Here is a 57,671-nt window from a genome sequence, read left to right on the forward strand (position 1 = left end):
CAACAAAGTTTCTTCTATGATTTGACGGTTCTTCTCTTTTAATCGCTCGTTATGAGAAGAGACCATTGCTGTAGCGGTCGCGTTCGGGTCAATATACGTTTTGGCCCGATTCACCGCGTTCGCCGCATCTTGGAATGCCCCCGCAATCAAATGGACCTTCCCTTCATGCGTCAGAATATCACCAGCAGCATATAAGCCAGGAACGGATGACTCGCTACCTGCATTTCCTTTCACGTAAAATCCATTCACCATCTCTACGTTTAATTCACTGTTTCGAAGAAGTTCTGCATCTTGTTCGTACCCATGATTGATCACGACCTCATCGATATCGACCACACTTGTTTCTCCCGTGTCGATCTGCGTTAACAGCACTTGCTGAATCGATTGTCCATCGTGAGAAATCAAGTCCGTGACTTTCGACTGCGGACAACAATCGACTCGGCTTTGTTTAATTTTTTCGACTTGTGCCTCATGGCCTCCGAGCTCTTCTTTTCGGTAAACCAATAGAACGTTCTCTGCAATCGGTTCGAGTGCATTGGCCCAATCGACAGCGCTATTTCCGCCACCCGAAATCAAGACCCGCTTCCCTTTGAACCGTTCAAGTGATTTGACCGTATAGTGAAGGTTTGACAATTCAAAGCGTTCGGCCCCACTCACTTCGATTTTGTGAGGTCTCAAAATACCGCTCCCGGTCGCGACGATGACGGTTTTGGATACGTGATGACCATTCGACGTGTCGATACCAAATAATCCATCCTGACGTTTTAAAATCGACTCCACTTTCTCCCCTAGGATGACCGTCGGCGAAAAAGTGAGACCTTGTTGTACGAGTTGATCAATCAGGTTTGCTCCTGAAGTCGGAAGGAGTCCGCCCACATCCCACACCATTTTTTCTGGATAAACGTGAAGTTTTCCACCCAGGTGAGGCTGAAATTCGATTATTTTCGTTTTCATGCCTCGCAACCCGCTATAAAAAGCAGCATATAACCCTGCCGGACCTCCACCGATAATCGTCACGTCGAATTGTTCCTCACCCATCGTCGTATCCTTCCCTTCTATGTACGTGATGTCTACATTTTAAAAATGATAATCATTCTCATTAGATGATAACCTGTTTCTTCGCCTTTGACAAACTTTTTCCCAACACCATCCTCCCTTGGTTTTTCTTCATCGAAGGTCGGGTAAGGAAAGATGAATCAAAAGGAAGGATGTGTGCTATGGAGTGGATGGATCTTTTACTGATCATCGTGTCCGGTTTTTGGCTTGTGGAGACATGGAAATTTCGTAATCGTAAAGAGGCAACGGATGGTTCTGTCGAGCGGAAAAGCTTTTATTTCGTAGCGACGACGATGATCGTCATTTTCACTTTGTCGATCATTTATTCAATCTTTGTCGAGACGCGCCCATCAATCACTCAACGATTGCTTGCCCTTTCGTTTTACATAGCGGGTGTATCGTTACGGTACTGGGGGATTTTTCATCTCCGTCATCAATTTACTCGACACGTTGTCGTTCGTCCGCAAGATGAGCTCGTCAGCTCTGGGCCTTACCGTTTCTTACGCCATCCTTTATACACAGGATTACTATTGATTACGCTAGGCTTCTCCTTGTATTTTCTTCATTGGGCAGTCGCTTTGATTGGCACCGTTCTTACGTCTCTTGCGTTACTATATCGGATTCGGATCGAGGAAGGGATGCTGACCCGCCACTTCGGTCAATCGTATGTATCATGGTCAAAGTCTCGCAAACGATTATTTCCGTTTATCTATTAAAAAAGGAGTCCGGGGATCCCGGACTCCTTGCTGTTTTATACAGAGTAACGACTAAGTAATCGGACGACAACAATCCCCGCGATAAATGCGATGATACTAAGTGCCCACATGAGACCAGTGGCCGGCACTCCCGGAAATACGACGGCGAGTGAACCAACTACCAAACCGATGATGACCGAAAACGTCATTCCTGGGAAATTTGATAGCAAATAGCGAATTACCTTACTGCTGACAATAAAGCCGACCGCCACTCCTGCCCCGACGATTCCAATAATGAGCAAATTGAAATTTGAGATGGCGCTGATAACCGTCGGATAAACCCCAATCAGCAATAACACGAATGATCCGCTGATTCCCGGGAGTAGCATCGCCATACTTCCTAACCATCCAGAAAAGAACAAGAGAAGCGCCGTCCCAAAGGTCACATCCGTGATGACGGATGAATCGACCGGATTAAGAAACGCCATACTCGCCACGAGAATCGTTGCTACAATCATCGCGATGACATGGATTGGTCGAATCGATGCGCGCGATTTAAACTCTACAAAGAGTAAAGGAATGATTCCTAAAATCAATCCGATAAAGAAAAACTGTGTCGGCGCATAATACTCAAGTAACAAGTACTCGATTATTCGACTTAAGGCGATGATGGCTGTGCCCATCCCGATTGCTAGTGGAATTAAGAAACCAATATACTTTTTCCAATATCGGCTGAATACACCGCTAATTGCTTCAATCAATTGATCATAGATGCCTAAAATAACTGCGATGGTACCGCCACTTACACCAGGAATCAAGTCACTCGTCCCCATGGCCATCCCTCGCCAAATATTCTTCCACTCCATAACGTATCTCCTTTGCATATATCTTTCCTCAAGCACTTAGTATAGTCGAGAAAGGACGTTTGTGCATCCGCTTTTAGACCGAGAAAAGAGTCGAAGATGTCTCTTTTTTCATATAGTCAAATCGAGCTCCTGAAATATTGATTTCTTTTTCTTTTTGAAATCCGAGTCGCGTATACAAGCGATGGGCTGCTGGATTCGCTTGGTCTACGTTCAAGGTGACCGCTGGGATACCACGCTCTGTCGCGACGGTACAGATATGTTCGATTAACTTCGTCCCAATGCCACGGCCACCATATGCCTCTAATACAGCGAGCGAGTCGATGTATTGGACGAATCCTTCTGTCTCAACATCTAATTCTTCTTCACTCCCATGTGCCGTCAACCATTCCCGAATCGGTCGATCCAATTCTTCCGCCTCGTCTCCTCGATACGAAATGATCATTCCTGCTACTTCCCCTTCAATCTCGGCCACCCATATGTTTTCGTGGCTTAATCGATTTTTCGGCTTTTCCACCCACATCGCCAATCGTTCCAACACTTCATCCGTATTTGTTGACCCCGTCAACGTATATGCGATTTCATGTATTGCCTGATACATGAGTGGCGCGATTTTTGTACAATCCTGCTTCGTTGCTTGTCGAATATTCATCATTGATCCCTCCATCATCTACTCTAGCATAGGACAGCACATCGATTGTTTGTTTACGCCCATTTTGTGGCATCATATAGAGAGAAAGGGGCGAAACGAAATGAAAGCAATCATTACTGGAATGAATGGTACGGTAGCGCCCGTTGTTGCCGAAACGTTACAACATCATGGCATTGAGGGGATTGCGTGGAATCGTGAGCAAGTGTCCACGACGGATGAACAGGAGATGCGACAATTTATCGAAAGCATCCGACCGGACTATTTTTTACATATCGGCATGGGGCCGGTTGAATGGGCCGAGACACTCGCTCGTTTATGCGGGGAAATGAAAATTCCGTTCTTGTTTACGAGTACAGTGTCGATTTTTTCAGATGACGTGACTGGACCCATCTCACCGGACACGACACCGGATGCTGAAGATGAATACGGAAAGTATAAGCGTGACTGTGAACGAGCCATCGTTCGCGTCAACCCGGGCGCTCAGATTGTTCGTCTTGGATGGCAGATTGGGGATGAAGCCGGATCGAACAATATGATGGACTATTTTACGAACGAGATGAAACAACGAGGTGTCATTCAAGCGAGTGAGCATTGGTATCCATCTTGCTCGTTTTTACCAGATACGGCGGAAGCTTTATTCGAAATTTTGACAAAACGCGGACCTGGTATTTATCAGCTAAACGGAAATGCGAACTATTCCTTATACGACATTGCGGTCGGGCTAAAAGAGCTTCATGACGCCGATTGGCAGATTGAATGCACGGATGAACCAAAACGGGATAATCGGATGATTGATCCATCCGTCCCAATCCGTCCGATTTCAAAACGTCTTAATCTACAAGCGAAATGAACCGCATTCCATACAAAACGCCTACTCAACCAAGAGTAGGCGTTTTCTTATGAGATTCATTTTACATCAGTCAATCGCAGTTTACTTTTTGGCAGACTCGGCATATCGACAAAGCTATAGCTCAAGTCTTGAGGAGGGACGGTATACGAGAACTCTTCGGTAAACAACTCAATCACTTGCTCGAGAATCGCAATCGTCACATGCTCTCCTGCACAACGATGCCCAAAATCTACGTCCCCGCCACCTTGCGGAATGAAATTGAACGGACTCTCCTTCCAATCTGTAAAACGGGAAGGGACGAACAGATCAGGTTCTGCCCAAATGGAAGAATCATGGTTCGTTCCATAGAGATCAAGAAGCGTCAGCGTTCCTTCTGTAAATGTATATCCCTCCCAGTCAAAGTCGGTTTTGACTCGAGCTGCCGCTACGGGGAAGAATGGATAAAAACGTCTCACTTCTTGGACAAATGCTGTTTTCGTGACCTGTCCTTGCTTCACTTGTTCTGCTTCTTCAGGGAATTGATGCAATGCTAGGACCGTGAACAGAACATAAACCGAGATCGCGACAGTCGGGCGTAGAATATTTAAAACTTCGACAGCCACCACTTCTTCAGGCAACAACTCACCTGATTCATCTCGATGCCATGAGAATTCATAAAGCGCCGTCTGTTCATTCGGCAATAATTGATTCGACCGTACTTCTTTCACCATCTGTCGAATCCAAGCTTCAGCCGAACTTCTTGCCTTCCGACCTTGCAAATACGTCAGACCAAGAGACGTACCTGATTCAAATAGCAATCTCATTTCATCGGTCCGCTTCGCCACCTCGTCTCGTGCAAGCGGGACCCCCGCCCATTCACATACGGCCTTCATCAACACCTGTTGGGCTACATCATATAAAACAAGTTCTTCCGTCTGTTTGATTCGTTTCCACTCGCGACCCGTCAGCCGGAGCAGACGATCGATGTTTTCTTTCGTCATCAATGACATGAACATACGTTTCCGGTGCGTATGTGCCGTCCCATCTAATGTTTGCACTCCATCTTCTCCGAATAGTGTTTTGAGAAGACGCTTCGGTGCAGCATCCTGACGTGTAAATTTGTCCGCCACATAAAACAAGGAAGCGGCGTCCTCTCCTCCAAGACAAATCACGCGTTCCCCGAGCAAACGAGTCTCAAAAAGATCTGACTGAAAACTTTTACGTCGATTGGCGACGAATAAATAACCTTCCCGTAAAAAATCGACACTGTGGTCGAGCCCTTCTTGCTTCGGAATGACTTTCCCCATCCAACTCACCCTTTCTCTTTTTTCGAACTATAAAGGATGTTCCCGTGTTATTGGCGAACAAACCTAATATCGAAAGGAGCGAGTGACATGTTACCGTTCTTACTGACATTACGCCGGATTGTACGTGGAATTTGGCGCGGTCTACGGGACCCTGAGTTCCAAGTCTTATTCAGCCTTGCCTTTCTCACCATCCTATCTGGAACACTTTTTTATGCTCAATTTGAGGCGATGCGATGGCTCGACGCGCTCTACTTCAGTGTCATCACATTAACGACCATCGGCTATGGCGATTTTGCCCCTCAGACCGATATCGGGAAAATTTTCACGATTGGCTATGTGATCACGGGTGTCGGCATTGTGGTCGGATTCGTTACTAAAGTGTTCGACCACCTTCAAAAGGCACGGCTAGATGAACTAGAAGCAAAACAAAAGACGCCACCCTCTGATTCATGAGGATGGCGTCAACCTGTTTAGGACACTTTTCGATTTTCAATTTCAAGTTGTTGATTGAATCGCTTCGTCTCTGCAATGACAACGCCCGACAAGAACAAGAGACCAATCAAGTTCGGGATGGCCATCAAACCGTTGAAGACGTCGGATAACGCCCATACTAAGTTCAAGTTGGTCGTCATGGCACCTAGTCCAGCGACAAGCACGAAGGCAATTCGATATGGCAGAATCGACTTTTGTCCAAACAAGTAATGGATGGAACGTTCTCCATAATACGACCAACCGAGAACGGTCGAATAGGCGAATAAAACAAGTCCGATTGTCACAATGTAACCACCCGCCGGACCGAGGAATAATTCAAATGTGGCCGAAGTCAATTCAACCCCTTCTAACCCGGTCCCGATTTGACCACCCATGACGAGTGTCAAACCGGTCACCGAACAGACGACAAGCGTGTCTAAGAAGACTTGCGTCATCGAGACGAGTGCTTGACGACCCGGCATATCCGTCTTCGCAGCAGCCGCTGCAATCGGAGCAGAACCGAGACCTGCCTCGTTCGAGAAGACACCACGCGCGACACCATATCGAATGGCTGCTCCGATGGCTCCCCCACCGATGGCTTCCGCACTGAACGTACTGCTAAAGATGAGTGTGAACGCATCTGGAATAAGCGTGTAATTCATGATCATGATCAAGAGACCGCTACCTAAGTAGAAGGCAATCATGACCGGGACGAAGTAGCTGACCACTTTCCCGATAGAACGTACGCCCCCAAGAATGACCGCGCCTGTAAAAATCATGATGAGAATTCCTGATATGTAGAGTGGTACGTCGAATGTCGTTTTCAGCGCGAGCGCGACAGAGTTCGTCTGAACCCCGTTCCCAATCCCAAACGCCGCAATCGAGGCGAATGCAGCAAACGCCACCGCTAACCAACGTTGATTCAAACCTCGTTCTAGATAATACATCGGTCCCCCAGCCATTTGACCGCGTTCATCGGTCACCCGATATTTAACAGCCAGAACAGCTTCCGCATATTTCGTTGCCATCCCAAAGAACCCAGACACCCACATCCAGACAATGGCTCCTGGTCCTCCTAATACAACTGCTGTCGACACCCCGACGATATTCCCCGTACCGACGGTCGCCGCCAGCGCGGTCATGAGCGCCTGGAAGTGACTGATATCCCCTTTTGAGGATTGATCCTGATTTTTCGAAAATGCCAATTTCAATGCATACGGTAATTTGGTAATTTGAATACCACCTAGACGCACCGTCAAGTAAATGCCTGTCCCCACAAGCAAAATTAAAAGCGGTGGTCCCCATACAAAATTGGATGCCGTACTCACCCATTCACTAAATGATTGCCCCATACAAAGTATCCCCTTTCCCCGAAAATAGTGTACACCTCTATTTTTTCAGAATACTTAGAACAATGCAAAAGTATTGTGCTAAAACAACTCCGGATCTTTTCATCTGTATACAAACAACGAGACGAACTTAATCGTCTCGCTGTGATTCAGGCTTCTCTCGTTGTAAGGGCGCTTTCCAATCAAATGTATCCGGGACGTAATCGAGCCCGCCCGGATGAAACGGTTGACAACGGATGAGCCGGCGAGCGGTTAAATAACTTCCTTTGACGGCTCCATGTTTCTCAATCGCTTCGATTCCGTAGTGTGAACAACTCGGATAAAACCGGCATGTCGGCGGCTTTAATGGTGAAATAAAACGTTGATAACCTTGAATCCCTTTTACTAGTACACGTTTCACGCGATTTCGCCTCACTCTGTTGAATTAGTGCCATCATAGCGCGATTTGAAACGTTTGTCATGTTCACCGCTCCATATGTCAAATCGTTTTCCATCTCTTAACAAATGAGCAAGATGGGCGATATTCGACAGCAGGTTTGTTATGATAGTCAACATAACTATTGACCGAATCGAATAGAAGAGGTGACGAATGATGAAACATTTACTAATGGTCGGTGCAGGATCAATGAGTGAAGCGCTCGTTCGAGGGTGGATTGACTCAGGAATCGAACCGACACAAATTACCATGACGAACCGAAGTGATCGGGAACGCTTGAACTTCCTACAAGATGAACTCGGCGTACACATCGTCGAAGCAGAAAACGTGAACGACTATGACATCGTCGTACTAGCGATGCAACCGGACGGCGTCATTCCTTACGTGGAATCAAAAGAGTGGAAGACCCCACTACTTGTATCGGTTGCGGCACATATCGAACCGAGCCAATTAGAAGAAGCTTCAGGACTTCCTGCCGTATGCGCGATGCCAAACACGCCGGTCGCATATCGGAGCGGGATGACAGGCTTATGGTTCGGTCCTGAAACAGATGAGGCCGATCGCGCGAAAGCAACTGCCCTCTTTGAGCGTGTCGGTCGAACGGCCATCACGGATGCAAAGACGATGTCAGCATTCATGGCAGCCGCGGGATGTAGCCCGGCCTTCTTTTATGAGATCGTCGGGGCGATGACTCCGGTCTTGACCGATGTCGGATACGACGAAGCGACGGCTCGTCAAATTGTGGCTCAGGCGATGAAAGGCTCTGCAGAGTTACTGTCACATGAAACACGTGAGACGAATGAACTCATTGCTGACGTCGCTGCTCCAGGTGGACCGACCGACCGTGGTGTCGGCGTGTTACGAGACCGCAACCTTGCCGACGTGATGGCTTCAGCCTTACGTGAAAGTGCCAAAGAAGATCATGAAACGATTGAAGAAGCGTAAACGATACTCGTTTACGCTTCTTTATGTTCACTCGACCTTATTATTTATTAATAATAACTTTTTACGTGAACAATATTTTACTTTCATCTTGAACATGATAAGATATCAAATGAGAATCGTTATCAAAAGATAGGGAAGGTTACTTATGAGTCTATTACGACATGTCGCGTTGAATCAAACCGTCATTCTATCTGATTTGACTAAAATTGATGATCGCTTGCGCCGCCGAATGATTTCTCTTGGTTTTTACGAGGGATGCTCTGTACGTGTGAAGCGCAGAGCTATTTTTTCAGGACCGCTCACCATTGAACAAGTCGATCATCAACAAATTATCGCCATCCGAAGATCAGATGCCGAAAAAATCGGAGTGATTGTACCATGAACCAACGTATCGCATTGATTGGCAATCCAAATACAGGTAAAACTTCATTGTTTAATCGATTAACAGGTTCATTCGCGCATGTGGGCAACTGGGCCGGTGTCACAATCGAACAAAAAATCGGTCAGTTACACGGGAAAGTCGGACAATTAATCGATTTGCCTGGAGTGTATGATTTAGATCCGCTCTCGGCAGATGAAGCGATTGTTTCCCGTTTCTTATTGCATGAACCATTTGACGGGATGATCAATATTGTCGATGCCTCACAATTAGAACGGAACTTACAACTTACTTTGCAACTTCTAGAGATGGGACGACCGCTTCAAATCGGTTTAAATATGGTCGACGTCGCAGAAAGCCGTGGGATGCACGTCCATCTCGATAAATTAAAAACACTCCTCCAAGTAGATGTCTTCCCGATCACCGCACGAACAGGTGATGGTTGTGACTTCTTGCTTTCATCGATTCAAATAGAGAAGCGTCAACCTTTCGAATTAAACTATGGGCCAGAGACCGAAGAAGCGATTACACGCATCCTTCGTTTAATTGGTCGATCGAGAACGGATCGTTGGATCGCGATTCAATATTTAGCAGGCAACCGGATTGTCGTTGACCATTTAGAAGCATCATCTCCAGAGATTGTTGCCGTCCGAAAAGAACTCGAAACGGCTATAGGACGCTTTGCACACGCACACATCACTGAGCGTCGTCGCGATTGGGCGAAACAGATTCGATACCAAGTCATTGAAAATCAAAATGTACAAGACGTGACGATGACAGATCGCATCGATGCGGTTGTGACGCATCCGATCTTAGGCTTACCCATTTTCTTCGGGGTACTCTATGCGCTTTTCCACGTGACGTTTAATTGGATTGGTGCACCAATCTCCGATTTATTAGACGGCCTATTGTCTGGTCCGATCACATCAGGAACGGTTTGGATGTTAGATGCTGTAGGAGCTTCTCCATTCATTCAAGCCCTTCTCGTAGACGGTGTCATCGCAGGCGTCGGTGGCGTGCTGGTTTTTGTTCCGCAAATCTTTGTCCTCTTTTTCTTTATCTCATTTTTAGAGGACTCCGGATATATGGCGCGAGTCGCCATCGTGATGGATCGTTTCATGCAACTCGTCGGACTGAATGGAAAAAGCTTTATCCCGATGATTATCGGATTCGGATGTAACGTTCCTGGAATCATGGCCGCTCGAACGGTAGAAGAGGAGAGAGAACGCCTCGTCACCATCTTCATCTCACCATTCATGTCATGTTCGGCCCGACTTCCAATTTACGCTGTGTTCGCGGCGAGTTTCTTCTCTACTCATCAAGCACTCATCGTTCTCTCGCTTTATATGTTGGGAATCTTCCTTGCCTTGATTGCCGCGAAAATCTTTACGAAGGCATTGGCCGCTGAAGATCAGACAAGTTTATTCATCGTCGAACAACCCCCATACCGCGTTCCCCAAGGACTTACCTTATGGCGTAGCACTTGGCAAAAAGCGAAAGGATTCGTTCGAAAAGCAGGTACATTTATTTTTGGTGGCTCTGTGTTCATCTGGCTACTTGCCTATTCAGGTCCAAGCGGCTTTGATGTACCGATGAACGAGAGCTTCTTGGCAATGATCGGTGGATTGATCGCAACAGTACTCATTCCTCTCGGATTTGGAACTTGGCAAGCCGGGGCCTCGCTCATCACCGGATTCTTAGCAAAAGAAGTGGTCGTGTCTACGATGGCAATCATCTATGCGGTCGGCGAATCAGATTTATCCGATTCGCTACTACCGATCTTCACCCCACTCAGCGCGTATAGCTTCATGGCATTCGTTTTACTGTATGTCCCTTGTTTGGCGACAGTCGCTGTCATCCGGCGAGAAGTGGGTAGTGCCAAGTTGACATGGTTCGCCAGTTTATACGGTCTAGGTGTCGCCTATGTGGTGTCTCTTGTCATTTATCAAGTCGGTCGCTTATTCGGATTTGCGTAAGGAGGAATACCATGTCATTCTTTGACCTACTCATCGGATTCATTGTTTTTGGATATGCCGCATTTTCTCTTTATCGCTACACACGTAAAGCAAAAGGCGGGAAATGTGCGACATGTGAAATTGAACCTACCTGTACAACGGCGTGCGATGCAGCCGATTGGGATAAAATCATTGCGGAAGCTCTACAAAAAGAGCCTTCCACAATGAATGCAACCACGAAAAAAGACTGAATCGAATTCAGTCTTTTTTTCTTTACAGCATATGTATGACAGAAACAATCATCGCGACCACGAGAATGCCCGGCAATAAGTTGGCGACGCGAATTTTTGTAATTCCAACCAAATTCAGCCCAATCGCCACAATCATCACCCCACCGGTCGCGGTCATCTCTAAAATAAAGCTGTCCATGAGCGATTCCGGAATGAACTTCATGATTTGAATGGCGAGCAGTGCGATTCCTCCTTGGTATAGAAGTACAGGCACAGCTGAAAACATGACGCCAATTCCAAGCGTCGAACTTAACACGAGAGCGGTGAACCCATCAATCAACCCTTTCGTATACAGTACGTCATGATCGCCACGTAACCCACTATCGAGCGCACCAATGATGGCCATTGCACCAATCACGAAGATGAGCGTTGCTGTGACGAATCCTTCCGCTACACTCGATTGACTCCCGAGACGCCGCTCAAGTCGGTAGCCGATTTCATTCAATACTTCATCTAGCTTCCACCATTCCCCGAGCGCAGACCCGACGACAAGACTTCCGATGACAATCAAGAAGTTTTCACTCTTCATCCCCATTTGAATGCCAAGCAAGATGACCGCAAGTCCGATCGCTGCCGTCACCGTCTCTTTCATACGCTCTGGAATGCGGTGGAATAAGAGACCTAACAATGACCCGATGACGATTAGTCCGGCATTGACGAGGGTTCCTGTTAACACCATTTTGCATTCCCCGTTTCATTATGTATTGAGAGGAATATACCAATTGCTTTCGCGCCATGTCAATATACAAAAAAAGAGCCACTTCTCGCAAGAAGTGGCTTCGCGGAAACCCATGTTCCGGTGGGTTTCTCGAGGGTTTGGCACCCAAGTGATTCTGACTGGGCTCGAACCAGCGACCTCTACCCTGTCAAGGTAGCGCTCTCCCAGCTGAGCTACAGAATCAGGTCGTGTCCTCTCTTAAGGACACTATTAATATATCAAGAAACTATTAAGTTGGCAACAACTTTTTAAAAGTTTTTTGTACTTTTTTTAACGCGTCATTTGTTGGCGATCGATATGCCGGCAGAGGCGTTCCAAATCACCTGCATAAACAGATACGAGCATGTTCTGGTATAACGTGTCGCGGTCCCAATGAAGACCGTTCGCTTTCGCCACGCGCTGAGACGGAACGTTATCTGGATGAATGAGCGAAATGATTTCCTTTTCCCCTTCGGTAAAGGCATACTGCATCAACCGCGCAGCTGCTTCACGCCCGTAACCCATGTGCCAATGCTTTGGTGACAACCAATAGCCGACTTCTAACTCAAGTTTGCCATCTAAATCATGGAGCAGTGTACCGGCATGACCAATCGGTTCATCACTTTCGAACGTCATCAACTTCAATAGCCCCGTCTGGCGTCCTGTTTCATACCGGGCCAATTGACGTTCGAACCATTCGATTGTTTGTTCATCTGTATACGGTCTCCCGTCCGGACTGATGAAGCGCATCACCCGAGGATCTTGGAGAAGCGACTTAACAAAATAGAAATCAGAGATTGTGTACGGTTCAAACCGCAAACGTTCGGATTGCAACTCAACAAGATGCATCGTTTTCCGCCCCTTTCTTCCATCTCATAATCTGAATTATTCAATTCCCGTTTTCAGCTTGTTTCAATCCTTTACGATACAACTTTTAATCCGATCACACTTCCAATAATCATCATCAAATAAAAAATGCGCCAACGACTTCTTGATTCATTTAAATAGAGCATACCTAGAATGACGCCACCTGCCGCACCAATCCCGACCCAAATGGAATAAGCCAGACTTAACGGAATATCTTCAAGTGACTTCGATAACCAATAGAAACTAAGCGCGAACGAAAAAATCGACAATACCGACCATTTTAAAATTTGATATCCTTTTGATTTTCCCATAAAGAAGACGGCCGTCATTTCAGCAATGCCTGCACCAATCAAAAATACCCAACTCATGCTTCTTGCCCTCCTGTCACTTGCTTCAATCCGATGATGCCGATGATCAACGTCGTCACAAGCAAGAGCTTCCAACCACTGAGCGCCTCATCAAAAAGAAGAGCACCGACAATCACCGTACCGACCGCTCCGATTCCCGTAAAGACGGCATAGCCGGTACCTGCTGGGAGAACCCGGAATGCTTTGGCTAACAAACCGAAACTGACAATCAACAGAACAATCGTCCATAGCGTCGGAACAAGCACCGTAAATCCTTCCGATAGCTTCATCGTCGTAGCCCATATGATTTCTAGCAATCCTGCGAACAAGAGAGAAATCCAAGCGACTCTTTCCTTATTCATTCCATCCCACCCCTTTCTTAAAGATTCGGAAGGCGGCTCGTTGTCGCATCTCCCTGTCATCTTCAAACGTAAACAAAGACAGCAAAGCGCCGTCTAAAAAACAATAGTATGCAGCATAAAGTTCATCGAGTCGCTGCGACGGTAAATCTCCACGCTCCATCGCAAGACGGAACTGTTCTTTTTCAAATCCTTTTAGCTCCGTCTCCACTTTCCCAATGACTTCTTCGATATAATCCCGAAATTCTGGAGGTGGTACGAGTAGCATTCGTTTCGTCAACATCCACGTCTCATGATCGCTAAAGAATGACGTGAGTGTACGCACAATCGAATCAATCCGTTCTAAAGGGGATCGATTTACGGTATCCTCGCACGTTTGTCGCCAAGCCTCTTCGTAACGATTCGCCATATCGGTCACGACTTGCTTAAACAGTTGCTCTTTCCCATCGATATGGGCGTATAAAGAAGCTTTACGAATCCCTACATCTTCAGCTACTGCCGCGAGTGACAATCCTTCATATCCTTCACGGGCAAACCGCGTTCGCGCAGATTGCATAATCTTATCTTTTGTATTCACCAGTCTCACTCTCCTCCCGACCACTTTACCTAACGAACGGTAGGTAGTCAATGTTGGTGATTGTCATTTCTTTCTTGATTCTCCACAATACAAGATGAAAGAGGTGAAAAAGATGATTGAACAATTGAACGTGTCCATCCCAACAGAGAAGATGCGTGTTCAAAAACGGATTGTCCGCGTGTTTCGGCCAGACTGGGTCGATACCGACACCCCACTGCCCGTCCTTTATATGCATGACGGGCAAAACGTATTCTCCGGAAGCACTGCTACATATGGAGAAGGCTGGGAGATTGACCGTTGCATCGATACACTCCGACTCCCCCTTATGGTCGTTGCCATTGCGAGCGCTCCGAACTGGTTGGACCGCTATGACGAGTATTCGTACGAGGAAGATGAGATGTTATATCGCCGTATCGGACCCGAACTTGCGAAAACACGACCGACACTTGGTGGCCAAGGTCGTATGTATACAGATTGGCTCATGAAGGAGTTAAAACCACGAATCGACAAGGAGTATGCGACAGACCCAGACGATGTCGGTGTCATGGGGAGTTCGATGGGAGGGGTCATCTCTTTATATATGATGGCGACCTACCCTTCCATCAAAAGAGTCGGCTCTCTCTCCACCGCCGCTTGGGCGAACCTCGATCCTTTAATCCAGGCGTTACAACAAGTGGACTTCACAGGGAAACTGTATATGGATATCGGGACGAATGAAGAGAGCGGACCGATCACATCGAAAGATTATTTGTTTACGAATGCCAAACTCGTCGAAGTGATTGCGCAAAAAGGCATTGCCTTCCGTTACGAAGTCGAGCCGGATGCAGTTCATAACGAGTTAGCTTGGCGCCGCCGTTTGCCCCACGTCCTTCGTTATTTGTACGACGTCACATGAAAAAGAGCGAATTCCGGTTTCGGAATTCGCTCTTTTGTTCTTTTACTTAGATGACCCAGTTCCCGTCACGCATGATTGCTTCACGCGTGCCGTCTTCTCGTTCGCCATCGATATTCATTTCTGCTGACCCGATCATGAAGTCAACGTGTGTCATCGAGTCATTCGCACCGTTCGCCGCGAGTTCCTCTTGTGACATCGAAGGGCCACCTTCGAGACATGTCGAGTATGCACGACCTAATGCCAAGTGACACGATGCATTCTCATCAAATAACGTGTTATAGAAGAGAAGACCTGAGTTCGAGATTGGAGAATCATCTGGAACAAGTGCGACTTCACCGATACGGCGAGCCCCCTCATCCATGTTCAACAATTCATCCAGAGCCGCTTGTCCTTTTTTCGCTTCCGCTTTGACGACTTTCCCACCTTCAAACCAAAGCGTGAACTCGTCAATCAAGTTTCCGCTGTAGCTGAGCGGCTTCGTGCTCGACACGTGACCTTCCACAGAATCTTTATCTGCGAGCGTGAATACTTCTTCTGTCGGCATGTTGGCGATAAAGTCGATGCCATCGACGTTTGGACCGCCACCGCCAAGGAAGACGTGCTTCTTCGGAAGTCCGATTGTCAGTTCAGTGCCTGGTGCGCTGTAGTGCAACTTCACATACTTTTTCTCAGTCAACAGCTTCGCACGGCTACGAAGTGATTGATCATGTGTATCCCACGCCGCGACCACATCTTCTTGGTCCATACGTGTAGCTGCGAAAATCGCTTGCCACAACGCGGCGACCGCATCTTCACGCCCCGGGAATACTTTTTCAGCCCAAGCCTCTGACGCACCTGCGACGATTGACCAACTCACGTTGTCACTCATCACATATTGACGCCACTTCGCTAGCGCTTGTCCGGCTGCACGGTTCGCATCCGAGATGCGCGACGATTCAACACCGTTCAAGGCATCCGGATCATCACTGACGATTGACAAGAAAGCTGTTTTTTCTTCAGCCAATTGCTCAAAACGAGCTTTCAACCAATCCGGAAATTCTTTGAATGAGTCTGCTGGTGCATCAAAATATCGAATTTTCGATGTCTCCTCATCGCTCCAATTGACAAACACCTGCTTGGCACCAGCCGCATACGCAGCTTTCACCACATGACGGACAAGTGGTGCCTGGCTAATATCGGCACGTACTTCTAGCTGTTGCCCCGGTTGAATATTGACACCCTTTTTCACAGCTAGCTCTGCATAGCGTGCGAAATCTGCCTCTGTCGGCATAGAAATCATAGACATATGTATCGTTCCTCCTTTTCAGTTATCTTTATTTTCTTAAATTTCAGGAAAAGTTGCAACCGATGCGCAAAAACGGGCATATTAGTAGATGAAGAATGAAGGAGGAATATACTATGGCAGATTGGAAATCAACGTACACACACTTTTTAAAACAAGCGAAAGAAGACATTCATGATCGAGAACAACTCGGTGACTTACTCGTCCAAGGTGAGCGCGCGCTCGCAAAAGTAACCGTGGACGTGGCATCAAATGAGATCAGCAACATCGAACGCGAAGAGGAACTGACACTCTACTTCCAGATGAAACAAATGTTGAATATGTTGCGCGCCCTGTATAACGATCAATTTGAAATGCAACCTGACAAACAAGAAGAGCTCGTTGCAGCCATTCTGTACTTCGTTTCACCGTTCGATGCGATTCCAGATGACGTGCCGCTCGGACTTTTTGATGACGCTCAAGTCATCGACTACGTGCATGAACAATTAGCGAGTGACATCGATCGATTCCATAACGAATTGTGACTTGAAATGATACACGAGTAGCAGTACGCTAGCAGAAGACTTACCAAAAGGAGGCGTAAGGCCTAGCCATTATCTATGTATGCTAAATCTCGAAAACGGGTTGCCCTTGAAACGGTACTGTTCATCATTGCCGGGACAATCCTTCAGTCTGTCTTTGTCAGTTTACTGCTCAAACCGAATGAGATTGGTTCCGGGGGAATCGTCGGAATCACGTTGATTACGAACGAGCTATTCGGAACGCCAATTGGGATGACGCAACTCGTGCTCAATATCCCACTCTTTATATTGGGATTGAAATATTTAGGGAGACGTTTTATTTTGATGACAGGAATCGTCGTCGTGCTCTCTTCCATTTTGATTGATAGTTTACCGATTCTCATTCCACCGACTCCACTTGATGATCCGCTCGTCGCTTCGGTGTTCAGCGGAATCGTCTCTGGACTCGGACTCGCACTTCTCCTGTTCGCTGGCGCTTCTACCGGGGGGCTCGATATTTTAGGAAAAGTCATCTATATGAATAATCGAAATTTATCGCTACCTAAAATCTTTTTGACACAAGATATCATTGTTTATGTATTAGTCTTCATCGTCTTCGACATTAAAGCTGTTATGTATGCACTTGTGTTAAGTTTTGTCCGTTCACGAACGTTACTCACGATTCACAAGTTCTTCTCCGCTCAAAAACAATGTTTCATCATTTGTCAAAAAGCGGATGAAATCAACTTGGTCATTAAACAGAATTTAAAACGTGGGGTCACGATTATGGATGCGACAGGCGGGTATTCGAACGACTCGAAAAAAATGCTATACGTCGTCGTCCAAAACAATGAAATTCCACGCCTTCGTCAAATCGTTTCTGAAATTGATTCTGAGGCATTTGTCACCGTGTCAGAAATTGATTCAATCGTCGGGAACTTCAAAGAGCACTCGTATACACTATAATTTCAACATATTCGACAACAATCTCGTATTGTTGTCGATTTTTTGTGTAATCTTCGGTCACCTGTTCCGATAATAAATAAGAGACCCATATATATAAAGAAGGAGGTGCATGAGTTGTCTGTTTACTCGTTGCGCCAATACGTTCCGGCGATTCTCATCGGAACTTTTTCTACCGGACTTTTATTTTTATTTTTGACCCCTCATGATCTGCGAAACATCACGTTGCTCATCTATCACCTCGTCATTTCAGGAGCTGCAATCCTACTGAGCGGAGTGGCGATTTTTAAACATAAAGGGATGCGACGATTTATCCACGTTTTGATCAGTGCGGGAAATGTATGCTTCGCCCTGTATTTACTGATGCATTACGATTCGACAGGTACCAATACACAATCGCTGTTGTTCCTGCAAAATTTCTTTTACTTAATCATGGCTTTAATTGTCATCACCCAATCGATTGAGATTCGAACGTTGAAACTACGCACGTTCGACCTGTTTGCTTTATTTAGTTTCCTTGCAATCGGTGCACTACATATTTGGTTCTACGCCACACAAGATGTATCACTCGTGTCTCAGTTGAGTGGTTTTGAAGAACAAATGCTACTGATCAGTCTCTACATGATGCTTTCATTCTTATACTTGAATCGGGTCGTCTCGGCCGGTCAACAATTCCGAATTCTTGTACTCGTTGGAATTTTAGCCTTCACGATTGCCTCGATCGCGAACACGCTCTTCGTGTTTTCGGGCATCACACATGAACTGATCCATCTCATTCAAGTGAGTAGTATTCTCATGATTTCAATCAGTTATTGGATCGATGACGTTTCCGAAGACGCCCTCGCCTACGATTCCATTTTGGATTACGTTTTGTATAGCGTGGTCGTGATGCTATTCTTGCTCGCTTCAGATCGTCTTCTTGGTACGTCTGTATTCGACTCGATGATTGCGAATGCCGTACTTCTATTGCTCATTCGCCAGTTTGTCGTTTCAAAACAGAACGCGCTCATCAGCCATCGTCTCCATACGGTCAACACAGATTTAGAGGTCGCCGTATCGACGAAAGCACACGAACTTGAAATTCGTGAGCAGCAATATCGTTCACTCTTCGCCTACCACTCAGAACCAATCTTTTTATTCGACTTACATGGCGAAGTGTTATCGGTCAACGAGGCCGGCAGTTCGATTCTCGGATTGACGACGGACAAGTTACTCGGATCAAATATCCTCGATATCATCGAATCAAAAGATCGTGCACCGTATACAATCATTCTTCAAGAATTAACGAACGGTCGACCGAGAACAATCGATGTGCGCATCATGACCGAAGAAGGCGAGACACGCGTCTGGCAACTCGTCAACGTCCCAATGATTATCGATGGAGAAGTCGAAGGGATCTACGCCATCGCGAAAGACATCACGCAGATGATTGAACAACAAGAACAAATCTTGTATCAGGCAAAATTCGATAGTTTGACAGGACTTCACAACCGCTATGCGCTACAAGAACAAATCGAACGATTGATTGAGGAAGGTCGCACGTTCACGCTCATGTTCTCTGACTTGGACGGGTTTAAAGAAATCAACGACCAGTTCGGTCACCACATGGGAGACGAGCTTTTGCAACATATCGGAAAGCGCCTACGGACCGCACTCCTTCCAAACGAGTATGCCGGACGTCTAGGTGGTGATGAATTCATCGTTGTCGCTGAACATGGTGACGATGAAATGCTGACAGAACGCTTGCGACGTCTCGTCTATCGCCCGCCTTATTACATGGCCGGAACGCTCGTTGAAGTGCATGCCTCGATTGGAATCGTCCGTTTCCCGGAGCATGGAAAAAAATTAAAACACTTGCTCTCGAATGCCGACTTGGCGATGTATCGCGCGAAAGATAATGGTCGGGACGAGACCGTCATGTTCGAACCGGAGTTACGGGAAGACAAGGAAGAACGAAAAGTGTTGATGGAAGGGCTCGATACCGCACTTGAAAAAGGAGAAATTTCACTTTTCCTTCAACCTCAAGTCGATGCGTCTACGAAGGCAGTCATCGGAGCAGAGGCCCTCATGCGTTGGCAACATAACGGGACGTTCATCCCGCCAAGTCAATTCATTCCGATTGCTGAAGAAACTGGTCATATTCATGATTTAGGTCGTTGGATGATTCATGAGACGTTCCAATTGCTTCATGTGTTCGAACAAGGAGACATTCATTTACCGAAGCTCTCGGTCAACTTGTCCGTTCGTCAGTTATTCGATGAACATTTAATCGATTACTTGAATACGTTGTTCGAACGATTCCCGATCGATCCGTCACGACTCAATTTTGAATTGACCGAAACGGTCGCTGCCCATCATTCAGACCGTGTTTTGAATCGGATCTTAGAATTAAAATCACTCGGCATCAAACTCTCGATTGACGACTTTGGGACAGGATATAGTTCACTCGCTTATCTCGTCCGCTATCCAATCGACGAACTGAAAATCCCTCGTGAATTCACGATGCAACTCGAAGAGAACCGTGAATATCAAATGGTCACGACGACCATCGTCGCGATGGCAAGACAACTTGGCATGGCGCTCGTCGCTGAAGGTGTGGAAACCGAATACCAAGAGACGTTCCTCCGTAAAATCGGATGTGACTCCATGCAAGGGTATCGTTATGCAAAACCGATGCCACTTGATGAGTTCATCATTTATTACATGAAACACACAACGCCCTGGACCGAATGATGTTTCGGTCCAAGGCGTTTTTTTATTTCATCTCATATACTTTGACTTCTCCTGGTTTCAGGTCGATGTGAAGATTCCATTGTTCATCGAACGAATGCTCCGCATACGGCCACGAATTCGGTGAATATACCATCTCTGCGAAACGACTCGCGTTCCAATTTCGACGACGTACCCCATCGAGAGAGATGACTCCTCGCAACGGTTCCCACATATTCGTATTCGCTACAACGAGCAACGTATCGTTCGTCTCCGGACGTAACCAGGCGAATCCGATAAACGGTGCGAACGGTTCATTTAAGATGAGTGGTTCAAAATGGTTCGGGTCGACGAGTACATCGAGCCAACGACGACGAATTTCCGCCACTTGATGCATCACTTCAATCATTTCATCTCGCTCCGGGTGGTCCCAATGGAACTGATACGCATCAAAAAATGCGAGTTTGCCGAAATATGGGTCTGTCGGGAAGAGTTGGTACGCTTCTTCCGGACGGCAATCGAGCCCGGTATTCATCGGCTGCGTCTCGTATAGTTCGAGTCCAGAGTTTGTCATCGGGACACCATTTGGCATAAAGCCGTTTAAGACTGTCAATAACCGACTTGCTTGTCGCCCGCCTTCTCGCGTAGCTAGGCGACGCGTATCTGCTGTTTCGCCTGCCGCAAATACCGGAAGTGGTAAAAAGCGAGAGTCGTATAAAAATTGATGCGTCTCATGTGTTTGGAATCGAGGTTCTTTATAAAACCCGTATCCGATGATCATGTTATAACCGGCATCTTTCGCCGCCCAAGCTCCTGCTTCAATCAATTCTTCCGCGATGAAACTGAAGTTCGAATCAAGGGAGCGTGGTTTCGCTAAAATCCGCTGCGCCAAATCGACAGGAAGAGCATGCCCCATATCGATACGGGCCCCATCGATGCCATATTCTCGTTGATAATGTGGAATGATATCAGCGAGCATTTCCCAGAGCGGCTCATTGATGATATTTCCTCGGAATTGATTGGACTTGATTGAATCAAACAGAATATAAGGCGCGATGTTCGCGTCGTTCACGTAAGGTGCCGCCGCAAGCGGATGGTCTAAAAAGAGACGGAAATAAGTCACGTCCGACCAAGGCGGTTGTGGATCGTTGATACAGTCCGAAAAGGCAGGAGCTGTCGTCAACCCAAACTCTCGTTCAATCGTCGCGAGTACGTTCTCTTCTGGATGTTCAATCAAGAAAGCACGTACTCGCTCCCATTTTTCAGCATCCAGCAAGTTCGGAGCCATCGAGAATCTCCGTAAGTGTTGCCATACATCTTCTGAGTTGTACACCATTGGCAAGAAAGCAAATTCAGGCTTCACATTTTCTCCAATGCCCGGCACAGATGGCGGATGGTAATAATCGACTTCGGCTAACGGAATCCAATAGAACCACTCTGGATTTTCAAGGATGAGTCGATTGTCTCGCGCACACGTCCGAGGGATGACATCGATGACGACACGAATCCCTACCATGTGACAAGCTTCCACAAATGCCGAAAATTCTTCTTCGACAGTCATCGCATCACCGGTTAACGTTTCCTTTAATTCTTCATCAATGGCGAAGAAATCTTGAACCGCATAAGGAGATCCGAATTCACCTTTTTTATTTTTATGACTATGTTGCGAAATTGGTAATAGGAATAATGTATCAATTCCCATATAAAGAAGATGCGGAATGAGTGCAAGCGTTTTCACAAATGTACCTGTGTCTTTCATTCCAAATGAGTTTTCCATCTCCACATAACCTGATCCGTCATGATCCCAAGAAGTAGATGTACGAACCTGCATCGAATAGACAGAGGCACGCTTAATCCAATCGCCACCTGTCTGTAAATGACCATCGGCACTTGCGATGGAAGTACGATATTCTCGATTTTCCACTGCATATGGAAGAATGGCTTTTTCAATCGTTTCGACTAAAAAATCGTACGGATTCACACGCTCGACCCCGTCACGAATTGGTTCGGAAGGAAAACGCATGCGATTCCATAAACTTGGAATCTCGTAGGTAAGGTGTGTGCGTTGATCTTGTAACACCTGGTATAACTTGTGTAACGATGATTTCTCTGACATATTGACTCTCCTTATGCATCTAATGGTCTTCTGGTGGATAAAGTTCTTACACTTAATTGATTATACATTTACCCGTTTTTTCCTTTTTCAAAAAAATATTTTCTGTCGATTTTTCTGAAATCATGTACGATGGAATAGAAAGGAGGGTCACGATGTCACAACGAAAGTGGATTCTACTATGGATCAGTCTATCCATTCTGTCCATCTCGATCATTGGTATTTTTATTTTTCAATTGAAAGAGACGAATGAACGTCTAGCAATCATACAAGATGAACAATTCGGCTCTTACGAAGCGATTGAAGACATCATGTATTATAATATCGAACGCGCAAACGCAATCCGTGGTTTACTTGCCTATGAAGATCGACACTTTTTAGAGATGTACTACAGCATGTCCCGACAGGCCAAGGCATTGAAGCAGTCCGTCATCGACGACCCGAACACACCTAGTTCCGTTATCGATTTACTCGAGAGAGATGCCATATGGGAAAAAGAAGCCGATCGCGTACTCGTTATCTATGAAAAAGGGGATCTTATCCAAGCAACTGCGGTGGCTGAGACGATGACACAGCAACGTCAAACCATTTTAGAAGATTTACGATCGCTCAAGCAGATGCAATATAAAGATATTCAAAAAGAACTGATTGCAGCAGAAAATCAAGTTTCTTTCTTAACTCAAGTACTGTTTACCATCACGTTTTTATTGATTGCGATCATCGTCATCCTGACTTTTTTGTTGGCACGTATCAAACCCCAACAGGAAACGATCGAATAGGAAAAGGAGTGTCTCAGATTATGCTGAAACACTCCTTTTTCATCATGAATTCATTCGTAGTAACCTTGTCGCATTCGCAATGGCAAGCAGTGCCACACCGACGTCAGCGAAGACAGCTTCCCACATCGTGGCGATTCCGAATAACCCTAAAACCAAGACAAGTGCTTTCGTCCCAAACGCAAAGAAGATATTTTGCCAGACGACACGTTTCGTCTGTTTTCCGATCTCGATTGCTCGGACGACATCGTTCGGGTCATCATGCATCAACACCACATCCGCTGCCGTGACCGCCGTATCGCTTCCGACTCCGCCCATGACAAGACCGACATCAGCCCTCGCTAACGCTGCCGCATCGTTCATCCCATCTCCGACAAATGCAACTTTACGGGAAGCGGTCATCTGTTCAATCGCTTCTACTTTTTCGTGCGGAAGCAATTCGCCTCGCACTTCATCTAGTCCAAGTCGTTCACCGATTGTTGTAGCGACCGCTCGTCTGTCTCCCGATAACATTACCGTCCGATATCCAGCTTCTTTTAATGCTTGAATCGCATCATACGCATCCGCCTTCACCGTATCCATCAATTCGATTCGCCCTAACCAACGATTGTTCTTCATCACATGAACACTCGTACCAATCGACGAATCATCAATCGTTTGACCTAACTGCTTCATATAACGGGCGCTTCCGACATAAATATGATCATTCCCGTCACAAGCATGGAGGCCATACCCCGGCTCTTCTTGAATCGATTCGAACGCCTGAACGTCTCCGACTCGATTGACAATAGCTTGCGCGAGCGGATGATTCGATGCCCGCTCCACACGGGCCGCAAGGTGCAACAGTTCTTCAGCATGTACCCCATCTGTCGTCACGACGTTCGTCACTTCAAAGCGTCCTGTCGTCAATGTCCCTGTCTTATCGAAGACAACAGTGTCCACTTCAGTTAACGTGTCTAAATATTCTCCACCTTTTACAAGAATCCCTTGTTTGGAACCCGCTCCAATCCCACCGAAATAGCCCAATGGAATCGAAATCACGAGCGCACACGGGCAACTAATGACGAGGAAAATGAGGGCACGGTATACCCATTCTGACAAGTCACCGACAAACAACGGAGGAACAAATGCTACGAGTGCCGCCATGACGACAACGAAAGGCGTATAGACTTTCGCCAATCGAGTGATCATCTGTTCTGTCTTTGCCTTTTTCCCATTCGCTTCTTCTACGAGGGCAATCATCTTTTGTAGGCTCGACTCGGCGGCGAGCTTCGTCGTTTGGATGACGAGTCGTCCCTCTATGTTGACCATCCCCGCCAATACTTCTTCACCCGCTCTCACTTGACGAGGAACTGCCTCTCCCGTCAACGAAGCGGTATCGAGCGAACTCGCACCACTTAACACGACACCATCCATCGGAACCAATTCTCCGGCACGGACGATTAAATGTGACCCGACCGACACTTCTTCCGGCAATCGCTCTACTTCTTCCTCACCATTTAGTACCCGAGCGAGCGTCGGTCTCATATTCAACAAAGATTGAATCGACTTCCGTGAAGCACGTACCGCACGTCCTTGCACGTATTCTCCAAGTTGATAAAACAACATGACCGCTACGGCTTCCGGATATTCGGCAATCGCAAATGCCCCGATGGTCGCAATCGTCATTAAGAATTTTTCATCAAACCACTCTCGGTTCCATACATTTCGTATGGCCCCATAAACGACATCGTATCCGGCCAACCCGTACGCCACAATATAACCCGGGATGGAATCCACCCAAAGAGCAATCGAAAAGATAAAGGCCGCCGCAAGGAATCGCCAAAGGATAAAGTCCCGTTTTTCAGCTGGGTCATCTTCTGCTTTGATAAACTTCGCACCCGGCTCGATTCGTTTCATCGTCTGTTCGATTGACTCGAGCATCGTTTCACGCTCAGAAACATCGATCCATTCAATCACCATTCGACTCGTCGCAAAATCAATTTGACAAGAGGCCACTTCTTCACGCTTCGTGACATCCCTTTCGATTTTAGCTGCACAGTTCGTGCAGGTGATTCCAGATACAGGTAATACATCTCGGTTTTTCATCTTGTCACCCCTAACATTCAAACGTTCATTTGAATATATCGTAACGCGAAATGAAATACATGACAATAGGTAAAAATGACCGACCCCTTATAGGATCGGTCATGAGATTCAAACGTCTTTCTGTTCTTCACTATGTGCCAGCGCAATTTCAACAAGCTGTCTGACGTGTTCATCATCTAAAGAATAATAGACGACCTTCCCATCTTTACGATACTTCACTAGCCCTTGTTCGAGTAACGTCCGAAGATGGTGGGATGCGGTCGCATTCGAATGACCGATGACGGCGGCAACATCACAAACACAAAGTTCATGTTCAAGCGTCAAGACATACAGTACTTTCAAACGAGTCGGGTCAGCGAACGCTTTAAACAGACGACTGACACGTGGAGCGTCTAATTGCGCCAATGCGGTTTGCAGTGTAGGCACATCTTCTGATTGAATCCCAATCGTCTCACATTGGGGTACTTTCATATTCTTCACCTCGTCTTTTTATGTGTATAGTGTAGCAAAAATTCATAAAGATATCTGTTATATATTATAGTTGACTAAATTACCTCTGTTATAATACAATCAATACAACAACCAAAACTGTCAGACAATTTACCGAAGGAGGCATTTTCATATGAATGAATGGGCAAGTCGACTCGAATCATCTGTCGAGTTTTATCAAAAATTACCGGATAAGACATGTCAGGAGTGCGGGAAACATATGGACGAACAGTGCGAGTCATACGAAACGACTTGTGCTTCATGTACAGAAAAGCTTCAACTCGCAGAATAAGACAACACCCCTTCGGCTGAAGGGGTGTTTTGTTTACATCGTCAAACCAATGTAGGCTGCAATTAGACCGAACAGATAAGTCGTTAGCAAATAGAGACCGAATCGGATCCAATCTTTTGTTGCAAACCGCATCAATTCAAGTTTTAAGGTCGAGAAGGTCGTAAACGATCCGAAAAATCCGATTCCTAAGAAAAGGATGAGTGATTGCTGATCGGTGTGCGCATATAAATAGCCTAAACCAAAAGATCCTGTCACATTCACAAACAACGTTGCCCATGGAAAAGTGGAATCAGACCACGTTTTCATGACCTGACCAATTGTGAAGCGGAGAATTGCACCAATGAAGGCGCCGGTCGCAATCCAAACGAACGTCATTCTACTTCACCTCTTGTTGCTTTTGTTCCGATACGATAGCCAAGCCATGAACTTGATAAACCAAATGTGATGCTGAGGAACACGTATGAAATAGCGAGCAGTACATAACCATTTTCAACTAATTGGATCGTCTCTACACTAAACGTGGAAAACGTGGTAAATGACCCGATCATTCCGGTTCCGACAATCGTGACGAGTTGGGGAGAAAATTTTCCCGTTTGAAGAAATCGATGCGTCATCCATCCTAATAGAAAGCTTCCAATTAAATTGATGAGCAGTGTCGCGACAGGGAACGGGCTCGTCCCGAATGAATCGACGAGTAATCCAAGTCCGTAACGTGCCAATGCTCCAACTGCACCTGCTAATCCAACGTATACGTACAGCATCCAAATTCCTCCTCCACGAAAAAGACACCTGCAACATGCAGGTGTCGATTCAACTGAGGCTATTATACCAAGCTGACGCTGTTTACGAAATAGCTGCCGGAGCAAGAACCGCTTCGATTGCTTCAAACGCTTGGTCGAGTTCTTCTTTCGTGATCACGAGTGGTGGTGCCAATCGAATCACTGTCTCATGCGTTTCTTTGCACAGAAGTCCACGCTCTTTCAGTGCCTCACAATAAGGACGAGCTGCTTCTGTCAATTCGATGCCGATGAATAATCCACGACCACGAACATCACGAATCATCGGATTGTCGATTGATTTCAAACGTTCCATGAAATACGTCCCTAACTCTAACGAACGCTCAACAAGTTTCTCTTCTTCTAACACTTCGAGCGCCGCGACCGAGACCGCGGAAGCGAGCGGGTTTCCACCAAACGTTGAGCCGTGCGATCCTGGGTTGAATACGGAAAGAATCTCTTGATCCGCTGCAACGCATGAAATCGGGAAGACACCGCCTCCAAGTGCTTTTCCGAGAATGTACATATCCGGTGTGACATCTTCCCACTCGATGGCAAACCATTTTCCAGAGCGTCCAAGCCCTGACTGAATCTCATCCGCTACGAACAGGACGTTATGTTGTTTACAAAGTTCCGATGCACGTTTCAAGTAACCTTCTGGCGGAATGATGATTCCTGCCTCCCCTTGAATCGGTTCTACGATAAACGCTGCAGTATTCTCTGTGATTGCCGCTTCGAATGCATCGATATCGCCATATGGAACGACTTTGAATCCTGGCAAGAGTGGTCCGAATCCTCGCTGATATTCTGCTTCGGTCGACATCGACACAGCAGCCATTGTCCGTCCATGGAAGTTTCCTGTGCAGACGATGATTTCGGCCTGACCTGGAATCCTTTTCACTTCATATGCCCAACGACGAGCCGTTTTAACAGCTGTCTCGACGGCTTCTGCTCCCGTATTCATCGGTAACACCATTTGTTTTTTTGTAAGCGTTACCACTTTGTCGTAAAAATGTCCGAGTTGATCGTTGTAAAAGGCACGTGACGTCAACGTAATCTTATCCGCCTGATCCTTGAGCGCTTGAATGATTTTCGGATGGCAGTGTCCCTGGTTGACTGCAGAGTATGCACTTAACATATCCATATAGCGATTCCCCTCAGGATCGGTTACCCAAATCCCCTTCGCCTCCGAAATAACAATCGGTAGTGGATGATAGTTGTGCGCCCCGAACTTTTCTGTCAGCTCAATCACATCATGTGTTTTTGACATATTGCTTCCCCCTTATTCAAAACTATCTTACCCTTTCAGTATATGATGTCCCTCTTTCTTTTGACAATGGCGAACTTAAGCATTCCTTGAATTGGCAAAATCAGGTACACTGACATTAGAATATTCATTTAGCATGACAGATTGGAGGAAATGATGTGGCTTCATTGCGTGATTTAAAGGTAGACCAATTCATCGATGCATTGTCTGTACCGTGTTGTTATATTTCCCAAGATGGTACGGTACTGTTATGGAATACACATGCCGAAGTATTATTTGGCTGGGAACGTGAAGAAGTCCTCCATCAACCGCTTCCTGTCGTTCGGCAGTTGGAACATGCTCTAGAGACATGGACACCGCTTCTCCTTCAATATCCATTTTCAACGACGGCGATGACACCATTTCAACATAAAGATGGATCCGTCATTTATGCGACCGCATACTTGCAATCTTTTTCACTCGAAGGGATTAATGGCTACTTCCTCGCCTTCCTTCCAAAAGGGTTTGGTCCGCTCATCAGCACAGAGCAGTTCAACTTACTTCATCATTTTCAAGAAATGATTAAACAGTCGACCCATTACCTGGCGACGAACGCAAAAGGCGAGATTGTTGATATTAACCCATCATTATGTCGTCTACTCGATGCGACGGAACAACAACTGATTGGCCGAAACTGGTTCGAGCTCATTCATGACTCAAACGACCAATACAATATTTCACGTGATGTCTTAAAGTCCTTGGCGACGAATCATATCTGGAACGGGGAAATGGCGATTTCCTGTAAAGAGCATGACCAGGAACCGTGCTGGCTCAATTTGACCGTTGTTCCGATTGTCAGTGACAATTGCGATGTGATTCAGTATACGGCGTTCGGGTTTGATGTCTCAGAGAAGAAACGTCTTGAAAGAGAAGTCCGATTCCTTGCTTATCAAAATGAGTTGACAGGCCTCTTCAATAAGAAAGGGTTTTTACGTCAATACGGTTCGATTCTTCAACAAATCGATGAACGGGAAGGACTCCTTCACATTGCCTTATTCGATATCGACCGCTTCAAAATCATTAACGAATCATTCGGATCTCGCGTTGGGAATGAGCTGCTCATTCAAATCAAAGAGCGCGCACTTCACCTCATCCCGGAATCCGCTTTATTGTTCCATCCGACGGGCGGACTGTTCGGCGTCATGTTCTTTGAAGAGTCAAAAGAAGAAGTGTTTCAATCACTTCGCCATCTTCAACATGAGTTGCAACGACCATTCCGAATCTACCATCACTCGATCATGGTCTCGATTTCAGTCGGCTGTGTGTTTTACCCGTCTTCGGCAAGTTCACTCGAGGAACTGTATACACGTGCTGAAAGTGCACTCTTCAAAGGGAAACAGATTGGGGTCGGCACGATACAATTCGTGACAAAAGATATGGATGCTGCCTTCTCAAGACAAATTCATATTGAGAAAGCTTTATACCGCGCACTCGAAGAAAAGCATTTTTATCTCGAGTATCAGCCAAAGTACGAACTTGCGACAGATCGCCTCATCGGCTTTGAAGCACTCCTTCGCTGGCACCACGAAGAATTGGGACAAATCCCACCTTCTGAATTCATTCCGCTCGCAGAAGAGATGGCGCTCATCGTCCCCATCAACAACTGGGTCATTTTAGAGGCGACGAAACAATTGAAGGCGTGGAAAGCTGAATTTGACCAGCCCCTATCGATGGCAATCAATATTTCACCAAATCAGTTCCGGAGCGACAGCTTTTTGAACACACTCCGAAATATTAAGCAACAACTCCAACTCGACACATCAGATGTCATTCTAGAAATTACGGAAAGCTTGGTCATGCAACAGACCGATGAAATCATTGAACGGATGGAGCAAATTAAGCGCCTGAACTATCGACTGTCGATTGACGATTTTGGAACAGGATTCTCGTCCTTACAGTATTTAAAATCGTTCCCGATCGATGAACTCAAGATTGATAAAGTATTTCTCGACGATTGGATGGCATCCAAATCTCACTTACTCGACGTCATCGTTCATCTTGGGAAGAGTTTGAACCTTCACGTCGTGGCCGAAGGCGTCGAGGACGAAGAAATGCTTCATCATTTAAAGTCCACCGAATGTGATTCATTCCAAGGTTACCTATACGCAAGACCGGGTTCTCCAGAGACGATTGAACAATTACTACGATCATCAAAAAACTCACCGAACGCATAACGCGTCGGTGAGTTTTTCTCATAATGCAATCGATGATGTCCAAAGACCATATATGCCATATGTGGCACATAACAAAATAATGACAGCAATCATCGACTGTGTGCGCGTCAAGAACGGACGTCCCTGTTCCCGTTCTGCTAAAAGAAAGACGAACACACCTGGTGCGTAAAGAATCATCGCAATCAAAACATATTCGATTCCCGATGCATACAACAGCCATGTCGCATATAGCGAAGCAATCGCGGAGACAACCATCATTCGCAACGATGCCGTCCGTTTTGCCTCCATCCATCCATATAGCGCCGAGAATAGATAAGGAACGAGTGCCGCGATCCCTGCGATACTCGACAAGACGAGATACGTCTGCTCCGAGAACAAGGCAACAGCTGTGACGACTTGCGTAAACACTTGTGTGATGAATAGCGCGTTCACTGGGGTGTCGTTGGTATTCAGTCGATTGAACATTTTTGGAAAGACACCATCACGGCTAGCGACATAAGAGATTTCTGTCGCCAAGATTGTCCATCCGAGCAATGCACCTGTCAATGAGACGAGTAAGCCGATATTGATCAACGTGGCACCGAACGGTCCGACGACTGCTTCTAACACGTATGCCATCGACGGTTCTGGTAACGCCGCAAGCTGTTCTTGCGTTAGGACACCGAACGAGAAAATCGAAATCATCATATAAATCAACAACGTACCGATTAAACCAATCACTGTCGCTCGACCCACATCTTTTTTCTCTCGTGCGCGCGAGGATAAGACGACTGCGCCTTCGATTCCCACGAATGCCCAAAGTGTTACGAGCATCGTGGATTTCACTTGCGGAAAAACATCTGCCCAGACAAATCCCGACTCGCCCCAAAAGTCGACTCGGAACGTGTCAATCTGAAACGCAAAAAGGATGAGGACGATGAACAAAAAAATCGGAACGAGCTTCGCAATCGTCGTGACGATATTCAATAAGGTCGCTTCTCTCATTCCGCGGGAAATAAGCCAAAATAATCCCCATACCAAGATGGCACTTACGAACAATCGGAACAATCGGTGTTCTGCCGAGAATATTGGAAAAAAATATGCCAACGTGCTAAAAATCAACGTGATGTTTGCCACTGTACCAATCCAAGCCGACATCCAGTAACCCCATCCACTGTTGAACCCGACAAATTTGCCAAACCCTTCGCGCGCGTAGGCGTAAATACCGCCTTCTAACTCCGGACGTGTGTCTGCTAAAAACTGAAAGACGAAGGCAAGCATGATCATCCCAACGCCAGTAATCCCCCACCCAATTAAAACAGGTCCTACTCCCGCGCCTTGCGCCATGGCACCTGGAAGATTAAAGGCACCTCCGCCAATCATTGTCCCGACGACCATGGCCGCGAGACCGAAAAAGCCGATTCCGGCTGAATGTTGTTTCAAATTAACGCCTCCACTACTCTATAACCTTGCCGAATAACTATACAAAGATACTGTATAATCATTCGTTGATTTTTCTATTCTACTTCCTAAAAGGATTGATGGATAGGTATTCTAAATAAGTTTATATTTTCGAATAATTTGAAAAATTCCATTGCATATTCATCCGAGATGTAGTTTAATTACAACATATTCTAAATTATCAGAATTTTCGGGAGGTTGAAACATGCGTAACAAGAAATGGCTAGCTTTATCGGGGGTCGCATTATTGGCGACGGCAGCTTGTAGTACAGGGGACGACTCATCGAGTTCGGAGGATTCATCTTCTGGCGATGCTAAAAAAGAAATTACAATGGTATCGGCGACAGATTTGCCACAGCTCGATCCGACTCTTACGACAGACTCGACATCGATCATCGTGACGAACAACGTGTTCGAAGGGTTATATCGTCTAGACGAGAACAACCAACCGACACCAGGAATCGCTGAAGATGTCGAAGTATCCGAGGATGGACTTACATACACGTTCAAGCTACGTGACGCGAACTGGTCAGACGGCTCACCTATCACAGCTGAAGACTTTGTCTACTCTTGGAAACGCGCACTCAATCCAGAAACAGGTGCAGAGTATGCGTATATCCTTCAAGACTTAAAAAATGCAAACAAAATCCTTGCAGGCGAAGCGTCTCTTGACGATCTCGGTGCGAAAGCAATCGACGAGAAGACACTTGAAGTTCAGTTGGAAGCACCAGCACCATATTTCTTAGGATTGACTGGTTTCCCAACATACATGCCGCAAAAGCAAGAGTACGTTGAAGAACAGGGCGAAGAATTCGCAACTTCGGTCGACAAGACGCTCTATAACGGTCCTTATGTGTTAAGCGAATGGCAAGACAATGCAGGTTGGGTTTATAAGAAAAACCCAGAGTATTGGGATGCCGAAAACGTGAAGATGGATACGATCAACGTAAAAGTCGTAAAAGACGTGTCGACAGGTGTCAACTTGTTCGAGTCTGGTGAAGCAGACTATACACTCCTCTCTTCTGAGTTCGTTCCACAATTTGAAGATAGCGATGAGTTCAAGACACGTGCCGATGCACGAATCAACTTCCTCCGCTTCAACCAAAAGAACGAAGCGCTTCAAAACGTCAATATCCGTGAGGCACTCGCAAAAGGATTTGATAAGCAAAGTGTGACTGATGTCATCTTGACAGACGGTTCACAACCAGCAAACTTTATCGTGGCGAAAGACTTCACGTTCACGGAAGACGGCGCTGATTTCCGTGAGAAGCACCCAGACCTTCTCAGCTACAATGTCGATGAAGCGAAAGCAGCTTGGGAAAAAGGACTTGAAGAGCTAGGCGTCGAAACAATCGAGCTCGAGTTCCTCTCGCGTGACGAAGAAGCCTTCAAGAAAGTCAATGAGTTCATCAAAGGTGAACTTGAGAAGAACTTGCCTGGTTTGACGCTCAACATCAAACAGCAACCGTTCAAAAACTTCCTTGATCTCGAAGGAAAAGGTGAATATGACGTTTCTGCCGCTGGTTGGGGCCCTGACTATCAAGATCCAATGACATACCTTGATATGTGGGTTACAGACGGACCATTCAACCGTATGGAGTATTCAAACGACGAGTATGATCAGTTGATTCAATCTGCGAAGAAAGAAGCCGATCAGATGAAGCGTTGGGAAACAATGCAGGAAGCTGAACGTATCCTTCTTGAAGAAGACTTCGCGATCGCTCCAATTTACCAAAAAGGTGAAGCATACTTAGAGCGTTCAAACATCGAGAACATGTACCGCCACCCGTTCGGTGCCGATGCAAGCTTCAAGTGGCTTGACGTCAAATAATAAGAAAACATCCTTGATACCGATACGGTTCAAGGATGTTTTTCTGTCATGAAAGGGGCTTCAACTTATGAAGAGTTGGACACTTTGGCTCACCCTATTTGCTATTGCAATCTGCACCCTTAATATTGTTGGATTTGATGACAAGAACATCCTATTGTTCTTGAGCTCGCCTCCGTTCTGGCTTCTCGAGACACCCTGGTTTTCCTCACATATCATCCATCCAACTTCTTTGCCACAGTTCTCACTGTATATCATGACAGTCTCCTTTTGGTTTATTCTCGGTAGACTGCTCGACCGTCTCACTTATACAGTGACGACCGCACATAAAAAATGACTTCCATCAACCGATGGAAGTCATTTTCATCTATTAAGCCTCACGCTCTGCGCGAAGTTCAGCAGGTACTTTGCCACGTTTTGAAATCACTTGTGCGATTGCAACCAATACGACAAACGAGATCAATGCCGCGAAGAAACCGATCCAAATCGATGCTGTGATTCCGAGCACCAAATATCCGATTGCTGAGACGACTGCCGCGAGAATCGCGTATGGCAACTGTGTCAACACGTGATCGATGTGGTGCGAGCCTGCACCGGTCGAACTGAGAATCGTTGTATCCGAGATTGGTGAACAGTGGTCACCGAACACCGCACCGGCCAATACAGCAGCAAGTGATGCGAGGAGAAGCTCTGGTTCAACCGCCATGATCAAGTCTGCCCCGATCGGAAGCATCAAACCAAACGTTCCCCAGCTCGTCCCAGTCGAGAATGCCATGATACCAGCAATCAAGAAGAGAAGTAGCGGCAAGTAAGAAGCGGCAATTGTATCTGTGACGAAGCTCGCCAAGTATTCACCGGTCTTCATATCACTAATGACTGCGATGATTGTCCAAGCAAACAAGAGGATGAGAACAGCCGGCCACATCGCACGGACGCCTTCCCATGCTGCTTTACCATAATCACGTGCCGGGATTTTACGTCCGACAAGTAGAAGGAATGCGACAATCAAACTGATGACAACACCCGCGACGAGTGAGCGTGTCACGTCTGTCGATTCGAACGCCCCAATCAATGAGAAATCTTGACCGTCTGCAGCCAGTGCTTGACCACCTGTATAAAGCATCGCTGATACTGTCGCAATGATGAGCGTAATGATTGGAACGATTAAATCACGAACTTTTCCGCCTTCATGTTCATGCAAGTCTTCGCTCATACCCATCGGCTTCCCTTTTGCCGAATCATACAATTCACCTTGAAGGGCACGAAGTTCATGTGTGCGCATCGGGCCGATGGCAAGTCCAGTGAAGGCGACATACGCTGTCAACAAGAGTGCGAAGACGGCATAGAAGTTCATCGGAATGATTTGAATGAATGCAGAGAACGATGAGTAACTATCAATCGAATATTTCGTCAAAATCCCAGCGATGATGGCGATGATGTACGCACCCCAACTTGAAAGCGGGCTGATGACACAGACAGGTGCTGCCGTTGAGTCAATCGTGTACGCAAGTTTCGCGCGCGAGATATTTTTACGGTCCGTAAGCGGACGACTGATATTCCCAACTGCCAAACTGTTGAAGTAGTCATCGATAAAGATCAAAATACCAAGTCCAAACGATACGAGACGCGCACCGCGTGCTGTCTTGACGTTCGCAGCAGCCCATTCACCGAATGCGCGTGCACCACCTGACGTTTGAATGATTGACGATAAAATCCCGAGCAAGAGCAAGAATGCAATCAACAAGACGTTCCATTCATTGATGGCTCCGTCCGACCAGAATAAAGCGATAATGTTCGACCATAAGTATTGAATCGAATCAAGCGGATTGAAGCTATGCAATAGAAGTACCCCTGCGACAATCCCGACACCGAGTGATGGGATAACCTTTCTTGTTGTAATTGCCATAATAATTGCGAGTAATGCCGGTACGAGTGAAAGTACCGAAGTTGAATAATCTACCATGCTGAATTCCTCCTTTTTTAATTAGGATGAGGCCCCCCTATGCTTAAAAAAACGCAAAGCGAGGGCATCGGCAACAAAGCCGACACCCTCGCTGGATGTTCCGTCTTTCTTAGCCGACTTGGAGCGCTCCATACGTAAATATGTATGGCAGTCCGACGGGTATTTCCCGTCAGCCCAGCACAACCCCACGGACATGGTGTTGCACTTCGGCGATCCTGCCTTTTTGTAGTCCTCATCGTTGTCATCCTCCGACTACTTACTCATCAGCATCGCACCTCTACCTCATCGATAGCACGAATATTCATTTAAAGTTACGTCTAAATTATCACAAGTTGACGTCACATATCAATAGTTTTTTTCATCACGAATGATTCGTTTCAAAACAGCAAGTGCTTCTTGGTCATTCGTCTCTACGGCTTTAAAGAAGTCGTTGAAGAAGTGATACAACACGAATCGGTCAGCGTGAGACTTCGTCTGTTCTTTAATTGTAGAGAAGATGAGCCGCCGCAGACGTCGTTTCGTCTGTGTTTCTTCTGGCAGTTCTTCGCATCGGTCCTTGAAAGCACGATATACAGAATTGATCAATTCCTCATGTTCATCATACGACCGATTGTAAGCAACTTGTTCCATCTGTAATATCCCCCCTTTCAAATTTGACCCGATGAAACTTGTCGTAACTATATCAACTTCCAGTCAGTCATTCAATCGTTATCGACCGTTCTTAACAAAAATCATACGTTAGACCGAGTCAAGTGTTGATGAATGAGAAGGTCGTCACGTCGAACAATCCCATATCGGTCAATTTCAAATCTGGAATGACCGGTAAGGCAAGGAATGACATCGTCAAGTACGGATTGAAATGACGGTGTGCCCCGACAACATCGAGCGCATCGTTTAGCTGTTCGAGAATATCTGCCACTTCACGGTAAGGGCGTTTCGTCATCAAACCACCGATTTCAAGCGGGAGCACGGCGAGCACTTCCCCTTCCGATACAGCGACGACCCCACCGCCTACTTTTTCAAGCGTTCTCGCTGCGAGCAACATATCTTCCGGGCTGACCCCAGCGATGACCAAGTTGTGACTGTCATGGGCTACCGTAGCCGCAAGTGCACCTCGTTTCAACCCGAATCCTGTAACGGGAGCAAGCGCCATGTGACCTGTTCCGTGATGACGTTCGATGACAGCAAGCGTTGCGATATCCTGTGCTAAATCCGCGCCTGATGCATCCGGTTGGAACGTGAGACGTTGTCGTTTCGTCAACAAGCTGTTCGGAAGCACTTGAATGACATCCACTTCCTCTTCGCTAGGTGCAAGTCGGAACGAGTCAGCCGTCAATTCAGGTAACTCGAGTTCGCCTTTCATCGGTTTTGGCACTTCAATTCCTTCAGCATCAAATGTCGCATTCCCTGCTTCGGCGACGAGTGTACCGTTGACATACACTTGTTCGATTTTTACCGATTCGACGTCTGACAAGATGACGAAGTTCGCTTTCTTGCCAGGTGCGATGGCACCAATCTCTTTTAATCCATAGGCTTCTGCGGCGTGTAAACTCGCCATCGCATAGGCCGTCTCTGGTTTGACCCCTTGCTTGATTGCCGTACGAATGTTGTAGTCAATCCCACCTTCCGCGACCAAGTCATCCAAGTGCTTATCGTCTGTACAGAAGAGGAAGCGATGGGCGTTGCTCTCTGTCACAGCAAGACTGACCTTCTCCACGTTCCGAGCGACAGAACCTTCCCGAATTTGAACGTAGAATCCACGTCGTACCCGTTCAATCGCCTCTTCTGCTGTCGTACATTCATGATCCGTCATGATTCCTGCTGAACGATATACGTTCAATTGATCAGGGTTGAGACCTGAAGCATGTCCATCCACGACTTTGCCCGCTTGTTCCGTCTGTGCGATCTTTTGAAGCATGTCTTCGCTTCCTGCTTCGACCGATGGATAGTCCATGACCTCACCCAATCCATGGACACCGGGATCTCCTAGAAACGGCGCCAAGTCCTCTGCATACAATTTTGCACCTGCATGTTCAAACGGCGTCGCCGGCACACAGCTTGGTAACATCATCCGGACGTCGAGTGGAAGGCCTTTCGCATCCGCTAACATATACTCAATTCCAAGTGCCCCGTTCACGTTCGCAATCTCATGCGGGTCCGCAATGACTGTCGTGACACCGAGTGGCAAGACCGCCTTCGCAAACTCATGTGGCGGGACCATCGACGATTCGATATGGACGTGCGAATCGATGAAGGACGGGGCAAGCGTCCAAGTTGGATCATGATATTCGACCTCTCCATCGTATCCATCCCCAATTGCCACAATATACCCAGCATCGATGGCGACGTCCGTACGAATCGTCTCACGACTGTACACGTCAATCACAGCGACGTCTTTAAAGACGACGGCCGCTTTCTTTTTCTTTGCGGCGATGTCAATCAAATGTTGTTTCTCCATCTCTCGATCTCCTTATTCAACGTATTTTAACTATCTTACCAAGAATATTCTTTTCGTTGCAATTTCTTTTTCAAGTTGTGCGACAATGATAGCATATCGATCTGAAAGGGGTTACAACGATGCAATATAAACTAGGAGAACTGACACCACAAGTCGACCCGACGACTTATCTCGCACCAGGAGCACATGTGATTGGAGATGTGACGATTGGGGCGCACTCGGGGATATGGTTCAATACCGTCATCCGTGGAGACGAAGGTCCGATTCAAATCGGTGCTTATGTGAATATTCAGGACGGTTCGATGATCCATCAATATGAAGGGTCGCCGACAATCATCCATGACCGTGTCTCAATCGGTCACATGGCGATGATTCATGGTTGTGAGATTGAGGAGGATTGCCTCATTGGTATGCACGCTACCGTACTCGATGGTGCCAAGATCGGGAAAGGATCATTCGTAGCTGCGGGTGCTCTCGTCACACCAAATATGCAAATCCCTGAAGGGGTAATGGTGATGGGCGTCCCCGCAAAAGTTGTCCGTCCATTGAATGACGAGGATCGTTTCATCATGGAGAGAACCGTTAAGAAGTACGCGAAACGCGCTGAACAATATAAACAGACGTGTGTGCCCTTAAGCGAAACGCACAGTTTGTGAAAGCGTTTACAAGATTCATAAAATGTTAACGTTTCTCTCGAATTTTCTACACAGTTCCTTTGTATACTGATGATGTAGCCAAGCTGACGTATTGAAAGGAGCCCACTCTATGTATCCGAACCACGATCAACTCATGTTAGATTTGTACGCTTCATCGATCAATCCAAGTTATGGTCTTCATATCGATGATTCTTTCGATGACACGCTCCATGGTGCACATCGTGAGGTTTGGGAACGCATGCATTTGGATAATAGTAGAGAAGAAGATTCTAAAAATGGAGGAACGGCTGGATGATTCCAACACCTGTAATTCAAGATTGGCTCGCAACTAAATTAAAGCGATAATTGACCGATATATAGATGAAGCGAGCGAGGGTGATCCCCACGCTCGCTTTTTTATTCGAAAATGGTCAGATGTGCATCAATCGGTTGCCGTGCTTTTGGTGTCGGAATGTCCCCGGTGTCATATTTTCCGATTTGCAGAAGACCGATAAATGTTTCTCCTTCTGCTCCAATCATTTCCTTCAAACGCGCATCGTCAAATAACCCACCCGTACGCCAGACCATCCCGATTTCACGTTCACTGAACAAAAGTTGAACATTTTGAATAAATGTCGCCGTCGCGAGCATCGCATCCCGATTTCCTTTATCCGTCTCAAATCGTTTTGCCGTCACATACATACACGTGGCGGCATTTAAGATTCGTCCTGTCACCTTTTCACGTTGCCCTTCCGACGCCTCCGTGAAGGCTGGCTCGAGCGCGTCGAGTAATACCTGTTTCCCATCCCCATTGAACACATATACGTTCCATGGCTCGATCTTATTATGAAACGGTGCGTGATGTGCCGATTGCAACACCTCATAGAGCACCTTCGTATCGATCGGTTCTTCCTTGAACATCCGAACCGTCCGTCTTTCCTCAATTAATTGTTGTGCTGCTGTCTTTGTCATGACCGTCACTTCCCCTTCTTTTCTCTCCTCTATCATAATTGAAAAACGTTCTCATTTCAAAATCAAAAAAAGACTACAGATTGCTCTGTAGCCTTAAATCGATTGTCCAATAACCTCACATGCCACCAAGTCTTCAAACGTTTGGCGACGTACGACGAGGCGGTGATTCCCATCCTTGACGAAAACAACTGCAGGGCGAAGCATTTGGTTATAGTTGCTCGCCATCGAGAAATTATATGCTCCCGTGGCTTTGACGAGTAGCAAATCACCCGGTGTGACAGGAGGAATCAAAGAGCGGTTCGAGATGATGTCTCCCGACTCGCAACACGCTCCGACAATTTTTGCCTCGAGCGTCTTCTCTTCATTCATCCGAGTCGCTGCCACGACTTCGTATTCCGCGTCATATAGCGCCGGACGAATGTTATCCGTCATCCCCCCATCGACGGACACAAACGTGCGTACGCCATTCACTTCTTTGACGGTTCCGACTTCATACAGTGTGGCACCGGCATTGGCAACGAGCCAACGGCCTGGCTCAATCCCGATTTTTGGGAGTGGCAATTCACGAGCCTCTACCTCGTCGATTAACGTTTCCATCACCCGCTCCATCGTCTGTGCGAAGTCGAGACGCTCGTCTTCGTCTAAGTAAGCGACACCGAAGCCACCACCGATGTTCAGCACATCCGTCGTATAGCCCGTCTCCTGACGAATCGTATCCATGAACCGTACCATCGTCTTCACCGTATTGATGAAGAGGGTCGGATCTTGAATTTGAGAGCCGACATGACAGTGAATCCCCTTCAACTGTAAATGTTCCGCTTCTAACGTCGCACGAACCGCATCTAAATACGTATCGTCATGCGTCGGGAAACCGAATTTTGTATCAACCCCACCCGTTTGAATCGCCGCATGGGCACCTCCAACAACTTGAGGCACGATGCGGAGAAGGACATCGACTTCACGATTGTATTCAGCCGCAAGTCCTGACAAGAGGCTGATTTCACGCATGTTGTCGATGGTAAAGTGTGTAATCCCCTGTTCGAGCGCGAACGTGATGTCGAGGATCGTCTTGTTCGACCCATGGACGTGAATGCGCTCTGCCGGTATACCGGCATGCAGTGCCACGTACATTTCACCCCGTGAGACGACGTCGACACTTAATCCTGCCGCCATCACTTTTTCATACACGGCCGCAATCGATAATGCTTTTGACGCGTACAACGCATATGTGTTCGGATACTTGTCTAGAAACGCGTCTTGAACGATCCCAAGGCGACGCTCTAGTTCTGGCTCACTCATCATATATAAAGGTGTCCCGTACGTCGCTTGAAGTTCACGGACGGACACGCCTTCGATCAAACATTCTGATTGATTGGTGGTGTACATACAATTCCTCCTTCAAAGCGATGTGGGACACGCCACGAACGGGCACAGAGCTGTTCTGAGTTGTTGGCATAGCCAACGCGTGTCACGTCATCGATTTTCGTTTCTATGCCATACAACGTCACACGGTCGCCGATCTGCACATTCTCGTCGACTTTGATGAAGCTATGGCTCATAAAGATGTTGCTGACGAACGGATAGGCTTTCCCGTCAATATGAACAGGCAAGTGACGTCTCGCCCGCATCAATCCATCTCCGTATCCGACCGGAAGTACGGCAATGCGTTCCTTCGTTTCGGCTGTGTATCCCGTCCCATATCCGACATGAGCCCCCGCTTCAATGTCATGGACCGCGACCACTTCCGTCTCCCAATAGAAAGCAGGAACTAACCATTCGACCGGCTCGACCGATGAATAGCCATATAAGAAGATCCCGACACGTACATGTGTGCAATGATGCAGACGCGAATCGTCTTGAAGCGTGGCCGCACTGTTCGCTGCATGGATCAATTCAAACGTATGACGTTCCATCAATCGTGTCGACCAATCAGCAAACCGTTCGACTTGAACGCTGTGCTCGACTTCCGCATTGTCTGCGTCCGCGAGCGGGAAGTGCGTACATAATCCGACGAGGTTCAGTCCTTCATTTTGACAGAAAGCGACGATTTGTAGTGCTTCTTCAAATGTTTTAGCACCGAATCGGTTCATCCCGACATCTAGTTTTAGATGCAGGCGAACGCCATCGAGATGCTCTCGCTGTGAGACGAGCCACTCATATGACCCGATGGCGACGTCAAAATCGTAGGCATGCACGTGTTGCCACGTATATACCGGGTTCATGACGAGGACACGAGCCGATTGCGCATACGTCCGAACCTCGATCGCTTCTTCGATTGTTGTCACCATGAAGTGACGGACCCCTTCATCATACAAAGTCGTCACAACTGGCTCCATCCCTAGGTTATAGGCGTTGTTTTTCACGACTGCAAACACGGGGCGCCCGAGCGCTTCAATCCGACGTTTGTTCTCGCGAATCGCATTCAAGTCAATTGTGACTCCCATCGTTCAAAACTCCTTTACTCTTTAACTGCTGATTTCACGAACGTGACCCAATCGCGGTGTTCTGGAAGTTGTCCTGTCACGGCCTCGCGATAACGTGTCAACATTTCTGTCGCAACCTTCTGGACGCCTCCACCGATCGAGATGTGGTCGACCTCGATGACGCTCGTCACTTCGGCTGCCGTTCCCGTCAAGAAGATCTCATCGGCTACATATAACTCATCGCGCCCGATGTGACGTTCCACGACTTCATAACCTCCATCACGCGCAAGTTGCATGACCGTCTGACGCGTGATGCCATCGAGTACGGAACAATCGAGCGACGGTGTCGTGATCGTCTTCCCTTTGACGAGGAAGATGTTTGCAACACTCGCCTCGCTGACGTTTCCGTTCATATCGAGGGCAATCGCTTCATCAAATCCGTCACGAAGCGCCTCTCCTTTTAGTAACTGTGAGTTCATATAGTTCGATGCTGCTTTCGCTTGCATCGGCATCATTGTCGAAGACACGCGGCGATAAGAGGCTACTTTTGCCCGAATCCCAACTGTTTTACTGAAATATTCACCGAGTGGCCAGCACGAGATGGCAACGTGTACCTTCGTTTCTGCTGTCGGCATAAGCGCCTGCCAAGGTGTTCCAAGGAAGACGAACGGACGGATATAACATGCTTCAAATCCGTTTCGCTCAATCAATTCCATCGTAGCTTGTTCGAGTTCATCTACCGTGTAAGGTAGTGTGACGTGGTAGTATGCACACGAGCGAACGAGTCGCTCCAAGTGTTCACGTAAGCGGAAGATGGCTGGACCTTCCTCCGTGTGATACGCGCGAATCCCTTCAAAGAACCCACTTCCGTAATGAATCGCGTGTGTCATGATACTCGTGTTTGCGTCAGTCGGCTCAATCCAAGCCCCGTCTTTCCACATCCATTGTCCATACTGTTCCATAATGCAACTCTCCCATTCCTCATTGTTTATATTTTCTGTCTATTATACGTTAGAGAGAGCGTAAGTCATCAACAAGTTGCGTTTTTTCAGAAGTTTTTTCATCTTTCTGTTTGATGACGCGTGCCGGCGTACCCGCGACGACAACACCTGGAGGAACATCTTGCGTGACGACACTCCCAGCTGCGACTACCGCATTTTCCCCGACGCGAACCCCTTCCAAGATGACAGCGTTCGCTCCAATCATGACGCCATCTTCGATGATGACCGGATCTTTTGAAGGTGGCTCGAGGACACCTGCGACCACGGCACCCGCTCCGAGGTGGACGTTCTTCCCAAGCGTTCCGCGCGCGCCGATGACGGCATTCATGTCGACCATCGAACCGTCTCCGATGACGGCACCGATATTGACGACGGCACCCATCATGACGACGGCGTTGTTCCCGATTTGTACATGGTCACGAATGAATGAACCTGGCTCGATTCGTGCATTGAGTTGTGTCGTATCGAGCATTGGAACGGCACTGTTGCGACGATCGTATTCAAGGTGTGAATCGGTGATGACCGACGCATTCGCTTCTAAGAAAGCGGCTGCGCGCTCCGCAGTCGTCAAGAACAGCTTTGACTCATCCGTTCCGAACGCTTTCGCTTCCTCGATTTCAAGACCTGCCAATTGGCCGTTGACGTAAAGTTTTACCGGTGTTTCCTTTTTTGCATCTTTAATATATTGTGCGATTTCATAAGCGTTTGTGAGTAACATGAGTAGCCTCCTCGTATAAGTTCGATAGATTATAAAGTCCTGCCGGGCGGTCGATGATCGTCGCTGCCGCGGCAAGTGCCCCGTTTGCAAAGACGCGTTTCGATAACGCGGTATGTTTCAATTCAATCATTTCATCATCTCCGGCGAAGAGCACGGTATGCTCCCCGAAGATCGTACCACCACGAATCGAGTGCATACCCAACTCTTCGGCACCACGCGCTTCTCGGCGTGACGTTCGTTCGTAAATCGGTGTCACCTCTCGTTTCGCTTCGATGGCACGGGCTAATAGCTCCGCCGTTCCGCTTGGCGCGTCTACTTTCTTCCGATGGTGCGCCTCAATCACCTCGATGTCATAACCGAGTGTGAGCGGGACGAGCTGATCGAGCAACTGCTTCAGCAACGCGATCCCGTACGATGTGTTATAAGACTGAAAAATCGGAATGTCTGTTGATGCTTCTTCAATCTTTGTAAGCTCCTCAGGTGTGAACCCTGTCGTTGCGATGACGAGCGGAATGTTGCGTGACCGCCCGAATGCGAGCAAGTCAGGAAGTAATGCCGGATTTGAAAAATCGATGACAACGTCGACTGGTGCATCTACCTTATCTAATGAGGCCAGATGCTCGTCACTTCCCGGTGACACGATTGCCGAGACGTTCACGCCTTGCATGTTGGCGACTTCTTCGACGATTCGTCCCATCGCACCAAATCCGTGAATCAATACATTCATTGTCTCACCTCGTTAAACTGCTCCATCGCCGATAGTAATTTTGCTTCGGCCGTCGCGCTCATCGGGACGAGCGGCAGACGTGGCGCGCCGAAGGCAAAGCCTTTCGCTTGAAGTGCCGCCTTCACCGGAATCGGATTCACTTCTGCGAAGAGTTCGTCGATGACCGGGAGCAGGCGTAGCTGCCATGTACGCGCCGTCTGGAGATCACCTGCTAGAAGTGCTTCTGCCAAGGCGACGGTCGCCCCTGGGTAGACGTTTGACAAGACCGAAACGACACCTTGAGCGCCCCATGCCATATATGGCAAGATTTGATCGTCATTCCCGCAGTAAACGGTGAACCCTTCCGGAAGATGAGCCATCATCTGTGCCATGACCGAGATGTCCCCACTCGCCTCTTTCAAGGCCGTGATGCGCGGATGTTCCGCTAACTCCCCAACCGTTTCAGGTGCTAACGCGACACCTGTTCGTGACGGGACGTTATATAGCATGAGCGGAATCGGTGATGCATCCGCAATCGCTGTAAAGTGAGCGAGAAGCCCGGCTTGTGTTGACTTGTTATAGTACGGGGTGACGACCATCGCCATCTCTGCCCCAAGTTCTGCGGCCCGTTTCGTTTTCTCGATACTGAGAGCCGTGTTATTCGATCCGGTTCCCGCGATGATCACCGCTCGTCCGTTCGCGACCTCCACTGCTCGAACGAGCAATGTCTCGAATTCCTCATTCGTCAGTGTCATGCCTTCGCCGGTCGTTCCACCGATGACGAGTCCACTCACTCCCTCTTGGATTTGGTCTTCAATCAATGCCGTCCATGCCTCTAAGTTTAACTGCCCATCTTCTTGGAATGGGGTCGCTAGTGCTGTCGCAACTCCTGTGAACATGTCATCCCCTCCTTATTTTGTCGCTGTTTGACTGATCATGCATTGTGCGATTTGTACCGCGTTCGCCGCTGCCCCTTTTCGAACGTTGTCCGCGACGCACCATAGGTGGAACGTATTCGGCTGAGAATCATCTCGGCGAATTCGACCGACATACACCTCATCGGTCCCGTTCGCATCAAGCGGTGTCGGATACGATAGGTCTGCCGGACTGTCCATAACCACGACACCAGGCGCATCTGCGAGTACGGCTTTTACTTCTGCGACCGTCGCATCCCGTTCGAGCGTCACCGTGATGGATACCGCATGACTGTTTCGCACCGGTACGCGGACGCAAGTAGCCGTCACACCGAGGTTCGGCGCATTCAGAATCTTACGCGTCTCCTCAATCATTTTTTGTTCCTCTTTCGTATAGCCGTTCTCTAAAAATACATCGATTTGCGGCAACACGTTATCATAGATCGGATACGGATAATTCGTCGGTTCCTCTCCACGCGCCCCGCGCTCAAGGTCATCAATCCCTTTTTGACCCGAACCCGATACAGCTTGATAAGACGTATAGGCGACACGTGTCAGTCCATACACTTCCGAAAGCGGTGCGAGCGCGACGACCGATTGAATCGTCGAGCAGTTCGGATTCGCAATGAGCGTCTTTTCTGGGCTGAGCTCGACCCGATTCACTTCCGGCACGATGAGCGGAATTCCTTCTTGCATTCGGAATGCGCTTGAATTGTCGATGACGATGACCCCTTGTTCACTCAAGCGTGGCGCATACTGTTCACTGATGCTCCCACCGGCAGAGAACAAGGCGATATCGATCGGGTCCGCATAAATCGAATCGTTCAGCTCGCGAATCACGACCGGTTGTCCGTTCACCTCAACCGTCTTTCCTGCTGAACGGGCTGAAGCATATAGTCTCAGTTCACTGATTGGAAATTCGTACTCTGTTAATACATCAATCATTTTTTGTCCGACGGCGCCTGTTGCGCCGACGACAGCTACGTTATACATCATGCTTCCCCCTTATAAGTTGAAGCGAGCCGCAATGGCTGAGACGGCCGCTTCTACGTCTTGTTCTTGAATCGTATAGGAAATGCTGATTTCAGAAGTCGTGACTTGATAGAACGGGATGCCCATCTCGCGGAATGTCGCGAACAGTTCTGATGCGACGCCTGTTGCGTCTCGCATACCGATTCCGACGACTGAAATTTTTGCATGTTCTGTGTGACGATCGATTTTGATTTGTGGTAAGGTCGCTGTCAATTCTGCGAGCGCCTCTTCCAAAAACGCTTCTTCATCGAGTGGACATGTGAACGAAAGGAACACTTCTCCATCGAACGCCGTCTGCGAAATCATATCAATGTTGACGTGGCGTTCTGATAATCTTTCAAAGATGTCCGCGACTCCGGCTGCCGTGTGCGGGATATGTTTGATTGAGACACTGAGTACGTTTTTGACAACACTCACACTCGTGACTGCTTTCTGTTCCATTGCTTGTGTCGTATCCATGATCCATGTTCCTCCTTCGCTCGAGAGCGTCTTTCCAACAAAAATATTCACGTCATACTTCTTGGCGAGCTCGACGCTCCGCATCTCCATGACTTTGGAGCCGAGTGCACTCATCTCCATCATTTCATCGTAAGACACCGTGTCTAGACGTTTCGCCGTCGGATGAATTCGCGGGTCTGTCGTATACACCCCAGCCACATCTGTATAAATTTCACAACGTTGACTGAGGACGGCTGCTAGTGCGACTGCTGTCGTATCCGAACCGCCACGCCCGAGTGTCGTGACGTCTCCCGCTTCATTCACACCTTGGAAACCAGCGACGATTAAGACATCGTACTGACGTAACTTCTCGTGCAACACTTCTTTACGAATCGCTTTAATTTTGCTTTTCGTATGGATGCCCATCGTATCAATCCCAGCTTGTTGCCCGGTGAGTGAAATGGCCGGTACGCCTCGCGAGTTCAAGGCGATACTGAGTAAACTGATCGTCTGTTCTTCCCCGACGGCGAGTAGCCGATCGAGTTCACGAATCATCGGGCGCTCCGTGATTTGTTTAGCAAGCGACAGGAGCGAGTCCGTCGTCTTGCCCATCGCCGAAACGACGACGACCAATTTTTCACCGGTCGCCACACGTGTTTGTAAATAGTCCGAAATGGCTTGTATTTGTTCGATTGTGGCAACAGAGCTGCCTCCAAATTTCAGTACGGTTGTCATCAAGTTCCCCACTTTCAAGATGTCCACCAACAGAAAAAGCGGCAGACCGGTAGGAAGCACTCTCCCTACGGTCTGCCGCTTGTACGCGCAGTTGAAAAACGATTTAAAAATCGTTCCGTAGATAGCGCTCCATGGTAGTTGACCATGGCAGTGTAGGCGTTATTCACGACTACCCCAGCCTCCGTTCACACGCACGTGAACGTTAACTTCGGCGAATTTCCCCTTTCGGCTCGATCCGGAGTGCGTCCGTTTCAATCAAGCTTACTCATGTCATTCGCAACCTCTATCTGTCAGTTGTTAGTATTAGTTATAACAAATCGAAATCTTCTTGCCAACCTTTTTTTAGAAAAATGGGATATTTCAAAAAAGGATTACCACGTTTTCCGCATCATACGGTGTGGGATATTCGCATCTAAAAACTCATCTCCGAACGCCTCGTATCCGAGTTTTTCGTAAAATGAGAGCGCCGTTAGTTGTGCGCCTAAGCGCAACTCACCTAATCCTTGATGTTTTGCGACACGTTCGACTTCATTCATAATCTCTTTTCCATATCCATGACCTCGAGCCGCCTGAATCGTCGCCACTCGCTCCACTTTTCCGACCGTCGAATCCACAGGACGAAGACGTGCTGTCGTCACCGGTTGAGCGTCAATGAGACCAACAACATGCGTACAGACATCGTCTAAGTCATCGTATTCGAGACTAGCATCGATTCCTTGTTCCTGAATGAATACGACTTCTCGCACGTATCTGGCCTGTTCAATCAACTGTACTTCTTTTCCCGATTGAATGGTCAACATGGTAAACCCCCCTCTTGCAATCGTCTTACTATTTCTTCCATCCCCCGTTCTAGTTCCGATACGGAAGTGAATCGAGCTTGTGCTTGTTTATGGTTTCCACCACCGCGACCGATCTGCATTTCTTGAAGTGCCGCTCGGAGGAACGTCCCTACCGCGATATCGTGAGTCCCATCATGCATGACAAATAATTTTTGCGCACTGTAGTTGGCCCCGACCGCAATGCGTCCTGTCGCGGCAATCCGTTCAATAATTGCGGTCGTCAATGTTTCGGCCTCGGTCCGTCCCACATGTAACGCTACATAATTATCTTCTTGTAAGACTGCCTTTACTTTCGCTTTCGCAATCCGTTCCTCAAGTGTTTTGATTTCTTTTTCACGTTCTAGTCGAATCGTATGCTCTTCAATCACACGTGCCGCCACCGTTTCATTCGTCGTCGAGAATGTATGGTGAATCGTCCGGAGCGCTTCACGTGCTCGTTGCGTCGCCTTTAACGCACGATTTCCGGCAACATACGTCAAGCGGATGTTGCCTCTCACTTTTTTGAGCGAGGTGACTTGAATCATGCCAAGTTGCCCTGTCATTTCAACGTGTGTGCCGCCACACGCATTGTAATCAATCCCTTCGATTTCGACGATTCGAATCATTCCTGTTCGATTGGTCGCTTTCCGCAAGCGTGGCCGATCGACTTTTTCGTCCGGGATTTCATAGACATGAACCGGATGATTGTCAAAGATGAGTTGCTGGATCTCTTGCTCGAGTGCTTCAATTTGCGTCCAGTCCATCGCTGCCGTCTCAATCTCAATGGATGAATCCTCTTCCCCGATTCCAAAGCTGAGCGTACGAATCCCATGTCGGTCTTCTAATATCGCCGTTAACAAGTGTTGGGCAGTATGCTGGATGGAATGGTCTCTCCTCACGTCCTCATCGATTCGAACCGCTACAGGTGTACCCGTAGATAATCCTTCTGACAAGAGGTGCCACACTTCACCATTTTCAATTTGCACATCCAATACATCATGCGAACCGATTGATCCACGGTCAGCCGGTTGACCGCCGCCTTCCGCGTAAAAAGGACTATTCTCGAGCGTATGCCAATGCCCTTTATTGTCCTGTTTTACTGAGGTCACGATTGTATTTACTGTATGTTGATCCATCTTGTCCTCCACCTTCTCTCTATAAATCTGTTCAGACAACTAGTCTTATTTCGTCTATAATGAAACATACATCTTCTCAGTCAGGAGCGAAATGATATGTTAGAAATCGATAAACAATCTCCGTTACCTATTTATTATCAAATTGAAGCGTACTTAAAGCAACAAATTGATGACGGATTGTTAAAACCAGGAGACACCTTACCTTCAGAACGAGAATTTTCCGAACAATTTCATGTGAGTCGTATGACGATTCGTCAAGCCATCATGAACCTCGTCAACGCTGGTTATTTGAGTCGGCAAAAAGGCCGGGGCACATTCGTTGCGAGTCAAAAGATTGCGATGACATTGTCCGGATTGACGAGTTTCTCTGAAGAAATCAAACATCGAGGTATGCGACCGCTCAGTCGTCTTTTGTCCTACGAGGTCATACCAGCAACGGATCGAATCGCCCAGCAACTGAGTATCCCGAATCAAACGCCGGTATACGAAATGAAGCGACTCCGACTTGCAGATGATCATCCTCTCGCGCTCGAGACCGCCTACATTCCTGTCCGTTTATTGCCTGACCTGACGAAAGAAGACGCGACCGGTTCCATTTACGCGTACGCCGAACAGCACGGTTTACGTTTGAAAAATGCAACACAGACACTTGAAGCCCGTAGCGCCGGTCCTGAAGAAGCGAAGTTGTTAACCATTTCTCCGAATGCACCAGTATTGTTGATCGACCAACGTACTTATCTCGAGAACGGCGACATGTTCGAGTATAGTCGTTCCCTATTCCGCGGAGACTCCTACTCCTTGACCGTTGCGATGGATCGCATATAAAAAAGTTTGCCCCGAGAGAGGCAAACTTTTTTATTGTGCTTCGTACGTTACCCCACTCGGGTCTAACGTGTAAGACTCCAACTCCGTGTCCGTCATCGGCTCCACAGGATTGCCTGCGTCCGCTTGTTGTACACGATAGCGTACTTCTTCAAGAAGCGGTTCATTCAAGAAATAGTAGAAATGGCCGTCAGCTGCACGGGCACCTTCACCCGTAAGTTGGTACTGCACCGTATTTTGCAATGCCCCGACATCTTCAATCAAACGCATATAGTCGTTTGGTCCAAGCGTCGTCTCCATATTATCTCCAACGGCTTTTAAGACTTTGTCGTAGTTATTGATGAGCGACGTGCCAAGTGATTGTTCGAGTACGGCGTTGATGACTTCCATTTGGCGTTGTCCACGGCCGATATCTCCACGTGGGTCGTCATATCGATTTCGAACGTACGCCAGTGCTTCTTCGCCGGTCAATTTTTGCCGCCCTTCACTGATAACAATGGTTTCTTTTGCTGTCGTATGTTTAATCGTCTCGAACGGGAATTTTACATCGATTTCAACTCCGCCAATCGCATTAATCATATCGACGAATCCTTGGAAGTTCAGTGTAACTACGTGATCAATCTCCAAACCTACTAAATTTTCGACCGTATCGGTCGCGACACGCATTCCATTGTACGGGTTCGATTCATCCATCGATCCAAAATAATGGGCATGTGTAATTTTATCTTGATCAAGACCTGTCTTTCCATAGGGGATGTTATACCCAGTGTAATCAATATTCACATATGAATCACGCGGAATACTGAGCATCGTTGTCTGTTTCTCTTTCTTATTTAAAACAACAACAATCATCACATCAGATCGACCATATTGTCCTTTTTCCTTTTGTTTAGGAGATAGGTCAGTCCCTAAAATCAAAAACGACTCTGTGTCTTCTTTATCAAAGCGAGTCGGTTCGACTGTTGGGTCGTCCTCTAACGTGACCTGGGTACCGGACAACATGTTGTGGGCTTTATAAAATGCGGTACCGTAAATGCTAGACCCAGCAATAATCGCAATCAGCACGAGGGCACTAAATACCTTATAAAACGCAGACGGACCTTTGCGCTGTCTACGAGTATGTGTTCTAGAATTCATAATGGTCTCCTTCGAGTCAAAGTAATAAGCTTCACTCATTATAGAGGAAAGTGTGAAATTTGTCGAAAACGTTTTGATGACAAATTCATTTCTTTACATTTTCCCACAGTTGAAAACAGAAAAACCTGCGGAGATGTCTCCGCAGGTTAGTTAAGCCCGAATCGTGAAGAATCGCGTTGCCGCTTCTTGCCCTCTTGCTTGAAGGACCTCTGCACAGCGCGATGCCGCCGCTTCATCGAGTACGACCGTTACACCAGGATGTGCTTGCAGAATCGTCGCCGGCCAGTCGACAGTCGGTACGCTTTCAATCATATGTTGTACAGCTTCCGCCTTCCGCTCGCCTGTCGCTACGAGAACAATCTCCCGCGCATTCATGATTGTATCGAGTCCCATCGTGATGGCGTGGGTCGGTACATCTTCAAGCCGATCAAAAAAGCGACGGTTTGCCTCCCGTGTTGATTCGGTGAGTTCAGTCACATGCGTCTTCGCGTCAAGCGCTGTACCCGGTTCATTAAACGCGATGTGTCCATTCTCTCCGATTCCCAGGAGTTGCAAGTCGACACCAAGTGTTCGGACGAGTGCTTCATACCGTTCCGCTTCCGCTTCGGGATCTTGCGCATCGCCTTGAGGAAGATGGCTTTGCTTGAATGGTACTTCGTCAAACAGTCGATCTTTCATAAAACGGTTGTAGCTTTGGGGATGCTCGGGTGACAGTCCGATATACTCATCCAGATTGACGCTCGTCACATGGCTACAATCGAGCGCGTCTTGTTTAAACATTTGATACATCCCGACTGGCGTGCTACCTGTGGCGAGACCGAGTACGAAGTCATGCTTCCCTGAAATCCGTTCTTTGATGAGCAAATATGCGATTCGTTCCGCGTCGTTCGCTGATTTGGCGACTAATACGTTCATCTTTGATCCTCCCGTTCATATGCGATGTTTCCTTTGACGATTGTCATCTGAACATGTGCTGTGTCATCCCAGACGACAAGGTCCGCATCAAACCCCGATTTGATGTCTCCTTTTGTCGTTAACCCGAATTCTTTTGCCGCATTCGTCGCAGTCATCTTGACCGCCTCTTCCACCGTACATCCGGTATACGCTTGAATGTTTCGGAATGCTGCATCCATCGTCAACACACTCCCTGCGAGATTGCCGGCTTCAAGGCGGGCAGCGCCGCCTTCTACGATGACCGGTTGTCCTCCCAGTTCATACTGTCCGTCAGGCAAACCCTTCGCTCGCATCGCATCCGTGATGACGACGAGTTCATTTGCTCCTTTTAGACGGTAAGCAAAATCAACCATTTCAGGGCGGCTATGAATCCCGTCTGGAATGATTTCGGCCATGACACCTTTCTCTAACAGACAATATCCGACCGTTCCCGGTTCCCGATGATGCAAGCCTCGCATTTGGTTATATAAGTGTGTGCCATGTTTAACGCCCACCTGCTTATTCTCTTCGAACGTCGCACTCGTATGTCCCGCAGAACCGATTGCGCCTGACTCGCGAAGCGCTTCTTCAAATTCACGGGCTCCTGGTCGTTCCGGTGCATACGTGACGAGTCGAATATGGCCTCCAGCAAGCTGTTGCCATTTTCGAAACTGTTCCGCATCTGGGTCGATGATATGTTCCGCCGGTTGCGCCCCCGCCATCTCTACGTTAACGAATGGCCCTTCCAAATGAATTCCGGCGATGGTCGTATCCTCTGTTGCCATGACGTTTCGAACGGCTGTCAACGCTTGTTCAATCGCCTCTTTCGATTGGGTGATTGTTGTCGCAAAGAATGACGTGACGCCTTCTTGTAGCATGTCTTCACTTAATTGACGAAGCCGTGACTCGTCCGCGTCCATTGTATCGACTTCATATCCCCCGTGAATATGGATATCGATGAGACCAGGTGTGACGAGCGCACCCGAGACATCAATCACGTTCTCATCTCGTTGTACAAACTGTTCCATCGATCCGATTTCGTCAATCGATTGGCCATTCCACCTGATATACCCTCGCTCCCATGTTTGTTCTGCTGACACGATATGAGCATTGATCAATGTCCCCACCGGTTCACCACTCCTTTTTGTTTTCCTCCATGTTATCATATCGAATAAAAGTATAGTTGTATAGACCAATTTATAATAAATAAAAGATTGTTCACATTTGCGAACAACCTTTATGTCCTTATGTCGATTGGAGCGTCCCGTAGCGCCGGACAATCCATACGAGTCGGAGGAATAATAAGACCGCTCCGGCGGCCAGCCCGGCAATCAATCCAATCCAATAACCGTCTGGTCCGAATCCAGCGTGTTCCGCCAATACATAACCGAGAGGCAAACCGATGACCCAATAGGCGACAAGAGAAAGGACCAACGTGACGTTGACGTCTTTGAACCCTCGTAAAATCCCTTGAATCGGTGCGGCGACAGCATCTGATAACTGGAAGAACACGGCGAAAATCATGAAGTGGGCTGCGAGGTCCACGACCGTCGGATCATTCGTATAAATGGCAGCGACCCGCTCATTTTGCCAAAACAACAATGCACCAGAAAAGATGGAGACAGCGAGACAAAGCGAGATTCCAATCTTCGCATATCGAACGGCATCTTGCAGCCGTCTCGCGCCGAGTTCGTATCCAACGACAATCGTTAGTGCGCTCGATGCCGAAAGCGGGAGCATATATACGAACGAGGCGAAATTAATGGCTGCTTGGTGTGCCGCGACGATTTGGTCCCCGTATGAGCTAAGCAGTAGCGTGACCGCCGCAAAGATACTGACCTCCGCAAAAATGGCAAGCCCAATTGGCGTCCCGAGTTGCAACAACTCTTTTTGTCTGAGCCAGATGATGCGCTCAGTCGTCCGTAAAAACTTATATTCACGGAATGGTTTTCCGTTTCTGACGAAAAAGAAAGCCATGAAAAAGAGCAACCAATAGGTGATGCTCGAGGCAATTCCTGCCCCGACCCCGCCATACGCTGGAACACCGAGTTTTCCAAAGATGAAGATGTAATTTAATCCGACATTAATGGGTAACCCTAATAGTATGAGGATCATCGAGACCCTCGTCTTACCGAGCGCATCCATGAGTGTGCGAAGCACGTTGAACAAAAACATCGGTAAGACGCCGAAACCAAGTGCAAGTAAGTATTGGGTCGCGATTCGCTTCCCTTCCGTACTGAGTCCCATTCCCTCGATTGCAATCGGCACGAGGAAAGATCCCAATGCCAGCGTAACGACACTCAGTATGACGGCTAAGTAGATACCTTGAAATAGCGTGCGTTGAATTTGTTGACGATCCCGTGCGCCGAGCGCTTGCGATACAATCGGAGCCACCGCCAGCAAGATTCCGCTAAGTCCGGTATACACCGGCATCCATAAGCTTGATCCGACACCGACGCCTGCCAGATCGACCGCACCCGCGCGTCCGGACATGACGGTATCGAAAAAGCTAATCAAATAAAAAGACACTTGCGTGACTAGGATTGGGAAGAAAATCGTAAAGAATAGTTTTATTTTTTCGTTTAATGAATGTGTTTGGTACATGGACAACCCTCATCTCTTTTTCAGAAAGGAAACAATATCATGAATCAACGGCATGCAGAAAAACTTAAATTTGAGCTGTTAGAAACGTGGAACACGTTCAATCACTACGTGACCGAAGCTCTCACGTTCAACAATTCCGAGGATATTCACCGCGCCCGCGTTCATTTACGAAAGCTGATCACGTTCATGCAAATCTTTGAGACGAAGCCTGCGACGTTCCGGCAACTCAAACAATTGATGGAAGCACTCGGTCATGTGCGTGACCTCGACGTACTCGTCGAACAGTTTGATGCCGAAACGAATCTCGATGAAGCGTTTCTTCAAGCGATGGAAAAGCAACGTGCCATCGAACGAACGATTCTCTCAACTCGAGTCAGTGAAAAGATGACCCCTTCACTCGATCAACAAATCCGCCGTTTCATCGGAGGACCTTTATTTCGTGCATTTAAAAAAACGAACGCCTCTCCGATGTTAGAAAAGGCGAAAAGCGAGCGCAAACAGCGTATTCGCATCTATCATGAACAAACCAATGGGAAAGATCAAATCGAAGCGCTCCATAAAGTCCGCTTGGTCGTGAAACGTGAGCGATACTTACATGAATACTTGTTAAACTACGAGTCGGACGCGTCGATGGACACCGTCCGTACGTTAAAAAAGATGCAAACCGAACTCGGTGAGATGAACGACCATGACCAACTGTTGAAGCGTTGGCGTTCGTTCACACCGCCTGTCGACCTACAGTCTGCGTATGATACAAAAATCAAAACGTTGCAGCACGAACTGGATACATCCGTTGAACATCTAATCATTTAGCGCGATGTATACCGTTCAATCAACAGTTCGAGCAACTTCATCCCCGCAATCGAGTTCCCTTTTGAATCGAGCGCTGGACCGAAGATGCCAAACCCGACGTTACTCAAATCTAGTTCGTGGTTCCCAACCGCTAAAATGGCGCCGGACACTCCACTCTTACCTGGAAGACCGACACGGACGGCAAACTCCCCCGAAGCATCGTACATGCCACATGTCGTCATGATGGCTTTGACGATCCGAACAACACGACGCGGAATCAATTCTTCCCCTGTATCCGGGTCCTCCCCGTTCCCAGCGAAGACACGTCCGATTCGTGCCAAGTCAAAGCAGTCGATTTCAATGGCACACTGTTTCGTATACACGTCAATAATTTCATCGACGTCTCCCTCTACAATCCCATGATGACGCATAAAATAGAGGAGTGCGCGATTCAAGTCGGTCGTCTCGTATTCAGAGCGGGCGACTTTTTCATCGTACGTAATTTCCTCCACCGGTCGATTTAACAACGTCGCTAAAAATTGACGGAACTGATAAATCTTTAACTCAGCCGTCTCCCCTAAAATCATACTCGTCACTGCTAACGCCCCCGCATTGATCATCGGATTCAGCGGTTTTGACGGGACCGTCTCCTCGAGTTTCGCAATCGAGTTGAACGCATCGCCCGTCGGTTCCATCCCTACTTTTGAAAACACATAGTCTTCCCCAAACTCCATCAGCACATAGCAAAGCGTCAGCGCCTTCGATACACTTTGAATCGTAAACTTATGATGAACGTCCCCAGCGTGAATATACGTACCGTCTGGCAAACAAATCGCCACCCCGAGTAAATCATTTTTCACATGCGCCAGTTCCGGGATATAGTCCGCTACTTTCCCTTGAGCTGTGTACGGACGACACTCATCAATCAAGTGGTTCAACTGTTGTTCGAGTACATTCATTCGATCACCTCATGTTCCATCAAATTTCAACCGGGTCATCTTATCATATTACCCGTCTGGCGGTCCATCTTCTTTATACCAGTCTTCATCCGCCCAAATCATCGATGGACTTTCCTCGTCCCCGACCAATTTTTCCCCATGTCGATTCATCGTCACAATAAACCCAATCACACCTGACACAATGACAGTCGCGACAATGATGAAGGCAATCATCTCATCGTCCCCTTTCGAATTCGTGACAAATTTGTCTAGAACTCCGTGACACTTATCCTATGTCTGCGTCTACATTCTCGGTACCGTTAGTAAGAAAAGAATATTAAAGAAATGGGTGAATCGATTGAATCAGATTGCAATTATCGGAGGTGGCATCGCCGGGCTGGCCGCGGCACATTATGCCAAGGTGGCCGGCGCACACGTCACACTGTTCGAGGCACAGGACCGTCTCGGCGGAAAAATCAAAACCATCTATCGAGACGGATTCACATTAGAGACCGGACCGGATGGCTATATGGCACGAAAGCCAACTTTGACGACTCTCATTACCGACCTCGGCCTTGAGGACCAACTCGTTCGTTCTAAAACCGGGACCTCTTACATTTATGTCCGTCAACAACTGAGACAGATGCCAGAGGGATCGGTCATGGGGATTCCGACTAAGTTTTGGCCGATGGTTAAAACCGATCTCTTTACGTGGAGAGGAAAATTTCGTGCCGGACTCGACCTCGTGATTCCGCGTGTGTATAAAGGGGAGGACATCTCGCTCAATCGCT

General features: G+C 47.5%; 59 protein-coding genes, 1 tRNA gene and 2 riboswitches (2 of these 62 cut by a window edge). Of the genes, 20 read left to right on the forward strand and 40 right to left on the reverse strand.

Going from position 1 to position 57,671, the window contains the following annotated elements; translation table 11 throughout:
• Positions 1–1,038 carry the 5' portion of an NAD(P)/FAD-dependent oxidoreductase gene (locus KNO85_RS12875; RefSeq protein WP_214790664.1) on the reverse strand. The gene continues 9 nt to the left of window position 1, outside the view, so the window shows 1,038 of its 1,047 coding nt (coding positions 1–1,038); the start codon lies at positions 1,036–1,038; its stop codon lies beyond the left edge, outside the window.
• A 179-nt stretch (positions 1,039–1,217) separates the two neighbouring features.
• Here KNO85_RS12875 and KNO85_RS12880 point away from each other — a divergent pair, with 179 nt between their 5' ends.
• The gene (locus KNO85_RS12880; RefSeq protein ID WP_214790666.1) at positions 1,218–1,772 is read left to right on the forward strand and encodes a methyltransferase family protein; all 555 of its coding nucleotides are present in this window, start codon (positions 1,218–1,220) and stop codon (positions 1,770–1,772) included.
• Between the two features lie 35 nt (positions 1,773–1,807).
• Here KNO85_RS12880 and KNO85_RS12885 read toward each other — a convergent pair whose 3' ends face one another.
• Complete coding sequence (locus KNO85_RS12885) at positions 1,808–2,617, reverse strand: DUF368 domain-containing protein (RefSeq protein ID WP_214790668.1); 810 nt, start codon at positions 2,615–2,617, stop codon at positions 1,808–1,810.
• A gap of 73 nt (positions 2,618–2,690) precedes the next feature.
• Complete coding sequence (locus KNO85_RS12890; RefSeq protein WP_214790670.1) at positions 2,691–3,266, reverse strand: GNAT family N-acetyltransferase; 576 nt, start codon at positions 3,264–3,266, stop codon at positions 2,691–2,693.
• A gap of 100 nt (positions 3,267–3,366) precedes the next feature.
• Here KNO85_RS12890 and KNO85_RS12895 point away from each other — a divergent pair, with 100 nt between their 5' ends.
• The gene (locus tag KNO85_RS12895) at positions 3,367–4,116 is read left to right on the forward strand and encodes a sugar nucleotide-binding protein (RefSeq protein ID WP_214790672.1); all 750 of its coding nucleotides are present in this window, start codon (positions 3,367–3,369) and stop codon (positions 4,114–4,116) included.
• A gap of 56 nt (positions 4,117–4,172) precedes the next feature.
• On the opposite strand, the gene KNO85_RS12900 is transcribed toward KNO85_RS12895, so the two are convergent.
• Positions 4,173–5,402, reverse strand: coding sequence for a cytochrome P450 (locus KNO85_RS12900; protein ID WP_214790674.1), 1,230 nt, complete (start codon positions 5,400–5,402; stop codon positions 4,173–4,175).
• Between the two features lie 87 nt (positions 5,403–5,489).
• Here KNO85_RS12900 and KNO85_RS12905 point away from each other — a divergent pair, with 87 nt between their 5' ends.
• Positions 5,490–5,855: a potassium channel family protein gene (locus KNO85_RS12905; protein WP_214790676.1), complete on the forward strand. Its 366-nt coding sequence runs from the start codon at positions 5,490–5,492 to the stop codon at positions 5,853–5,855.
• 17 nt (positions 5,856–5,872) lie between these two features.
• Here the strand turns inward: KNO85_RS12905 and KNO85_RS12910 are convergent, their stop codons facing one another.
• Together KNO85_RS12910 and yidD are read right to left on the reverse strand one after the other, a co-directional pair.
• Positions 5,873–7,225, reverse strand: coding sequence for an alanine/glycine:cation symporter family protein (locus tag KNO85_RS12910; protein WP_214790678.1), 1,353 nt, complete (start codon positions 7,223–7,225; stop codon positions 5,873–5,875).
• Between the two features lie 127 nt (positions 7,226–7,352).
• Entirely contained in the window at positions 7,353–7,622 is a 270-nt protein-coding gene (yidD, locus tag KNO85_RS12915; RefSeq protein WP_015880777.1) for a membrane protein insertion efficiency factor YidD, read from the reverse strand.
• Between the two features lie 192 nt (positions 7,623–7,814).
• Here yidD and KNO85_RS12920 point away from each other — a divergent pair, with 192 nt between their 5' ends.
• From KNO85_RS12920 to KNO85_RS12935, 4 genes are all read left to right on the forward strand, one after another.
• Positions 7,815–8,603, forward strand: a complete 789-nt coding sequence (locus KNO85_RS12920) for a pyrroline-5-carboxylate reductase family protein (protein ID WP_251130701.1) — start codon at positions 7,815–7,817, stop codon at positions 8,601–8,603.
• Positions 8,604–8,748: 145 nt separating this feature from the next.
• Positions 8,749–8,985 (forward strand): FeoA family protein, encoded by a 237-nt coding sequence (locus tag KNO85_RS12925; RefSeq protein WP_034771241.1) that lies wholly within the window; start codon positions 8,749–8,751, stop codon positions 8,983–8,985.
• The gene (gene feoB, locus KNO85_RS12930; RefSeq protein ID WP_214790682.1) at positions 8,982–10,958 is read left to right on the forward strand and encodes a ferrous iron transport protein B; all 1,977 of its coding nucleotides are present in this window, start codon (positions 8,982–8,984) and stop codon (positions 10,956–10,958) included. Before KNO85_RS12925 ends, feoB begins: the two co-directional genes overlap by 4 nt.
• An 11-nt stretch (positions 10,959–10,969) precedes the next feature.
• Positions 10,970–11,188 (forward strand): FeoB-associated Cys-rich membrane protein, encoded by a 219-nt coding sequence (locus tag KNO85_RS12935; protein ID WP_214790684.1) that lies wholly within the window; start codon positions 10,970–10,972, stop codon positions 11,186–11,188.
• 22 nt (positions 11,189–11,210) lie between these two features.
• Here the strand turns inward: KNO85_RS12935 and KNO85_RS12940 are convergent, their stop codons facing one another.
• The 6 genes from KNO85_RS12940 to KNO85_RS12965 form a co-directional block, all read right to left on the reverse strand.
• Entirely contained in the window at positions 11,211–11,906 is a 696-nt protein-coding gene (locus KNO85_RS12940; RefSeq protein WP_214790686.1) for a DUF554 domain-containing protein, read from the reverse strand.
• 149 nt (positions 11,907–12,055) lie between these two features.
• Positions 12,056–12,128: transfer RNA gene (locus KNO85_RS12945), tRNA-Val, on the reverse strand.
• 87 nt (positions 12,129–12,215) lie between these two features.
• Positions 12,216–12,773 (reverse strand): GNAT family N-acetyltransferase, encoded by a 558-nt coding sequence (locus KNO85_RS12950; RefSeq protein ID WP_214790688.1) that lies wholly within the window; start codon positions 12,771–12,773, stop codon positions 12,216–12,218.
• Between the two features lie 71 nt (positions 12,774–12,844).
• Positions 12,845–13,159 carry a DMT family transporter gene (locus KNO85_RS12955; protein WP_214790690.1) on the reverse strand — a complete coding sequence of 105 codons (315 nt, stop codon included), beginning with the start codon at positions 13,157–13,159 and terminating at the stop codon, positions 12,845–12,847.
• Entirely contained in the window at positions 13,156–13,500 is a 345-nt protein-coding gene (locus tag KNO85_RS12960; RefSeq protein WP_214790691.1) for a DMT family transporter, read from the reverse strand. The genes KNO85_RS12955 and KNO85_RS12960 overlap by 4 nt, the downstream gene beginning before the upstream one ends.
• A complete protein-coding gene (locus KNO85_RS12965) occupies positions 13,493–14,074 on the reverse strand; it encodes a TetR/AcrR family transcriptional regulator (RefSeq protein ID WP_214790693.1) in 582 nt (193 codons plus the stop codon). The genes KNO85_RS12960 and KNO85_RS12965 overlap by 8 nt, the downstream gene beginning before the upstream one ends.
• Positions 14,075–14,186: 112 nt before the next feature.
• On the opposite strand from KNO85_RS12965, the gene KNO85_RS12970 reads away from it, so the two are divergent.
• Positions 14,187–14,969 carry an alpha/beta hydrolase gene (locus tag KNO85_RS12970; protein WP_214790695.1) on the forward strand — a complete coding sequence of 261 codons (783 nt, stop codon included), beginning with the start codon at positions 14,187–14,189 and terminating at the stop codon, positions 14,967–14,969.
• A 46-nt stretch (positions 14,970–15,015) separates the two neighbouring features.
• Here KNO85_RS12970 and KNO85_RS12975 read toward each other — a convergent pair whose 3' ends face one another.
• Positions 15,016–16,254, reverse strand: a complete 1,239-nt coding sequence (locus KNO85_RS12975; RefSeq protein ID WP_214790697.1) for an aminopeptidase — start codon at positions 16,252–16,254, stop codon at positions 15,016–15,018.
• 113 nt (positions 16,255–16,367) lie between these two features.
• Here KNO85_RS12975 and KNO85_RS12980 point away from each other — a divergent pair, with 113 nt between their 5' ends.
• From KNO85_RS12980 to KNO85_RS12990, 3 genes are all read left to right on the forward strand, one after another.
• On the forward strand, positions 16,368–16,775 hold the full coding sequence (locus KNO85_RS12980; RefSeq protein ID WP_074033005.1) for a YkvA family protein: 408 nt from the start codon (positions 16,368–16,370) through the stop codon (positions 16,773–16,775).
• A gap of 75 nt (positions 16,776–16,850) precedes the next feature.
• Entirely contained in the window at positions 16,851–17,717 is an 867-nt protein-coding gene (locus KNO85_RS12985; protein WP_214790699.1) for a YitT family protein, read from the forward strand.
• Positions 17,718–17,831: 114 nt separating this feature from the next.
• Positions 17,832–20,447, forward strand: coding sequence for a putative bifunctional diguanylate cyclase/phosphodiesterase (locus KNO85_RS12990; protein ID WP_214790701.1), 2,616 nt, complete (start codon positions 17,832–17,834; stop codon positions 20,445–20,447).
• A gap of 22 nt (positions 20,448–20,469) precedes the next feature.
• Here KNO85_RS12990 and KNO85_RS12995 read toward each other — a convergent pair whose 3' ends face one another.
• Entirely contained in the window at positions 20,470–22,539 is a 2,070-nt protein-coding gene (locus tag KNO85_RS12995; RefSeq protein ID WP_214790703.1) for an alpha-amylase family protein, read from the reverse strand.
• A 152-nt stretch (positions 22,540–22,691) separates the two neighbouring features.
• Here KNO85_RS12995 and KNO85_RS13000 point away from each other — a divergent pair, with 152 nt between their 5' ends.
• Complete coding sequence (locus tag KNO85_RS13000; protein WP_214790705.1) at positions 22,692–23,315, forward strand: hypothetical protein; 624 nt, start codon at positions 22,692–22,694, stop codon at positions 23,313–23,315.
• A gap of 42 nt (positions 23,316–23,357) precedes the next feature.
• Here the strand turns inward: KNO85_RS13000 and KNO85_RS13005 are convergent, their stop codons facing one another.
• Both KNO85_RS13005 and KNO85_RS13010 read right to left on the reverse strand, forming a co-directional pair.
• On the reverse strand, positions 23,358–25,400 hold the full coding sequence (locus KNO85_RS13005) for a heavy metal translocating P-type ATPase (protein WP_214790707.1): 2,043 nt from the start codon (positions 25,398–25,400) through the stop codon (positions 23,358–23,360).
• 108 nt (positions 25,401–25,508) lie between these two features.
• Positions 25,509–25,871, reverse strand: coding sequence for an ArsR/SmtB family transcription factor (locus KNO85_RS13010; RefSeq protein ID WP_214790709.1), 363 nt, complete (start codon positions 25,869–25,871; stop codon positions 25,509–25,511).
• Positions 25,872–26,022: 151 nt separating this feature from the next.
• On the opposite strand from KNO85_RS13010, the gene yhfH reads away from it, so the two are divergent.
• Positions 26,023–26,181 carry a protein YhfH gene (gene yhfH, locus KNO85_RS13015; protein ID WP_015880761.1) on the forward strand — a complete coding sequence of 53 codons (159 nt, stop codon included), beginning with the start codon at positions 26,023–26,025 and terminating at the stop codon, positions 26,179–26,181.
• Positions 26,182–26,214: 33 nt separating this feature from the next.
• On the opposite strand, the gene KNO85_RS13020 is transcribed toward yhfH, so the two are convergent.
• From KNO85_RS13020 to KNO85_RS13030, 3 genes are all read right to left on the reverse strand, one after another.
• The gene (locus tag KNO85_RS13020) at positions 26,215–26,556 is read right to left on the reverse strand and encodes a fluoride efflux transporter FluC (protein WP_214790711.1); all 342 of its coding nucleotides are present in this window, start codon (positions 26,554–26,556) and stop codon (positions 26,215–26,217) included.
• The gene (gene crcB / locus KNO85_RS13025; protein ID WP_214790713.1) at positions 26,553–26,942 is read right to left on the reverse strand and encodes a fluoride efflux transporter CrcB; all 390 of its coding nucleotides are present in this window, start codon (positions 26,940–26,942) and stop codon (positions 26,553–26,555) included. Before crcB ends, KNO85_RS13020 begins: the two co-directional genes overlap by 4 nt.
• A gap of 82 nt (positions 26,943–27,024) precedes the next feature.
• Positions 27,025–28,227, reverse strand: a complete 1,203-nt coding sequence (locus tag KNO85_RS13030) for an ornithine--oxo-acid transaminase (RefSeq protein WP_214790715.1) — start codon at positions 28,225–28,227, stop codon at positions 27,025–27,027.
• Between the two features lie 155 nt (positions 28,228–28,382).
• Between KNO85_RS13030 and KNO85_RS13035 the strand changes: the two genes are divergently transcribed.
• Positions 28,383–30,437 carry an EAL domain-containing protein gene (locus tag KNO85_RS13035; protein WP_214790717.1) on the forward strand — a complete coding sequence of 685 codons (2,055 nt, stop codon included), beginning with the start codon at positions 28,383–28,385 and terminating at the stop codon, positions 30,435–30,437.
• An 18-nt stretch (positions 30,438–30,455) separates the two neighbouring features.
• Here the strand turns inward: KNO85_RS13035 and KNO85_RS13040 are convergent, their stop codons facing one another.
• Positions 30,456–31,859, reverse strand: a complete 1,404-nt coding sequence (locus KNO85_RS13040; RefSeq protein ID WP_214790719.1) for a basic amino acid/polyamine antiporter — start codon at positions 31,857–31,859, stop codon at positions 30,456–30,458.
• A 223-nt stretch (positions 31,860–32,082) separates the two neighbouring features.
• Here KNO85_RS13040 and KNO85_RS13045 point away from each other — a divergent pair, with 223 nt between their 5' ends.
• Complete coding sequence (locus tag KNO85_RS13045) at positions 32,083–33,708, forward strand: peptide ABC transporter substrate-binding protein (RefSeq protein ID WP_214790721.1); 1,626 nt, start codon at positions 32,083–32,085, stop codon at positions 33,706–33,708.
• Between the two features lie 367 nt (positions 33,709–34,075).
• Here the strand turns inward: KNO85_RS13045 and KNO85_RS13050 are convergent, their stop codons facing one another.
• From KNO85_RS13050 to ade, 3 genes are all read right to left on the reverse strand, one after another.
• Positions 34,076–35,668: a Na+/H+ antiporter NhaC family protein gene (locus KNO85_RS13050; protein WP_214790723.1), complete on the reverse strand. Its 1,593-nt coding sequence runs from the start codon at positions 35,666–35,668 to the stop codon at positions 34,076–34,078.
• Positions 35,669–35,781: 113 nt separating this feature from the next.
• A riboswitch (Lysine riboswitch) is annotated at positions 35,782–35,956 on the reverse strand.
• Positions 35,957–36,013: 57 nt separating this feature from the next.
• Positions 36,014–36,298, reverse strand: coding sequence for a hypothetical protein (locus KNO85_RS13055; protein ID WP_015880753.1), 285 nt, complete (start codon positions 36,296–36,298; stop codon positions 36,014–36,016).
• Between the two features lie 118 nt (positions 36,299–36,416).
• Positions 36,417–38,126 carry an adenine deaminase gene (gene ade / locus KNO85_RS13060; protein ID WP_214790725.1) on the reverse strand — a complete coding sequence of 570 codons (1,710 nt, stop codon included), beginning with the start codon at positions 38,124–38,126 and terminating at the stop codon, positions 36,417–36,419.
• Between the two features lie 119 nt (positions 38,127–38,245).
• Here ade and KNO85_RS13065 point away from each other — a divergent pair, with 119 nt between their 5' ends.
• Positions 38,246–38,782, forward strand: coding sequence for a gamma carbonic anhydrase family protein (locus KNO85_RS13065; protein WP_214790726.1), 537 nt, complete (start codon positions 38,246–38,248; stop codon positions 38,780–38,782).
• A gap of 109 nt (positions 38,783–38,891) precedes the next feature.
• The gene (locus KNO85_RS13070) at positions 38,892–39,077 is read left to right on the forward strand and encodes a hypothetical protein (protein WP_214696806.1); all 186 of its coding nucleotides are present in this window, start codon (positions 38,892–38,894) and stop codon (positions 39,075–39,077) included.
• Positions 39,078–39,178: 101 nt separating this feature from the next.
• On the opposite strand, the gene KNO85_RS13075 is transcribed toward KNO85_RS13070, so the two are convergent.
• The 11 genes from KNO85_RS13075 to KNO85_RS13125 all read right to left on the reverse strand — a co-directional run bounded on the left by KNO85_RS13075 (position 39,179) and on the right by KNO85_RS13125 (position 49,654).
• The gene (locus KNO85_RS13075) at positions 39,179–39,733 is read right to left on the reverse strand and encodes a nitroreductase family protein (protein WP_251126191.1); all 555 of its coding nucleotides are present in this window, start codon (positions 39,731–39,733) and stop codon (positions 39,179–39,181) included.
• A 93-nt stretch (positions 39,734–39,826) separates the two neighbouring features.
• On the reverse strand, positions 39,827–41,119 hold the full coding sequence (lysA, locus tag KNO85_RS13080) for a diaminopimelate decarboxylase (protein WP_214790730.1): 1,293 nt from the start codon (positions 41,117–41,119) through the stop codon (positions 39,827–39,829).
• A complete protein-coding gene (gene alr, locus KNO85_RS13085; RefSeq protein WP_214790732.1) occupies positions 41,089–42,177 on the reverse strand; it encodes an alanine racemase in 1,089 nt (362 codons plus the stop codon). The genes lysA and alr overlap by 31 nt, the downstream gene beginning before the upstream one ends.
• 14 nt (positions 42,178–42,191) lie before the next feature.
• Positions 42,192–43,118: a branched-chain amino acid transaminase gene (locus tag KNO85_RS13090; protein WP_214790734.1), complete on the reverse strand. Its 927-nt coding sequence runs from the start codon at positions 43,116–43,118 to the stop codon at positions 42,192–42,194.
• 49 nt (positions 43,119–43,167) lie between these two features.
• Positions 43,168–43,875: a 2,3,4,5-tetrahydropyridine-2,6-dicarboxylate N-acetyltransferase gene (gene dapD, locus KNO85_RS13095; protein ID WP_074032983.1), complete on the reverse strand. Its 708-nt coding sequence runs from the start codon at positions 43,873–43,875 to the stop codon at positions 43,168–43,170.
• Positions 43,853–44,602: a 4-hydroxy-tetrahydrodipicolinate reductase gene (dapB, locus tag KNO85_RS13100; protein WP_214790736.1), complete on the reverse strand. Its 750-nt coding sequence runs from the start codon at positions 44,600–44,602 to the stop codon at positions 43,853–43,855. Before dapB ends, dapD begins: the two co-directional genes overlap by 23 nt.
• A complete protein-coding gene (gene dapA, locus KNO85_RS13105; RefSeq protein ID WP_214790738.1) occupies positions 44,599–45,480 on the reverse strand; it encodes a 4-hydroxy-tetrahydrodipicolinate synthase in 882 nt (293 codons plus the stop codon). Before dapA ends, dapB begins: the two co-directional genes overlap by 4 nt.
• Before the next feature lie 12 nt (positions 45,481–45,492).
• Positions 45,493–46,488 (reverse strand): aspartate-semialdehyde dehydrogenase, encoded by a 996-nt coding sequence (locus tag KNO85_RS13110; protein ID WP_214790745.1) that lies wholly within the window; start codon positions 46,486–46,488, stop codon positions 45,493–45,495.
• Between the two features lie 12 nt (positions 46,489–46,500).
• A complete protein-coding gene (locus KNO85_RS13115) occupies positions 46,501–47,700 on the reverse strand; it encodes an aspartate kinase (protein WP_376777884.1) in 1,200 nt (399 codons plus the stop codon).
• A gap of 114 nt (positions 47,701–47,814) precedes the next feature.
• Positions 47,815–47,994, reverse strand: a riboswitch (Lysine riboswitch).
• A 77-nt stretch (positions 47,995–48,071) separates the two neighbouring features.
• Positions 48,072–48,500, reverse strand: coding sequence for a GNAT family N-acetyltransferase (locus KNO85_RS13120; RefSeq protein WP_214790749.1), 429 nt, complete (start codon positions 48,498–48,500; stop codon positions 48,072–48,074).
• On the reverse strand, positions 48,494–49,654 hold the full coding sequence (locus tag KNO85_RS13125; RefSeq protein WP_214790751.1) for an alanyl-tRNA editing protein: 1,161 nt from the start codon (positions 49,652–49,654) through the stop codon (positions 48,494–48,496). The genes KNO85_RS13120 and KNO85_RS13125 overlap by 7 nt, the downstream gene beginning before the upstream one ends.
• Before the next feature lie 96 nt (positions 49,655–49,750).
• Between KNO85_RS13125 and KNO85_RS13130 the strand changes: the two genes are divergently transcribed.
• On the forward strand, positions 49,751–50,479 hold the full coding sequence (locus KNO85_RS13130; protein WP_074032977.1) for a GntR family transcriptional regulator: 729 nt from the start codon (positions 49,751–49,753) through the stop codon (positions 50,477–50,479).
• A gap of 30 nt (positions 50,480–50,509) precedes the next feature.
• On the opposite strand, the gene KNO85_RS13135 is transcribed toward KNO85_RS13130, so the two are convergent.
• The 4 genes from KNO85_RS13135 to KNO85_RS13150 form a co-directional block, all read right to left on the reverse strand.
• Complete coding sequence (locus KNO85_RS13135) at positions 50,510–51,613, reverse strand: LCP family protein (protein ID WP_214790753.1); 1,104 nt, start codon at positions 51,611–51,613, stop codon at positions 50,510–50,512.
• 150 nt (positions 51,614–51,763) lie between these two features.
• On the reverse strand, positions 51,764–52,528 hold the full coding sequence (gene nagB / locus KNO85_RS13140; RefSeq protein ID WP_214790760.1) for a glucosamine-6-phosphate deaminase: 765 nt from the start codon (positions 52,526–52,528) through the stop codon (positions 51,764–51,766).
• Positions 52,525–53,673, reverse strand: coding sequence for an N-acetylglucosamine-6-phosphate deacetylase (gene nagA / locus KNO85_RS13145; protein WP_353047822.1), 1,149 nt, complete (start codon positions 53,671–53,673; stop codon positions 52,525–52,527). Before nagA ends, nagB begins: the two co-directional genes overlap by 4 nt.
• Positions 53,674–53,791: 118 nt before the next feature.
• The gene (locus tag KNO85_RS13150) at positions 53,792–55,150 is read right to left on the reverse strand and encodes an MATE family efflux transporter (RefSeq protein ID WP_214790764.1); all 1,359 of its coding nucleotides are present in this window, start codon (positions 55,148–55,150) and stop codon (positions 53,792–53,794) included.
• 39 nt (positions 55,151–55,189) lie between these two features.
• Here KNO85_RS13150 and KNO85_RS13155 point away from each other — a divergent pair, with 39 nt between their 5' ends.
• The gene (locus KNO85_RS13155; RefSeq protein WP_214790766.1) at positions 55,190–55,963 is read left to right on the forward strand and encodes a CHAD domain-containing protein; all 774 of its coding nucleotides are present in this window, start codon (positions 55,190–55,192) and stop codon (positions 55,961–55,963) included.
• Here KNO85_RS13155 and glsA read toward each other — a convergent pair.
• Entirely contained in the window at positions 55,960–56,901 is a 942-nt protein-coding gene (gene glsA, locus KNO85_RS13160; protein WP_214790767.1) for a glutaminase A, read from the reverse strand. The genes KNO85_RS13155 and glsA overlap by 4 nt on opposite strands.
• 48 nt (positions 56,902–56,949) lie before the next feature.
• Positions 56,950–57,114, reverse strand: a complete 165-nt coding sequence (locus KNO85_RS13165) for a hypothetical protein (RefSeq protein WP_214790769.1) — start codon at positions 57,112–57,114, stop codon at positions 56,950–56,952.
• A gap of 115 nt (positions 57,115–57,229) precedes the next feature.
• Between KNO85_RS13165 and hemG the strand changes: the two genes are divergently transcribed.
• Positions 57,230–57,671: the beginning of a protoporphyrinogen oxidase gene (gene hemG / locus KNO85_RS13170; protein WP_214790771.1), read on the forward strand. The gene runs 923 nt beyond the window's last position; the window shows 442 of its 1,365 coding nt (coding positions 1–442); the start codon lies at positions 57,230–57,232; its stop codon lies off the right edge, out of view.

Source organism: Exiguobacterium sp. s124 (genome assembly GCF_018617485.1).
Classification (GTDB): Bacteria; Bacillota; Bacilli; order Exiguobacteriales; family Exiguobacteriaceae; genus Exiguobacterium; species Exiguobacterium aestuarii.

Bases quoted from the DNA above. Each gene is read 5' to 3' on its own strand.
- KNO85_RS12910 (WP_214790678.1), bottom strand. From the start codon at position 7,225: ATGGGGCAATCATTTAGTGAATGGGTGAGTACGGCATCCAATTTTGTA.
- KNO85_RS12925 (WP_034771241.1), top strand. From the start codon at position 8,749: ATGAGTCTATTACGACATGTCGCGTTGAATCAAACCGTCATTCTATCT.
- KNO85_RS12900 (WP_214790674.1), bottom strand. From the start codon at position 5,402: ATGGGGAAAGTCATTCCGAAGCAAGAAGGGCTCGACCACAGTGTCGAT.
- KNO85_RS13020 (WP_214790711.1), bottom strand. From the start codon at position 26,556: ATGACGTTCGTTTGGATTGCGACCGGCGCCTTCATTGGTGCAATTCTC.
- KNO85_RS13050 (WP_214790723.1), bottom strand. From the start codon at position 35,668: ATGGTAGATTATTCAACTTCGGTACTTTCACTCGTACCGGCATTACTC.
- KNO85_RS12955 (WP_214790690.1), bottom strand. From the start codon at position 13,159: ATGAGTTGGGTATTTTTGATTGGTGCAGGCATTGCTGAAATGACGGCC.
- feoB (WP_214790682.1), top strand. From the start codon at position 8,982: ATGAACCAACGTATCGCATTGATTGGCAATCCAAATACAGGTAAAACT.
- alr (WP_214790732.1), bottom strand. From the start codon at position 42,177: ATGGGAGTCACAATTGACTTGAATGCGATTCGCGAGAACAAACGTCGG.
- dapD (WP_074032983.1), bottom strand. From the start codon at position 43,875: ATGTTACTCACAAACGCTTATGAAATCGCACAATATATTAAAGATGCA.
- KNO85_RS13010 (WP_214790709.1), bottom strand. From the start codon at position 25,871: ATGAAAGTACCCCAATGTGAGACGATTGGGATTCAATCAGAAGATGTG.
- dapA (WP_214790738.1), bottom strand. From the start codon at position 45,480: ATGTTCACAGGAGTTGCGACAGCACTAGCGACCCCATTCCAAGAAGAT.
- KNO85_RS13110 (WP_214790745.1), bottom strand. From the start codon at position 46,488: ATGTATAACGTAGCTGTCGTCGGCGCAACAGGCGCCGTCGGACAAAAA.
- KNO85_RS13135 (WP_214790753.1), bottom strand. From the start codon at position 51,613: ATGAATTCTAGAACACATACTCGTAGACAGCGCAAAGGTCCGTCTGCG.
- KNO85_RS12950 (WP_214790688.1), bottom strand. From the start codon at position 12,773: ATGCATCTTGTTGAGTTGCAATCCGAACGTTTGCGGTTTGAACCGTAC.
- KNO85_RS13130 (WP_074032977.1), top strand. From the start codon at position 49,751: ATGTTAGAAATCGATAAACAATCTCCGTTACCTATTTATTATCAAATT.
- KNO85_RS12960 (WP_214790691.1), bottom strand. From the start codon at position 13,500: ATGAATAAGGAAAGAGTCGCTTGGATTTCTCTCTTGTTCGCAGGATTG.
- dapB (WP_214790736.1), bottom strand. From the start codon at position 44,602: ATGAATGTATTGATTCACGGATTTGGTGCGATGGGACGAATCGTCGAA.
- KNO85_RS13115 (WP_376777884.1), bottom strand. From the start codon at position 47,700: ATGACAACCGTACTGAAATTTGGAGGCAGCTCTGTTGCCACAATCGAA.
- KNO85_RS13030 (WP_214790715.1), bottom strand. From the start codon at position 28,227: ATGTCAAAAACACATGATGTGATTGAGCTGACAGAAAAGTTCGGGGCG.
- KNO85_RS13075 (WP_251126191.1), bottom strand. From the start codon at position 39,733: ATGACAAAGACAGCAGCACAACAATTAATTGAGGAAAGACGGACGGTT.
- KNO85_RS12895 (WP_214790672.1), top strand. From the start codon at position 3,367: ATGAAAGCAATCATTACTGGAATGAATGGTACGGTAGCGCCCGTTGTT.
- KNO85_RS12885 (WP_214790668.1), bottom strand. From the start codon at position 2,617: ATGGAGTGGAAGAATATTTGGCGAGGGATGGCCATGGGGACGAGTGAC.
- yhfH (WP_015880761.1), top strand. From the start codon at position 26,023: ATGAATGAATGGGCAAGTCGACTCGAATCATCTGTCGAGTTTTATCAA.
- lysA (WP_214790730.1), bottom strand. From the start codon at position 41,119: ATGTACACCACCAATCAATCAGAATGTTTGATCGAAGGCGTGTCCGTC.
- KNO85_RS13125 (WP_214790751.1), bottom strand. From the start codon at position 49,654: ATGGATCAACATACAGTAAATACAATCGTGACCTCAGTAAAACAGGAC.
- KNO85_RS12970 (WP_214790695.1), top strand. From the start codon at position 14,187: ATGATTGAACAATTGAACGTGTCCATCCCAACAGAGAAGATGCGTGTT.
- KNO85_RS13165 (WP_214790769.1), bottom strand. From the start codon at position 57,114: ATGATTGCCTTCATCATTGTCGCGACTGTCATTGTGTCAGGTGTGATT.
- KNO85_RS13155 (WP_214790766.1), top strand. From the start codon at position 55,190: ATGAATCAACGGCATGCAGAAAAACTTAAATTTGAGCTGTTAGAAACG.
- KNO85_RS12975 (WP_214790697.1), bottom strand. From the start codon at position 16,254: ATGTCTATGATTTCTATGCCGACAGAGGCAGATTTCGCACGCTATGCA.
- glsA (WP_214790767.1), bottom strand. From the start codon at position 56,901: ATGAATGTACTCGAACAACAGTTGAACCACTTGATTGATGAGTGTCGT.
- KNO85_RS13150 (WP_214790764.1), bottom strand. From the start codon at position 55,150: ATGTACCAAACACATTCATTAAACGAAAAAATAAAACTATTCTTTACG.
- KNO85_RS13045 (WP_214790721.1), top strand. From the start codon at position 32,083: ATGCGTAACAAGAAATGGCTAGCTTTATCGGGGGTCGCATTATTGGCG.
- KNO85_RS12905 (WP_214790676.1), top strand. From the start codon at position 5,490: ATGTTACCGTTCTTACTGACATTACGCCGGATTGTACGTGGAATTTGG.
- nagB (WP_214790760.1), bottom strand. From the start codon at position 52,528: ATGAACGTATTAGTCGCCAAATCAGCGAACGACGCGGAACGAATCGCA.
- KNO85_RS13055 (WP_015880753.1), bottom strand. From the start codon at position 36,298: ATGGAACAAGTTGCTTACAATCGGTCGTATGATGAACATGAGGAATTG.
- KNO85_RS12995 (WP_214790703.1), bottom strand. From the start codon at position 22,539: ATGTCAGAGAAATCATCGTTACACAAGTTATACCAGGTGTTACAAGAT.
- KNO85_RS13005 (WP_214790707.1), bottom strand. From the start codon at position 25,400: ATGAAAAACCGAGATGTATTACCTGTATCTGGAATCACCTGCACGAAC.
- KNO85_RS12940 (WP_214790686.1), bottom strand. From the start codon at position 11,906: ATGGTGTTAACAGGAACCCTCGTCAATGCCGGACTAATCGTCATCGGG.
- KNO85_RS12880 (WP_214790666.1), top strand. From the start codon at position 1,218: ATGGAGTGGATGGATCTTTTACTGATCATCGTGTCCGGTTTTTGGCTT.
- KNO85_RS12980 (WP_074033005.1), top strand. From the start codon at position 16,368: ATGGCAGATTGGAAATCAACGTACACACACTTTTTAAAACAAGCGAAA.
- KNO85_RS12935 (WP_214790684.1), top strand. From the start codon at position 10,970: ATGTCATTCTTTGACCTACTCATCGGATTCATTGTTTTTGGATATGCC.
- ade (WP_214790725.1), bottom strand. From the start codon at position 38,126: ATGGAGAAACAACATTTGATTGACATCGCCGCAAAGAAAAAGAAAGCG.
- KNO85_RS13090 (WP_214790734.1), bottom strand. From the start codon at position 43,118: ATGGAACAGTATGGACAATGGATGTGGAAAGACGGGGCTTGGATTGAG.
- KNO85_RS13070 (WP_214696806.1), top strand. From the start codon at position 38,892: ATGTATCCGAACCACGATCAACTCATGTTAGATTTGTACGCTTCATCG.
- KNO85_RS13120 (WP_214790749.1), bottom strand. From the start codon at position 48,500: ATGTTGACCATTCAATCGGGAAAAGAAGTACAGTTGATTGAACAGGCC.
- crcB (WP_214790713.1), bottom strand. From the start codon at position 26,942: ATGCTGTACGTATACGTTGGATTAGCAGGTGCAGTTGGAGCATTGGCA.
- KNO85_RS13065 (WP_214790726.1), top strand. From the start codon at position 38,246: ATGCAATATAAACTAGGAGAACTGACACCACAAGTCGACCCGACGACT.
- KNO85_RS12920 (WP_251130701.1), top strand. From the start codon at position 7,815: ATGAAACATTTACTAATGGTCGGTGCAGGATCAATGAGTGAAGCGCTC.
- KNO85_RS12890 (WP_214790670.1), bottom strand. From the start codon at position 3,266: ATGAATATTCGACAAGCAACGAAGCAGGATTGTACAAAAATCGCGCCA.
- KNO85_RS13000 (WP_214790705.1), top strand. From the start codon at position 22,692: ATGTCACAACGAAAGTGGATTCTACTATGGATCAGTCTATCCATTCTG.
- KNO85_RS12985 (WP_214790699.1), top strand. From the start codon at position 16,851: ATGTATGCTAAATCTCGAAAACGGGTTGCCCTTGAAACGGTACTGTTC.